This window comes from Paenibacillus sp. J22FR21, assembly GCF_056269135.1.
In genome coordinates, this window is sequence record NZ_JBWDNJ010000009.1 from 115,344 (window position 1) to 173,014 (window position 57,671).

Here is a 57,671-nt window from a genome sequence, read left to right on the forward strand (position 1 = left end):
TGAATTCACAAGTAAAGTTTATCGATGGCAGTTCAATTACAGTTGATGAGGCTAACAGATCGTTACAATATAGATCAGCTTTTTTAAAGTCATTCAAAATTAGGACAACTTCCTGATTGTTATCAAGTACAGCAAATTTCATTCTTTCATCCAATAGCAATCAGCTATTTCCTACAGTGTTCTAAATAGTTACTGCTGAAGCGGCTACGGTCTAATATTTGGAGCGGTTTATCCGGATGCTTCTTCCTTATATAGCAGTTAAACGTTTCTCGTGCTGAAGGTTTGTTCTTTCAAAGCATCCGCCTCTAAGAATTCATGCTAGGCGAGTGCAAACTTTAATCCCTACCGACAGCGAGTATTTCATCCTCATTTGCCCCCGATACAGTGGATCCAAGATTCAATTAGTTGCGATGTGCCCACTTGGCATCGCCACCTTTGTACTCTCGGCTCTTGGCCACCGGCTCCTTTTTCATCCTTCTCTTCCTCCGTGGGTTAAGTAGTTATCCAACTCCCAGACATCCGGGAGTTGGAACGTTCATTTTGAAGCTATTTAATGAGGGTATTTCAGCTGCGGGTAACAATGCAAGTTATTGTCCTAAGTCGGCTAACGATATATGCTCTTGTCACTGGCTTTTGACAAGACTCTGGTATTATCACGATAGAAATAGGAATTTCCAAGGACTGCTTTTCTCCAAAAGACATATGCCGGGTATAGAACGCTCCTGCCAGTAGGACCAGATCCCGAGAGCTATAGTTCTCTCTACATGATTAGGTTAGTAGGGGCACTTCGAATCACATGCGATAATGTAGAGGAACGAACAACCCTCTCGATATTCATTTATAGATTAATTTCCCTTTGTACATAATCAAATCCTCTGATTTGATTTCAATCTTACTGCTACCGAGCGCTTTCCCATCCTTGTAGGCGGTTATCTCAAGCATACTCTGTCCCACCGCTTGTGCTTGATCACCTTCTGTCAATGGAGTCCAGTAGATTGTATCGCCTGACTTAAAGGTTATTTCTTTGCCCTGCGATAATACCTTGAAATCCGTACGATTCCAAATTAGCAGTTGCCCTTCTGAGGCTCGAACTTCTATTTTGTCTGCTTCAGTGGATACAATGTTCACTGGAAATCCTGGTACATTGCTCATAAACATTGAATAATTACCGAGTGGGAAAAATACATCAGGTTTTACCTGCAAAGGAGTACCATCTGCCGCATATGCAATAACCACAAACCCACTAAATATTGCAGAAGATTTAGTTTGATTCTCATTGTGAAGGACAAGCGATCCTGTAACAGCAAGAAGAATTATTATCATACAAGAAACGGCGATCATTGCCATTTTACTTCGTAACACTCGAACTAAGGTATGAGGGGCAACTGTACTTGTGTTAGCTTTATGAATAATTGCTTGTTTGATTTCATCATCTATCTTTATTTCGTTCATTCCGTCTAAATACTTTTTACTAATCGTCATCATTAAACCCTCCTACTATTTTTGCTTTCAGCATCTCTTTTGCTCGCTTTAGTTGTGTTCGAACTGTGCTCTCTTTTGTGTTCAAAAGTCCGGCAATCTCTGCTGTTTTGTAGCCTTCATAATAGTAAAGATGAATGACCATTCTATATTTCCGAGGAAGCGTAAGAACTAATGATACGACCTCCATGCTCTCAGGATGATTATTTGGTAGAGGTATCTCTTCAAAAGGTAAAAACCACTTCTTCCAAGGACTCCTGATTAGATCTTTACATGTGTTAATAGTGACTCGAAGAATCCAAGCCTTTTCATGTTCAGTATCGCTAAAGGGACGTTGATGCTTGAAAAGCTTGATAAATACTTCCTGGCACACATCCTGTGCATCCACTAGGTTTCCGAGGTGGGCTAGCGCTAAGCGCAGCACCATCTCAGCATATTTGTTCACCAAGATTTCTAACCGTTCATTCCTGCTTATCTCGTTGCTTTCCAATTGCTCCCCTCCTTCCATCACTAACACGATTGGATGTCTAGAATTGTTTCATTGCACAAAAAAAATTGCTTGTTATCTAAGTTTTAACCAATGCAAAGCACTGACACAACAGTTGGAATAAACAAAAAAAATTTACATGATTTAGTATAGTCCTAATAAAATAGGTATTTATGCATTGGTACAAATAGTGAAAAATATGTTTTAATCATACCTGCACTGAAAATAACAATTGAGATATCAGGACGAATCTCAATAGAAGGGGTTTTTATGAAAAAGGCAACCAGATGGTTAGTTACAACGACGTTATCTTTGACTGCAATTGTAGGAGGCGCTGTATCGGCACAAGCATTATCACAACCCGCAGCTACATATGATGCTGTCGTTATTACTCCAGGAAATTATGCGTATTTAGCAGATGCCACTCCTACTTATAATTGTCTAGCATTCGCATTAGGCAACACTAGTATATGGGAGTGGCCTTGGGAGGAAAACAACCCAACACTTTCTCAAGTAAGCAACTATATGTTGACCAAAGGAAAAAATACTTATGCTTTATCTGAACCAGCCACAGTAGGAATGATTATTTCGTATGGTACTAGTGAGTCTAATATTACACATTTCAGCAAAGTAGCTGATGTCAATTATAGTAATGCGAAATGGGGACAACTCGAAAGATTACAAAGTCTTGGACATAATCCCTATAAAGGCGCTGGACCGTATGGCTACGCAATGAGAAAATATAAAAACTAGTCGAGGAGAATTAAAAAATGAAAAGAATTGCACTAATAATTGCTGCTTTGTTTTCTATGAGTTTTGTAATTACACTTTTTGTTAACGATCATTTTGCAAGTGCTTCAATTGAAGAAAAAGTAGATACTAACATGGTCGCCATTCAAGAAAAAATCAATAAAGAAGTAGAATTAAAAACTGAATTAGCTATGAGCTCAAATCCATATGATTATATTAAAGACAATAAAGATTTTGAGAGTATTGTAGCATTGGGAAATGATGCTCTTCCTGTATTGCAAGATAAAATTGAACAAAGCCCAATTGATGGGCTCCAAGAATATATTCTAGCTATTGCAGTTGAAAAGATTTCAAAAACGGATCTAAAAAGAGACCCTTCAACAGAGTGGAATTCTGCAAAGTTATTTAACCAAAAGTGGAAACAATATTTAAAAAATGTTTCTTCAAAAGTTGATGAGGTTGCCAAATCTTCAAAAACCACCAATGATAAAATTAAAGAACTGATTGAACTAGGTACTCCTTCTATACCATTCATCGCTGATAAGGTAGAAGAAGGAAATGAAGACCTCTTCCCTGCACTCGAAGAACTTACTAAGAATGATAAGGAATTGGCACTTGAAGGAGATGCCTCCAACAAAAAAGAACTGATTTCCAAAAATAAAGAAAAGTTTTCAAAATTAAGGGATTATGTTAATAAGCAATAATAAATAAAAGACCAATTCAGTGATCATCCCCCAGTCAAGTAGACAACAATGAAAAGCTTTTAAGTAGCGACTGCTTCTCGGTATTCTACCGGGGAGCAGTCGTTTAGTTTCAGTGATTATACTCCATGATGTAAGATGCCACGGCATGCTGAAGATCCTTTGGGGTAATCCCAGGTGATTCCCCATATTGGTGAAGACGAAGTAAATGGAACCTTAAGAGCCATAACAATACAAGTTCTTGTCCTAATTCGGCTAACGATATATGTTCTTGTCACTGGTCTTTGACAAGAACATATAAATTTTAAAATGAAAAAGGCCGCAGTTAGCGGCTTCTTAAGCATATATGTTCTTGACTTCCGACACTAACTGAACGGGAATAACGCTGTCAATGACGTTTATCGGGAATGAGGTCAAGTTCTTGTCAAAATCGGGAATGGGATAAAGTTCTTGTCACCCGACAGCAAAAGACGATTGAGCTAATTCAGCTTGATTTATCTAAATCATTTTAGAATTAAAACTTTTCATTTTAGCTTTCCAACTTAAATTCCCAAAAATTAACCCCATAAATATACCTGCAAAATAGTCATAATAATCGAACTGTCTTGCAAAAAAAACTTTTATTATGAGCATAAATATTAGATAAAAGATTTCACCTTCAATTGCCTTCCTTGTAAGATAAACTATTTTGCGTTTAAAGAGTACATCTTCCCTTTTCACTAGTCTCCTTATGCCCATCTCGTCAACTCTCCCATGGTATTAATTAAAATACTCATTTTTCACATTAATATACACATTTACTCCGGACTTTACACCTATTTCTAGTAGGATTCCTCCTAAAATTCCTCTAACAACTTTTATTGAAGTAATATCACTGAACCTAATATTTTTAAATCCGCCCGCATTATCTCTTGCGCCATACAGCAAAGCAAGTCACTCGATCCAATCTAAACATCTCCTTTGCATATCGTCGCGCTCCTAGGGTCTCATCTGAGGGTGTCTTAGCAGGTAACTACTATGCGATCTGACCGAGGAACCGCACTCTCTCTTTATAGGTGTAAAAATCAACCTATCCAATAAACCAGTGTGATCTATTTAACCAGGTCTGTATTTTATACGTAAGACTTGTTCGTATGCAGTAGCAATGAGGACATTGACCGTTGTTTTGGTCGATTTCTTCGATCGGAATCGTTGCAATGTTCAAACGTTTTCCAATACAGGTTCGATGTTGCCCATTATTGAACGTGAAGTGACCACATGAATTACTATATACCATTATGCCGCTCTTGAAGCCATTATCGATTATACTTTTTGCAAGTAGGCGGCAATACATCACCGAATCTTCCGGGAAATCTTCATACTTACTTGAATTGGTAATTATATCGGGAAGTAACATTGTTGACGCTTCTTTATCATTTAACTCAAGAGAACAATTCCCAGTCTTTCTATAATAACAGTCATGTTTATCCATGCGAAAGCAAAACAATTTGTTACGTGGATCAAATGATGTGTCTTGTTCTTTATTGCAATTTTCAGCCATTTATTTGCATCCTTTCATATTAGGTAGCCATATTATTGAACTTCAAACCAACCTTTTATCTGGGTTTTTATCAGAAAATAATAAGATTCTCCAGTGATTAATATAACATTGTGTGTTTTAATGATTTCGAAGACATCTCTGTAGGCCATTGCCTTTCTAATTTTACGGTGGCTTACCTGATAGTACTAAATCAAATAAAGAGATAAGAAGTAGGAGTGTTATATTTGGTATATTTTATGGTATAATTAACCCAATTAATCGAAATTGCCCTTCGCGGAAGCACCCGAAGTCACAGGATACTCCTGTGACTTTTTTCATTTAACTACATGATGTAGAAATTGGAATCGGATTCGGCTGGAAAATTAATTGCGATCAGGATCTATGCTATTTCGCATTTAAAGTTAGATCACCGATGTGGTATCCGCGGGCATCCGGTTAATTGGGCAAATACTTCATACACAAGGAGACAGTATTAGAATGAGAAATTTAAAGTTGATTACAAGTGGATTCATTGCAGGTTCTTTGTTTTTTGGTGGTATTTCATACGCAGCGACCAAATCAGTAAAGATTGATGCATTTTTTGGAGTGAAGTTAATTCAAAATGGGATTGATAAAACTTCAAAAGAGGACGCTCTTAAACCATTTTCCGCAAATGGCCGGACTTACGTGCCTATAAAAGCGGTTGGAGATTTGTTAGGGGTAGATGTCAAATGGGACGGGGCCAACTCTGCCGTTAACATTGGTAAACTTATAAAAGGTACGCCTCTACCACTCGCTAATGGTGAATCGACAGTAAATGAAACGTTTATCGAATATGCCGTTTCGCAGAACCAACAAATGACTATAAACGGAAAGTCCTATGGTTCAAAGGGATACAAAATCTATTCAAAACATAATAACTTTCAAGATACAAACGCGCTTAATTTAACTTTTAACTATAATTTGAATGCACAGTATTCGTCGTTAACATTCGGCATTGGTACGGATGATGAGAAATCAGATGATACGGTCGGCTGCACGGTAACATTCACCGATCAGGCTGGAAGAGTGTTGAATTCTTTCTTATTAAGTAAGGGTTCAATTCAAGAAGCGGTGACACTTAATGTTAAAGGTATCACACAATTGAACATGAAACTTAGCAGACCACAAAACATATCTATTAACACTCAAGTCATCGACCTGATTAATCCAGTATTAAACTAACGCTATAGTAGAAAACAGGATATCTCATTCGAGATATCCTGTTTTCATAAGCCCGTTTCGATGCCTAAATTATTCTGCCAAGAGAGGAATTGTTGCATCAACACTACTTTTATAAATAATAAACGCGGTATTGATTCGCGGACTTCATCCTTCTTAAAAATTATTCTTATTGCCGGCTACTGCGCTGTTCGTTATCGACTCAACATGACTAACGTACGTAAAAACGGCAGACAGACTTTGTATAATGCATTCCATTGATTTTCACAGCAATGGCATTTATATCTTCAATAGGGCCACCATAGTCAGCGATCTCTCCATCCTCGTACTTTACCTGAACAGGCAATTGAGCTAGTTTTGCCCGTTTTAAATCTGTCTCCAATTGTAGTTCTTGACCAACACTGAACATATAAATCGCCTCCTGATGACTTATACTGATTCCAATGAGATCATTGTAGCAAACATTAGTTCCTATCGCTAGATGTCTTGCTAACTAGTAGATCGCAATAATGGCCGTCGGGTTCCGCTGCGTAAGTCTGCACATAATTGTGAAATACGATCAAGCTTTTTGGTTTGAAGGCCTTTACGAAGATATGGAGACCATTCATGTAAACAGGGACGATACTCCAGATTTCATACGATTTAAAATGGAGGACATGAATGACGTTTTCGAAGTCATAATACAACTTCAACCATTGTTAAGAAAATAATTCTACCTGGGGGTAAGTAGCCTAGATAACACATCCGCACTTGTAACGGTTATCCCCCATTCTCTAATAATAGAGGGTAACAACAGGCTCTACGCTGCAGCACTCCAATTTCCGAACACTGTAAAAAGAAACCATGCTAGATGGGCAAATTTGTCCTCTCGCATGGTTCATTTTTATTTGGGGAGTAGTAATGAAACTCGTCATTCGGGCATGTCGTTTAAGCTTCTATAGAGAGTTTAACGGGACTTCCTCTATTAATGATGAGCTGCTATTCCTCACATTCCCAACGTCCTTCGAAACCGGATATTTAATCATTTCAGAATTGGGATAGGGTTTCATGAAGCTCAACACTTTCTCGGTCTCATCGATTTCTGGACTTATCCAGTTCGCAGCATCGGTGCCGGTCAAAATCACAGGCATTCGGTCATGTACGGTGGAAACGAGCTCATTCGGAGTTGTTGTTATGATCGTAGATGACCTAACCTCTTCCCCAGTGGACGGATCCCGCCAAGAATCGTATAAACCGGCAAACCCAAAAACACCTTTTGATTCTAGCTGGAATCGATACGGTTGCTTACTATCGGCTTCCTGTTTCCATTCTTAAAACCCATTGCTCACAACCAGGGCGATTCCGTTTCAGTAAATGTCGGAAAGCCGGCTTCTTTTCAATACCTTCTGCTCTGGCATTGATTGTTTTATATGCAATTTTTGCGTCCTTACTAAAGAACGGAATCAATCCCCATAGATACCCTTCCAATACCCGCTTCCCTTCCCGATTGATGATGCATGGGACTGTCTGGGTAGGAGCTACATTGTAGCGCTTTTTGAATAATCATAATTCACCTCGTCAACGGAGAATGTATCGATAATTTCACTCAGGTCGGCCGCAATCGTGAATCTTCCGCACAAGCAGCATCCCTCCTCACGGGGATATATTTCCCTTAAGAAGCGGTTTTAGTCAATCCATTCATCCCGTTGGACATTTCGTTTTCTGCCCACTTTATGATGTATGTATGTATATGTTATGTATATGTATGTATGTTTTTGTTGTTGTAAAATTTCCAGAAACATACCTTGCATACCGAACATGCGTTTGTAGTATAATAAAGGAACAAATGTTCGTGTGGAGGCGATAATATGCCATCATTACACTCGCAAATAAGCAAATATAAAGGGATGGCCATAGTGATTATTTATCAGGACAGGAACAATCGGATTACCAAGAGACAAATCCTTATACAATCCGTTACCCCTACGCATGTACGTGCGACTTGCCTGGAATCAGGTGGGCTACGGCTATTTAAGATTCACAATATCTTGGCGCATGAGCCGGTGATCCGAAATGCCGGGTAAAGAACGGGTCGTTTTCCTCGCGGATGCACAGTCTTTCTATGCCTCCGTAGAAAAGGCTACTCACCCCGAACATGCGAATAAACCTGTCGTAGTAGGAGCTGACCCAAGTCGTAAATCAGGGATTGTGTTAGCTGCTTGCCCGATCGCTAAATCCTTCGGTGTTTCTACAGCTATGCGACTAGGTGAGGCTCTTGCAAAGTGTCCTCAGCTCGTCGTAATTCGGCCGCGGATGCAAACGTATATCAGCGTATCGCTGCTCATTAATCAGATCTATAAGTCATTTACACCGCTTGTAGAGACGTTTTCGATCGATGAGTCCTTCCTTGATATCACAGGTTCAATCGCACTTTACGGTTCGCCACTTGAGATCGCCAGTCAAATGCAAAGCAAGGTGCTACTCTCAACCGGTGTATGGACCCGGGTTGGCTGTGGTCCAACCAAGATTCTGGCTAAGACAGCAACGGATAATTTCGCTAAGAAACACCCTGAAGGATTTTTTACACTTAATTTCGACAATATCGAGTCTGAATTATGGCCATTACCGATAAGCAGCATGTTTATGGTCGCCTCCCGCATGACAGCGCACTTTATTCGTATGGGAATTCATACGATCGGCGACCTGGCTAGGATGGAACTGCATGATTTTAAGCGGAGAATGCGGCAACGGATGGGCAAACAGAGTGACATTAAAGCCATTTATTACTGGCAGACAGCGCGTGGTATCGACCCTAGTCCCGTCGTTCCTGGAGCGTTTGGGAAGCCCAAATCGATTACTAGAGGACGCGCCTTACCGTGGAAACTATACCAAACCTTACCCGAAATTGAACCTCTGCTACTCGAACTCGTCATTGAGGTATGTCGAACATCTCGGCATCACAAATATAAAGGCAGGAAAGTCACGGTTAGTGCTGGTACGACAGATGGCGTTAAGACAAGCGGCTTCAGCCGGCAAATTACATTAGATAGTTCTAGCTGCTTGGAGCATCATATACTAGCTGCTGCGCATAAGATTTTCATGTCTCATTGGGACGGAAATCCTTTGACCCACCTTGGGGTGGATATTTCAGAGCTATCAGACAACAGCGTGTATCAGCTGGACCTTTTTGAGGATTTACCTCGTAAGCTCGAACTTGCCGCAGCAAAGGATAAAATCAAGGATCGGTACGGTGAAGCGGCTATTCTAAGCGCAGCATCGCTCCTGAAATCTGGCCAGGCGCGTGACAGGGCTCGAAAAATTGGAGGACACTTTAAATGAGTAAATTTCTAGAGGGGAATGGTCGTTGGGGCACTAAGTTTATATCGCCCGAACATCGTGATCAGCTTAACGAGCAAACCAATCCGGATAGATCAATACAAAAGGTGCCGCAGAATTTGTTGATAATGGTACGTGACTCCGTACTTCTGCCAATAATGATGACAGTGGTTGATAACAATCGTCTTGAGATCGAGAGGTCAAACTTTGCCTTGAAAAGACTTTACGCGGCATCTGCAAATCATCTGATAAATATCATCCATGCAGATTTAGTAAGAATCCGCAAAGAATTGAGAGAAAATCAAATTAAAGTAATTGAGGACGAGCGAATCGACGACGCCGTGCACTATAAATTTTTCTATCGTGGTTATGAGCATAAGTTTGCTTTGATGAGGTTTTTAGTAAGGTCAGAAGTCAGTACACGAATAGGTAAATATATCGCTCAATTCGAAAAACATCTCGATGAGGTTAAAAATACGTAATGAGTCTTTGAATAGATACAGGCATCAAAAGTTAAAATAAAAAGCCGGCGTGATGACTCCTCCGGCTTTTTAACATATAAACTGGATTTGATCCAAAGCTGATTGTCCCCTGCTGCCATTGACTGACGATCATCTAGAACTCATGCTTGTAAAGCATGTACTGGAGCGGGTGTAACGAATTCCTCGAATATTGGCGATCTTAGCTTTCCATCTTTAGTGACGCATTGAAATTTGATGCGGCATGTAAAGACTGATGATTTCAAGAAGATCCAATCTTTGTTTTCCCCTTTGACTATTTGCTTTGAGATGGAATGAAAAGCCCGAATTACGTCTTTATGCGGCGGGAATTCTAAGACGCCAACATACTTTCCCTCCAACTGTAATCCCCATCCAAATGAACCCTTTCGGATCGAGGATATCTGGCAATTCGCATATTGATAAGCTTTTACTTTCACGATCACATCATGTGGTCGGGAATCTAGTCTGTAGGTTGAATTACCGTTGTACTGAACGATCCCTTCTAACCCATGCCTTTTCGCGTTCAAGAAGAGCTGTTGGCCATCATCATACAATGGAGTGACTGTTAATATATCAGACGGCGGAACGATCGCCTGCAGCAATTCGCGGCGCTCCAGAAACGTCTTCTTCATCACAGACTGGCCATCTATCCATAATACATCCCAGACGGGGAAATGAGCCTTTAAGGTCTTGCAGATTTGTTTAACGGCAGCCGGCTTCTTTGTGTTAAAACGAGCCATAGCATCGTCCCAAAAAAGTCTATTTGGCTGGTCGGATGGTTGCGTGAGATCGAATGCAATGCACTCGCCATCCAAAATTGCGTTCTTCGCGTTTATTTTAATTTGTTGGAGTTCCGGAAATCGATCCGTTACCTCTGTACCATGTCTTGTGAATGCTCTTACATTCCCCAAATCTATATGCAGAATGATACGAAAACCATCCCATTTCAAACTCGACTTCCAGTCCTTCTTAATTTCAGTAGGTTGTATAGGTTGTAGTAGCATTGGCTTTATTGGTTCGTTTAACATATCAAAACCCTCCAAGTTGACATTAGCACGGAGGGCTTATCAATGGTATATGGAAACAATGGGCTTTCTGCACAAAATTACATCTGTTTTGTGAAAATTATGTAGTAGTAGTCAGTGAAAATAACATTGTAGACTGCGGGCAGGCGTTGTTTAATAAAGATATCCAAAAAAGGATTAAAGACAAACTCAATTACCCATGTTTGTCTTTAATCCTTTTATTATATTATGCTATTAATCAGCATAACCATTATCTTTAGAAGTTTTGTAACTATAAGAAATAGTTTCTTTTGCTCCATCACTGTAGATTACATCAATTGCAGTTACTTTAATTGTTTCCAGAGCTGACTGGTAAGTGAACAGTTTGAATACGCCCATTTCTTCATTAGGCTTAACTGGTCCAACATATTTAATTTCAAACGAGCTTTCGCCAGTCATGTCATCATACGACGGATCACCGACTGCATTAAAAGTCTTCACTTTAACTGTATAATAGTTAATTGTTTTACCAGTTAGATTCTTAAAAAATAGGCTCATTGTGATTCCATCTGCTGAATTTACATTGTAGTTAAAGGTTGTTGGTGCACTCAATTTCCCTTTTCCAGTACTACTAGTAGCGTTTGTAGATGTTGAGGTGTTTGGTGCAGCTTTTCCAATAGTCAAAGTTTTAGTTGATTGATTCCAACTGACATTAGTTCCTAAATATTTGCTGATAACACTAACCGGAACATAGTTTGAACCATTTATTACTTTGACTTCTTCATTGACACTTTTACCATTAACAATCAATTTTATGCTGTTGGCAGCATATCCAACCCCAGAGAGCAACATGCTTCCTAGTACGGCTCCAACAGAAATATCTCTTACTGTTTTCCAATTCATTCTATTTCCTCCCTTATATCTCTCAGGGTATCATTATTCTACAAAATAGGTATAATTTCCTTCTATTTCAATGTGTTTTTTAAGCACAAACATCATGCAGCGTGGAGTAGGTAGTTTATCCCACTCAAACTGTGGAGACGATTTATGGGGTTCGTGATGGTAGTGCAGGTAAAATAAATTTTCTTCTCTTCTTCTTCCAGTTTCCGCTGCCATTTGTGCAACAGTTTTTTCAGCTAGCTCAACCTTCTGCTCTTTAGCATATGTAACACCTTTGTTGTATAGCTCTTTCTCTTCTTTCGTAAGCTCTGACGAATCAACTACATCTTTACTTAGTTCTTCATTGTACACTTGCTCTTTGATAGGCGTATTGTTGCAAGCTTCCCCCTTAACGGTATGCATAGAAAGAGACGGCCTTTAGAAGCACCGTCTTATTTCCATTAGATGCATGCGGTTTGCTTTATGGTCGTACATCGATGCGTACACTGTTTACAGGGTCAGTAACTACAAGAATGAAAAGATGATCGACTTGATAACCACCAGCTACAACTTTAATTTCATCTTGTGGAAAGCCAGATGGATAATTGCTGAATACGAACGTAAACCAGACACCTACTGATGTCTTCTTATCAGGGAAGGTCTGTAGATTTATATTTCCTATTGATCTCGCCCAATTTTCAACTTGACTTTTTATATAGGAGAAGTTATTAATGTATCTACTATATTCGTTAAAGTCCATTGAGCCGAATAGATATATCGTTCCATTATCCACTACTGAAGTCCATGTACCTAAAGAGAGTGTAGTAATATTAGTAGGTATATTGAATACGTTTTCGTTCAATGCTTCAGTGATGATTTTCCTTACCTCTTCGTCTGAAATACCAACGTTGCCTCCAACAGTATTGGTAGGCAATGTGGTTTGAATAGAATTTGGGAAAGCAGCGACAGCTATTTGATTAAATGATTTGCCTGCTACATCTTGCAGTAAAGCAGTAGCTTCATTAATTGAGATAGCGAAATTCAAATCCGCATTACTATCGTCGATGCCTGCACTTGTTATGCCAACGAGCTGCCCTTTCGTATTAAAAAGTGCACCACCTGAGCTGCCATGATCTATAGGGACACTAATTTGTATGTAGTCAATATTACTCTCTGTAAATATGTTGCTTACATTACCTTCAGAAACAGTGTTTTGAACTCCTCTAGGACTCCCTATGGCTACAACCTTGTCTCCCTTAGCTAGTTCTGTTGGATCGCCTATCTCAACAGCCTTCCAGACATCATAATTTACCCTTAGCTTGATAATTGCTAAATCAACGCTCTTGTCAGAAGAAACAACACCAGCAATCTCATATGTACTGTTCTTGATGTCTCTTACTGTTCCGCTTGTAGCACCTTCGATTACGTGATAGTTTGTCAGAAATAATCCGTGGCCTAAGCTAACTGCGCTTCCCTGTCCATTGTCCATCTCCACCATTACTACATTCCCATCATTCTTTGCTGTGTTCTGCTTTGTTGTAAGCTCAGATGTTGTAGTTGGCGTTGTTTCTACTGGCACAGAAGGCTCAGGTTGCTGATCTTCAAGAACCAACGTAGGGTGTGGTGAATCAACATAGATTGCTTTTGCTGCTTTATCTACCTCAAGGTTACACTGCATTGCCTCACCGACAAACCTTAACGGTATGTAAGTAATATTGTTGATTATTTCAGGAGCTACAGGTATTGCTTGAATCTTGCCATTCAGGAAGGCTCGCTTTGTTCCAACAGTCAAATTAATTGTTGTCGTTAAGCTAACAGCAGCAATGGTCTTGTCTTTCGGGTTGTAGAACACTTCGAAGCCCATAGCTTTTAGCAAGCTTTTAAAGGGAACAATTGTAGAGCCGTTTTTCACTATTGCGTTTGTAGCGACTACTTTTCCATCTAGTATTACTGAATAAAAAGTTGTTGATGCGACAGTAGCAGCACTTACATTGCTGACGCCTAGAAACATAAATGCGAGTAGAATGATGGCGATAAAAGATTTTCTCAAATTAGTCCATTCCTCCCCTATAAGATCACCTTGAATTTGATAAGTTGGAAGCAGATATGGATGAAAAAAATGCAAACAAATGTCCTTCAGCGAAATGCTTCTCTACTCTTCTAGTTTTCAAAAAAATGGTATATTTATAATAATCCGACTTCACAATTATAATTCGAAATACCCATAAAAGGTGAATAAATAAACCGACAAAATGACCTACTTAATTGTCGTATAATATCGGTAAATGTCATATTTAGAATGTATGATGGTGGGCGTAACCCGATTCCCTTGGATTGTCTTGAGACTGGCCGCCGCCATTTGCTCCGACAAATAAGTTGAAAGGCTTGTTAAGCTGTAAATGAGCGTATGGATTGCAAATGTCTCATACAGCTCCAAGTGCAGCAGTAACTTGAAAAAGATTTTTGAAGCCGGCAGCTAAAGAAGGAGCGGGATGTGAGTGACTTTGTTGATGTGGTATTTGAGCCGATTGATTCTGACGAGGTTTAAGATACTGATCCTGCCTTTTGGCTTAATGAAAAACGGAGCAGCTGCCGCCGGCATCTGCTCCTGTTCGTTCAACTTTCGTTAATAGATTTCAAGTAAGACAATAGGTTACTCAAGAAGACCAAGATTGGTGCAGAGCCGCTCAATCTTATTCTTCAAGAACATGTAGTTTCTTTTTTTGTTTTACGACGGTCTAGGATAATTGTTGGCAAGAAAGCTATGGCTAAAACAAACCCAACTAATCCTATCACCCAAAACTTCACATCTTCCCAATACAGTCCATTACTCTCATTCAATGCGGCCTCTAAAGCCTCAGGGCCAGAAATGAAATATTGTACATGTTCCTACAATGAGAGCAACCATAATACCAACCACAAATAATAATAATTTAATTGGATTCTCCATGTTGTTATCCCCTAAATAGTTTATTTTTAGCTTCAGTTCTCGTTATATCTAGTCCATTGATCAGGAAACACATATTTACCATTACATACCTTGACGACCACAGCATCATCCTTCGGATCGATAACACGAATGACGGCGTGTGAATGTTTGTTCAGCTCACAGAAATTAAAAATATCTTGTATTTCAATTAATTTTACAGGAGATCCGTATCGTTCTTGTTCGTCATAGCAATAGATATGGTATGTTCCGGGTTCATCACTATCTGGTTCGTCCTTTATTGAAGAGGAGTCAAAAACGTTTTGGTTTGTACCTTTCGATGGATGCTCTAGAGGGTTACTTTTTGAATAATCCGGACCTTCCCAGTAGTAGGCACATGGACCACACTCCCGTGTGGCGTACCAGTAGCCGATTGAACCATCGTACTCCCACTCTTCGATTTTATTTAGACAATTACAATTGGTTTTCATGTTCGGTCTCCATTAATCTGATATTTTTTCTATGGAAAGGGTCCTCTTTTAATATTTCATCATTCTGAGTGCAGTTACGGTACTCTTGCTGATCTGGATATCGTCATCGTCTAGGTGGAAAAAGTTTTCGCTGTAATCTTTAGGGGATGTCTCTACAAGGTGAAAAAAAGTGCTTTTCTGATTGTCATATGCGTCAAGGCGATACATTACAAATGTCCCTTTGTAGACAATCCGCTTATAGGGAATCGGCGGCAGAATTTGTGCGTATAGTTCGTCCATTTGAAGTTCGAAACTTACTTCGTCCAGCTCCCGATAATTGAACAGCTTTAGTTGCTTCACATCAGACAATGCCGGTCTTTGACTCACTCTACCGTAAAATGTAATGATGTTCATGTGATCCCCTTCTTGCTCGTAAAAGAATACGATATCGTTGTCGATAAGGCCGCAGTCCTTTGATAAGAGCTCAATTCTGCCGAGGCGAAAGCACATAATCGATAGCAGGTCGGCAAGATCACCATCAGAGACGTTCGACGGACCCACGCGAGTATCCCAGCGCTTGCGTGCATGGTATGAGAGCTTCAGCTGCTTAATACCGGTTTTTTCAATTATCCGGAGATTCCGATCGCAATTTGTGTTGAGGGCTTTAATATATGCCTCGACATATGCAATTTCAAGGTCGTTTGGTAGGAATTGAAACGTCATTTGCTCAATGACTTCGACTCGCTTTCCGCCTCCACGTTCCATGGATCGAGACATGTTCTTTTCCTCCTTTAGCGTTAGTCTGTATGCAGACTAAGCAACCTCTTGGTCTGATTCGATCACGCAGCTCGAAAGCCCTTCACTCATAATAATTAGATTTAATTCGAATTTTTTAAGTTGATATCCTGCTTTATGCAGCAACTTCAGAAGTGAGGATCGGAGCATTTTGGGGTGATTCTCCCGGATCAACGTAATGGCCTCTTGATCAACACGCGGCACGTTGTTGTTGATGATACCCTTGATTTTCCTCTTCCGCTCTTCGCTGACTTCCGAATCCGGCTTTATGGAGTATTGTTCTACTTTTACGGCATACATACCCTTTTCAACCTTCACGAGAATGCCGAGTTCTACCATACGTGTAATCGTATTGCGGAAATAACGGCTTTTTTTCTGGATTTGTTCCCGTATGTGATGTAGCTCGTGGCCTGCTTTTATAGCTTCGACAATCTCTGCTTCAAGTGCTCTCAAATGGATCATAAAGATTCCTCCTTATATTATTGGTTTCATTTGGTTAATCCTAGCACGACATAGAGATGCTTTCATTTTTTTAAATACCTAGATTAAGCGGCGTTAAAAAAAAAGCACTTCTGGGCAGGATAAATCCTGCAACCAGAAGTGCTTCTTCGGTCTGTTCCGCTCATATGAATCGCTATTTCTAATTATCTGTTTTATAGAAGTTCGTGTCAACAAAATTCATTTATGTTATCGAAACAATACCGAATATTGTTTGGTTCAAACAATTAAGGCATGTTATGATATTAGTAAATTAAGTTAGCTTGAGGGCTCGGAAGCACCGCAGCCTGGACGACGCAATTCGTCTGGGATTCGGTGCTTTTTTTGTTGCTTAGACAATTAAGCCTTATCATATTTCCATCATTCGGAGAGAGCGTTGGGTGAAAACAATGAATGTGGAGTACGAGTCTGATCAAAAATGGGATTATTCAGAAGTTATAGGCGCTTACAATCCCGGTGTAATCGCGGATATCCAACTCCTGATCAGGGTTATCGAAGAAAAGGATTCATATACTTGGTCGCACTCAATCAACGTAGCCAATTACGCATACAGTTTGGCAGAAATGTTTTCACTAAGCAGCGAGCTCAAGGACATAATCTATGTGGGAGCCTTGCTCCACGATATTGGTAAAATTGAGATCCCCGATCTAATCCTGAAAAAGACGAGTACCCTTTCGCCTGATGAATGGGCGATCATGAAGTCACATCCGAGAGTCGGGTACAATGTCCTCAAAAGTTATGATCATTTGATGAGACTCGGGATCTCAGATATCGTTTTGCACCATCACGAACGATATGATGGTAAGGGGTATCCCGATGGATTAGCTGGAGAAGAAATCTCTTTGGCAGCGAGGATCGTGGCAGTGGCTGATTGCTTTGATGCAATGACTTCAAAGAGAGTCTATCGGAACGCCATGGATAGAGCTACAGCTGCGAATGAGATATTAAATAATGCGTACACGCAGTTTGATCCACAAGCAGCCAGGCTATTTGTAGATTTCATCTCAGGAGATCATATTCAATCTCCACCGTACCATCTTCAACGAGCTCTACTGCTCCGAAGACAAAAAACCTCTTAGCGAATATGCTAAGAGGTTTTTTTTAGTCTATAGGTGGCGGCAACAAATCATTTAAAATAAGTGGAATCCTCGGTAGTTCGGACTCTTCAAAGTTTTTCTGTGTGCGACATATCAGATTTTGTTCTCCGGGAACTTTATACTTTAGGTATTCTAGCGCAATCATGCCCTTGTCATAGTTCGAGGTTTCATGATCGGCCTCCGTTTCCTCTGTTGCTTTCTTGAGTTCCAGAATAAATAGTTCGAGCTTCCCTGAAGCTTCATAGTATTTCGCCTTCAAGTATCTTGTTTTTGCATTATTGTGCCTTAAACTGTACATTGCCTCAAGTAGTTGTTTTGATCGTTCTAAGTTTCCCGTAACTATGCTCTGCTCGATCGTTGAATTCCATATTTTATGGTACAAAGGGTTTTGTTTGCAGGTTTCCCCGCAAGGATGATTTCCTTCTATAATGATATTCTCTAGCGCTTTCAATATCCCATGGTATTCCTGGGGCCTCTTCAGTATAAAGGCATGCTGCGCTAAAAGCGCCTTTGTTAAGAGCTTGGTGTTGTTCTTTAGGCGGAAGTCCCTAATTGCATCGTATAGACAAATTTCCGACCCGCGCCAGTCCGCACGATAGAAAAGGATAATGGATTTGAGGTATTTGATATGTGACTCAAGACCAAGTCCATCGGAATTTGAAAATTCTAGTGCCTTTTCGGCCATAGTGTTGGCTGCCCAATATTGGAGCGATGCAGTATAAAAAATGGCTAGGTTATAATAAATAATTCCCTTGAAACGATCAAAATGAGAAGGTTCATTCTCATATCCAGTCATGAGATCAAGTATCTTCTGGCTCTTTCGGATCGCAGAGCCAATCTCATCCATCTCATACAAAGTGCAAATGGAAGCGATAATCGCTTCTAGCATCGTTTTATTTGCTACTTTTTCGTAAGCGTTCAGAGCTTTTGCCTCAAGCTTCTCATATTGGCGCAATGCATTTTGTTTATCACCAGTGAGGCGGGAGTAGTCCCCCTTTGCCTTTAAGAGAAGCGGATAGTATTTATTATCTGGACTAATATCCGTATCAAGATTACGGATCATCTCGGAAACTTCGTTATAACGGCTAAGCAAAAGATAGCTGCGGATAGTTTCGATCTCCCGTTCAATTCGTTCGTCGTCTGGGGCATCCTTTTCAGTTGACGGGTTTAGGAGATCCCTTTGAGCAACACTGAGGGCTTCCGCGATTACTCGGATATCTTGAAGTTTTACTTTTTTATACTTTCCATTCTCGATATAGCTTAATTTAGATTGAGGTATTTTGGTCACTGAAGAAAGTTCAAATAGATTTATGTCCTTCTGATTCCGTACACGCTTTACGGCTTCCCCAACTTTCATGGGATCATATTTTTCTGGAGAAATTACTTGGTAGCGTTGAGAACTCACTGCCGATTGCCTCCTTTCTGAAAAATTTCCATATAGGACTATTATACTAACTGTATGAAATTAGGAGAATAGCTAATATATGAACTTTAGAAACTTATTTAATATACTTAAGGAGAATGGCGTCTCTAAGCAACGTTCAACAGTAACATTGCATTCACCTCTGTAATAGTGGTTGAACAGGGATATGAATATGCATTAAGAAAGAACCAGCCTTCATAAAGACCAGGCTGGTTCTATCGGGGTCCGGTTATGACCGGTTTTGGTGGGGCATAAGCGTGTCGAGATCCTCAAAACTCATCCCGAGCTCTGCTAATGCTTCAGCTTGCGCCAATATGTGCGATCTACTCCTGACTTGATTGAAATAATAATTAGCGCTGACTTTAGAACGCTGTCGAAGTGGGATCGAATCGGACATAGCTGCCCGACATAACAGCATCATCTCAGCGAGATTGACTGCTGCCTCATCTTTGTTCATAAATACCATGGGGTACTCAGTAACTTCATCCTCCAACTCATTTTCTGTGATGATAGCCATGGCGGCCGAATATTTAGAAAAGTCGATTCCGTTCATAGGGAATCCCTCCTGGTGGGTTGTTTGTTATCCTTATTATTCAATTGGTCAGGGCTGGATGCAAATTTAATAATGGTTAACTTGATTACCGGTTGAGGAATTTCCGTATTTCATGAGAATGTACGATACTACCCGGTTGATCTCTGGGGTACTGACAAACGGGGATACCAACCGTTTTTTGATGTTTCGATACTTGAAATACATGTCGCCTTTGCCGAGCAGCCCTTCGGCACCTGGCTCGTCAAGGACGACCATGCTTTCCCCCGTAGAGGTCACCATAAATGATATGCGAGTTGGAAGATTTGCCTTAATAGTTGGAGAAAATACCTTCGCAACGGGTCTTTGTGTGGCCAGAACCATGTGAATGCCGGCTGCGCGCGCTTCTTGGGATAATCGAATCACCATCGTCTCCAACTCTTTATCTTTAGCTGTCAACATCAAGGATGCAAACTCATCAATGACCAGAACGATGTATGCCATTTTCGGATGATCGGGTTCATCCAGCATAATCTTCGCGTTATATGCGTTGATGTTATTCACACGCATGTCCTTGAACATTTCGTATCTAGCTTCCATCTCTTCAATGACTGTAAAAATTGCGTCCTGAGCTTTATTCATGTCGGTAATGACCGGCATCATCAGATGAGGAAGGCTCTGGTAGGCTATCAACTCTACCCTTTTTGGATCTATGAACACAAATTTCAGTTCTTCGGGGGTATTCCCAAATAACAAGCTAACGATGGTGCTGTTTAAACAAACGGATTTACCCGACCCTGTCGTACCTGCAATAAGGAGGTGAGGCATTTCTGCAAGATTTGCAAAGACAGGCTTTCCATGTAGGTCGGTACCGACCGGGAAAGATAGACTCTCTTTCTTAGCCAAATATTCCTTGTGTTCAAGAAGACTCCTCAGATTTACAACATACGGGGTAGGACTCGGAACTTCAATTCCAATATGTTTCGTCCCTGGAATCGGAATCTGCATAGCGATCTTTTCCGCCTGCAGCGCCATTTGGAAATTTGCCTTGTAGGTACTGAATTTTTTCATGTTGATGTCCATCGTCTCGGGCAATAGCTCATACCGCGTGATAATCGGACCGTTTACGACATTCTTCACCTTAGCTGGTAGCTTCAAGGTATAACAGGTTGACTCGAGATCGCGGATCTGTTTATGTTGCTGCGGTGAAAGTTCCTTATCTTCTTCATCCGGAAGGAGTAACCGTGTAGGCAATTTAATAGCGTTCCAATTTGGAAATTTCCATTCGATCTTGCCGTTCTTCAATGAGATCACTGCATCAAACGTCTCGTGTTCCTTGCCTCGCTTTTTGAAGCCGGAGATAAGTGGTGTCTGCCCAGTCTCGAGCAGTTCAGCCATAATCTCTGCAGCAATCGTAACGCCAGAAATTAACTTATTGAATGTAAAGCGGCACCCTTCTGAATAACCAAGACAGCCGTAGAAGTTTCCACGGTCAACAATTTGACCTGCGGCGCACTCTGGACATTTCCCCAGATAGATTAAGGTAGTAGATCCGGAAGAATTGTTTCCCGCTTCGTGTGGTGTGTCTGCAGGTGCTTTATTTACCGGCTGTTTAGAGGGCTCGGATTGTGCTGCAGGACGCTGTGCGACTGCGGGAGTAGAAATTGGTGAAGTCTGCTGCTTTATTTTCGAATTTATAGGAGATTTTTTTGAATCAGTTTGCGTGCCTTTCGTCAGTTCGGCTTCATCCCATTCATTTAACGGCATGCGGGAAACGTTTTGTACGGATTCTTCAACAAGGGATCGCACTAGCTTCTTGATGTCCGCGACAAACTGGCTTCCCTGAGCTTTACCAGCTCCAATCTCGGAGAGATTCATCTCCCACTTTGCAGTCAATTCAGCACTTGTCAGATCGGAGTCTCCTAGGGCTTGTATCAATAGCCGGCCGAGTTTTGTTGGATAGACCAAATTGGAATTGATTTCAATGTATTTACGGGCTTTGAGTGTTTGTATGATTCCGGAGCGGGTTGCCTCAGTGCCTAGCCCATTGGATTGATTCAGTGCTTTCATCAGGTCCTTATCTTCGATCGTACGTCCGGCGCTTTTCATCAACGTAATCAAATTACCTTCCGTGTATCGTGGCGGCGCCGTTGTTTTCCCTTCACGGGTATCGGTCGAAGTAGCTGTGCCGATTTGATGCAGTGTAACAGGAGGGATTACGATATCTTCTTGCTCCTCTTCACTCGTTGCCTCTCCCCCATTGGAATAGTTGTAAACTGCTCGCCAGCCATCGCGAATGACTCGCTTCCCATTTGTTTTGAAGGAGAACCGATCGTCTATGTATGTGTGCAGTGTCGTCTTTTCGTCAATTGCTACCTCGTAATGAGCGGCTATCACTCTTCGAACGATCAAGTCATATATATTTCGCTCATCCTCGGTTAACGATTTCAGATCCGGTATCTTTTCAGTAGGCAGTAAGGCATAGTGATCCGATACCTTTTCTGCATTTACGAATCGCTTGTTACCGATTAGAGATTTTATGGGTGCTGGTACGAAGTTCCGATACGGTTCAAGTTGTCCCAGTTGTTCCAGGATGTTCTGAAGCGGAATGGCGTCATCTTCCGTGATATAATTCGAATCGGTTCGTGGATAGGTGATGAATTCGGCAAGATAGAGCGATTGCAGCGCTGCATCCGTTTGCTTCGGAGAATACTTGAACAACTTGTTCGCTTCAGTCTGGATTGACGACATGCTGAAGAGTTGTGGAGGCAATACCTCTACCTGATTGATTTCAATGCGTTCAACTTTTGCCTGCTTGCCCATACAGTGTTGTGCAAGCGCGTGCGCTTTATCCTGGTCCTCGAGCCGATCTCGATCACCAGAGTACCACTTGCCCCGATAATTTGTGCCTTGAATATTAAAGTCTGCATACACTTCCCAAAATGGCTTTGAAACGAAGTTTTCCCGCTCCAGTTCAAGCTTGACAATCAAACTGAGCAAAGAAGTTTGTACCCGGCCGACGCTGAATACGTGACCGTTGTATTTTTTCTCCTTCATTTTAATGGTGTAGGCCCGGGAGAGATTCATCCCGACAAGCCAATCCGCTTTTTGCCGCGCATCAGCTTCATAATATAGTCCGATTTTGGCTTCCTCGGGCAGCAGCTCGCTGAACGCTTTTTTAACGCCTGTCTTTGTGAGTGACTTCGCCCAAAGGCGCTTCACAGGCTTTCGATTTCCGGCTAACTTTGTAATGGTGTGAAAAATAAGAGATCCCTCCCTAGCGGGATCGCAGGCGTTAATCAGATCGGTTACTTGCGTGTCATGGACCAATGACTTGATTTTGCTAAACAGCTTCGCCTTCTCTTTTGTAACCGTATATTGGAATTGTTCCGGAATGATAGGAAGGTCTTCAAACTGCCACTTCTCGAATTTCGGATCGTACTTCTCCGGATTGTTCAGCTCTACCAAATGGCCGGCCGCCCATGCTACGAATCCTCCTTTCGGGAATTCTGGGCATGGTTCGATTTCGAAGCAGCCGTCTTTCTCTCTATGTGGGAAAGGCGCTGCCAACTTGCTTGCTTGATCTCTCTTTTCTGCGATGACGAGTTTCATATTTTGCCTCCTTTAAACAGAAAAAACACTTCACCCGTGGTTACGGTGAAGTGCTTCTCCATCCCTGACTATGTATTATCTTTCCAGTAATTATAGCACATTATGAGTCTTGTATGGTATAATTGACCTAATTTAAAGTTTAGCACCTTCGCGGAAGCACCGCCGAAGTCACAGGGAAATCCTGTGACTTTTTTTATTAATCTCATTAACTATAGGAGGAAATCAATGGGCGCACCAGCTATCGTTTTACCAGTAACCCTGTACGTTTCAAGGTGTTATGACTTTACGCAGCGAGAATCGGAAATCTACAATATTCTGATCATGAACGGTTATTCCAATAAAGAGATAGCGGATACGTTGGATATAAGCGAAAGAACCGTAAGAAACCACATCCAAAGGATGATGGAAAAGACGGGGAGCGATTCATCTAAAAAAATGATGGCGATCGGAATTCAAGCTGCTTCAATTTACGCCGTTGAAGGAGGAAGAGAATATGAATCATTTCGTGCAGAAAAGGAAGATCACCGAGCAATTTGCTGAGGGCCTTGAAGTTATCGATATTGATTCTGAAATAATACCTTGGTGCGGGCATGTTCCCCAGATATCCTCTCTCTCTCTGATCTTGAGAAAATTATATTCAGCAAATTAGGTAAGTAAAGAAGAGTGAGCTCGCGAAGAACGTGCTCACTCTTTTAATTATGGCTATGTTAATTCTTAATGTTGATTTTCAGCCAAAAATAAAACCGCCTCGTAAAGGGCGGTTTTATTAAGCTATCGTTCCTCGTTAGTGGAATAATCCGAACTCTTACCTATGGGACGTTTCACTGTAAAGTATCTTTGTACATCCCCTCATATTCATGATTTTTTTTCAATCGGTATTAATACCTCTGCTGGTTCTTCCCCATTACTGAAGAAGTTATAGTAGATTTCTATCTGGCATGCTCCATATAGTCTATGACTATAATTGTTCTCTTCCATCCATCTGAACAACTCCTCATAGCCCTCCCCTATTGAATTATTCGTACATAATATTTTGACGTACTTTGTCTCAGGTAAAGTGAAAGAGACCATACCTGGAGGATTTAGCTCCACTAATTTATCCACTTCTAAACATGCAAAATATGTTGCAATTATCCCATTACACATGCCAGGGCAAAATACAGTATCGTAACTATTAGCATTTTGTATCCGCTTTAGAGTACCTCCAAACACGCATTCTGTTCGTAATTGACGGTGCAGCAGGAACTGTCACTAATCCGCCAACCACCCCCGCGACACCTTCTAAACCGGTCTATTACGCGAATTGTGCTGCCGTAAAAGCCGCGGGCAAGGCACCGCTATACAAAGGTCAGCCCGGATATAGTACCCAGTTGGACCGTGACGGCGATGGTGTAGCCTGTGAAAATTAATTAAACAAAAAGCTATTCAACAAAAAAACGTAAAAACAGGCTGCTGGATCAAACTTGCCCGGCAGCCTTCTTTATGTCTTTTGAGCTATCGTTCTCCGTTAGCTCAACAGGCTGCCGTTAATGCTGGCAGCTGTTAATAACGCTCTTGTTCTCCGTTAGTCCATACTTTCGTCAGTTTTTCTAATTTATCGATCCAACATTAACTGAATAAAAACCCATATTTACTTTCTAAAGACTTTAATAATTCGAAGGTAATCTGACGAATACTTGCCAGTTCTACTCCATATACATCTTTACCTTCGTGATAAACATTTAATGAGTTTCCTCTGGTGAACTCAGAATAAGGGGTACTTAATTTAGAATCAACGTGAGCTCCACCGTCTTGGTTAGCTACAGTTGTAATCAGTTTCTTTCGTGTGAATTGGTTTTTCCCATCAGTTAACACATTGATACCTTCCCACCAAGTATTGAATGTAACCCACGGTCTTTCCTTTCTTTTATCACTTAAATTATCAAGAGGAGCATAGTATTCTGTACGTCCTCCACCGTCTGTTGTCGTTCTCCTCCCAGTTAAGCCAAAAGGACTGTTTGGTATTACAGTATTAAAATAGTAAATTTTGTCCTTTGTGCCTAAGTGGGTCAGTAAAGATGTAGAACTTGTAGTATCATGTAACAACACTCTAATTGTCACAGCCATTTGCTTAGCTTCAATCGCAAACCCCTTATCAAAACCTTCGCTTGAACGCCGAAGAAAATAAAGTTGCTCAGATAAGTGCTTTATATAATCAGACTCGGATAGTTTCAACGATAATCCCCCGCATACCTTTTAAGAATATTTTATAATACCCAATTAATTTATGGAATAGCAAAGTGATTCCACTATGCTGCCCGTTAGCTCAACAGTAAGCCATCAGTCGAAGTCGGGCGTTCGTATCCTTCACAGAAAACAAGCATGAAGACACCAACATGTTTTTCTTATTCGACGCTGTGTTCTCATACTGCTTGGCGTCGATATATCGGAACCACGCCAAATAATGTTCCAAATATTTGGTTGCCACCCCGTTGAAACGGTCCATCCATTTCTTCAGACGGCTACGGTAGCTGTTGACGTTCTGGATATGATAAACAACCTTTTACGCGCTGTTTCCCATCGGAATAATGGCGTATTGCCGTCGTTGTATTAATAGGCGATGAGATTGAGAAAATGAAGATACTGCTCCTCATTAAGCATTCCGTATAGCTGCCAGAAATCCAACTCATCTCTAGTGATTTTATCTGGGTTTGCGTGCCAATAATCTTGTTTGTTCATGATCTGGTAATCGTAGATGATCATATACTTTTCACCGGTTACTTGGAACATTCGGAGTTCTTCCGCTAGCTCGTCTTGGCTAATTTCAAACCAAGGCATGCTCTCATAGATACGATAGATTTTATCTCTTGTCCGGTAATATAGTTGATGCGTCACTGACGTTACAAATTGAGCCATAATTATCAGCGTTCTCCCTTCTTCTAAACAAGTTAATGTTTTAAATCTAAACAGCGCGTTTACCGAACAAATGCAGAATATTGCCCGTATATCTCATTACATCCTTCATTAACGAGCCCGTATTCTCCCCTTCGATCGGCTTAATCCGTTTACCTTCTGTGGTGAGACGATAATAAAAGGCGTTACGGCGGCGAGGATCATCCCAAGCCCCTATAACCCATCCTTCAGGCCCTTCGATAGCCCGCAGGAGCTGGTACAAGTACGCGTCATTCAGCTTCCATCGGTGTACCTGTTCCATCGTATCTAGGAACTGTTTGCCAGTCATGTTTTCCTGGTGTTCCAGCATGTCCATGAATAAATATCTCACTGTATGCTTAACGCTGATCATACGGTTCAGTAGCTTAATTTCCTCGTCATCCAACACCGGAGCGGGATGTGTAGGGTCTCCCTGAAGATAAAGTACGAAATGCTTAGTCATCTCGTACATTTTGTTCACCGTCTCAAGGTATGTGGTTTCGAACCATTTCAATTTCTGCCGGCCGGAATCCGTTAGCCCGAATGTTTTGTTGCGCTCGCGGGATTCTAGGTTAGCGATCCAGCCGAAAGACTCCATGGACTTCAGAACATCGTACATATGAGATAAAGCCCGTTTCTGGTCGAACGAGGCCAATTCAGCGTTCATCGCATCGATAAGGTCTTTGCTGCCGATTTCACCCTTTTCAAGTTGGTGAAAGACGATGAGATATAACAAGTCCACCTTGCTGATTCCAAGGCGATCCGGGGCATTTATCGCATTTTTCTTGATCGGCATTTTCCTAATTCCTCTCTTGCTGTGGCATTCTCTTCTGTACCAACTTTTTAATACACTCGAATGTCGTTCCCCGTCCGGCTAGGGTATGGCGTAGATTGTTCAATGACCCGGTAGTAATCTTTGAAGTGATTTAGGAACCGCTCCACTTCCTCGGGTGTTCCCTCAGCTCTGATTTTCAGCATGGCCATCCTCCCGTGTAACGACATTCTGGATGAGTCGGACCACATTGATACAGTCCGCAGATGCACGATGTGCGCCTACTCGATCTACATCGTAAGCATGCATTGCATCGCGCAGGCTGATCCAAGTAAAGTCTTTATGATAATGATTGTAGCTCATCATCACACGAGCAAACGTCTCCATGACGCATTCGGACATCAGGTGCGGCATCGATAATCCATGACGAATGCAATCGGCGATAATCCGGTTACGATCAAATACTTCATTATAGATCAGTAGTGTTTTCCCTTCGAGAAGGGGTTGTATGGCCCGCCATACTTCGGCCCATCCTGGGGCATTAATTAACATCTCATCAGAAATTCCGTGGACATTATTTGCTTCAGCTAATACCGGATCGAGGGGCTTTACGAGTGACTCGAAGAGAATGGTTTCGTCCAGGTCAATGATGGCGATCTCGATGATTTCCGCACCATCGCCGAAGATATTCGTTTCAACGTCGATAACGATATATTCATTTTTATGATGGAGCCAATCGGACATCCTCTGTATAGCCTGGATCTTTGTGTTATTGAGGAAGATTTCATGGCAGCAATAAGAGCATAATCCGTCTGAAAGATCCCACTTACTGCCCATTACTGATTTACAGCTTGTGCAGGTCCGATTGGCGATTTGAGCGGCTCTTGCTTTCTCAATGGCAGCCATTTGCTTATCAGTAGCCTTCTTGCGCGGAGTAGCCTCATGAACATTGTAAAGCTCTATGATTGAATTACTCGATCTTTGATAAACGGTGGCGCGGAGCGTTCCTGGAGAGAGCCCTTGGCTTCGCAGTGTCGTTTTACTCGCGTTTTCCTCCGGCACTTCCCTCCAGCCTGAAAAACGGAGAATGCCGTCATTTTTTTGTTCAGCACTCATCGCTCCCGCTCCCCTCTCCCTATAAACCCTACGTCTATATTACCAGCAGATAGGATAAGGTGTACATGGATTGGCATACTTCTACCTAGTCAACCGGCGGTATAGAACATAAAGAATGTGATGTTTTACGAAGAAGACGGATCTGCAGCAGCATCGATAAGGTTTTCGACTGCAGCAAGGTAATCAAACGGTCCTCGTCTACTCTTCTCGATGCGAATGGCATGTGCCTCGAGTTCGGATAATGGAATACTTTTCGATCCACGCAAGCCCGTTTCTCTCCGATTCCAATAAACTAGAAACGTATTGATCGGCATCAAATAGAATTGGTCCAATTCGGTAAACCAGAACAGGAAGAAACAGATTGCACCGTTACTCTCATGCCGTATCAGCCGCTCTACCTGGTGCTCTTCCACAATGTTCAACGGAAGAGACGTACTTATCTTGGTTGATTTTGCGTCGAACCAGATCGGGGACCCTCGGTAGGTCCCGGTGTAATCCACTGAGCTTTTTTTTGCGTAATAACCGTCTTTAATTCGTGATCCCTCCATACGGAGGACCGTAACCGGCGTCGGAATCTTCTCGATGGTGGCAATTCCTTTCGCTTCATAGGTTTGATTCACCCACTCGATCAACTCTTCAAAAGCCATCCCGCGGCCGCCGTAATTTACTACCGCTCTACGCGGTTGCTGGTTTCTCATCATATCTCACCTCTCCCCTATATTGTCGAGGAACTGGCGTACGGCCGGCAAGTTTGAAACACCCCTGTTTTTAATATGAACTTCTGAAAAATAGCCCATAGCATGGTACTGGAATGATAATAATCAAATAAGGAGGAAAAACCTGCCTTACAGCGAAAACGGATGCATAGCACAAGAATTCACTTTCATTGGAGGAGTCTTATATGTCTTATCTTAGTCTTAATATTATTGGTTTATCTCATCTATTTGTTAATGGACAGTTTGATATTATTAGAAGGTTCACCGCTGATATGGAAAATTCCATAAGAGATAAAGAAATAAAAATGATGGAATATGAAGAAATGAAGGTACAATTAACTCAACAAGAAATAGATGAGTTCTGGGCCTTCCATATTGGTGATCACAATGACATTAATCAAGAGTACCCGATTTTGTTAAGAAGCAATACTTTAACCAGCGCTTACAGTTACTTCGAGAAAGCGTTAATCGAAAATCATGAAATGCTAGCAGGTGCTGTTACTGCAGCTGCCCTTTTTCCAAATGTAACGAATTTAAAGAGTAGTTCAATTAAGAGTATGAATGTTAGCATTATTGAAAAAATGAAGAAGTGTTTTACGGACATCTCCTTTCCATTCCCAAGTGGGGTAGAGTGGGATAGAATATTACTTTATAAAGACATTAGGAACAACATAGTTCATAATGGTGGGATCATTAATAATCCTTCAGATCCAGCAGATAAAGCTATAATTGCAATTAATAATTTGGATTATGTGGATGTCTTCCCTGCTTCTGGACGAATATTTTTCGTTGAAGAATTCTCTGATGAAGTAATTGATACTATGCTTGGTTTTTACGAAAATTTCTTTCAAGAAATTCGCAACTATAAGCAAACGTATAATCTTTAGCAGCCTACAAGGCTGCTTTTTATTTTCATTAAACATACTGACCATCCATCTATTTGTAGCCTCTTTGTATCAGATGGGGTAGAGGCTGTACAACTGCTGAAGGACTATAAGCGGTGTAGAGCACTAGTCGCTACGCTCAAAAAAACACGAGGTTCGCATGCTTATCAACAGCCTCCACTCAACTCGAATTCCTCCCATCACACAACGTGTTAAGTGGAACAATGTGTCCCGCTCCTCCCTCACTTCGTCGGCCGACCGCCCTTTCCTTCCCCTTTTACCCGGTTTTGGTCCTGATTGCGCTAAGTCCGTGTCTAGTTACTCCCTTCAGATCTCCTCCTAGATCCGAGTCTAGTTCTGCATTTCGTTGGTGGGGGTGGGCGCGCGCGGCGCGACGAGAGGATGCCGGCGGTCCGACTAAAAATAGAAGAATTCTGCAACGGAATCTAAACCCGGGTTGGAAAGGGTAACCGAAAAACACACAGGCAAATTACGTAAAAGTGCGATCGAAAGAAGCATCCGGATGGCAGGAAAGGAGAAGGCAGCATGGATAGGAACGATGCGTTGTTCCACTTAACACGTTGTTTGTTGTGTGGAATATAGGAGCGGGTTCGGACTGCGATTTGGAGGTTTGTTGCGTAACGCTGAATGATGCCGCGTTACGCAACGTTATTCCACGTAACGCAACATTATTGTGGTTTATTCAGTCGTGGCGCGGGTTCTCTTGTTTCTATCCCGCATGAAATGAGGCTGCTACCGACGACACCTAAACCGGTTTATTTTCTGCGAATTGCGCTGCCGTAAAAAGCCGCGGGCAAGGCACCGTTATACAAAGGTCAGCCTGGCTATAGTACCCAGTTAGACCGTGACGGCGATGGTGTAGCCTGTGTAATTATCGCATCCCATGTCACGAATTTCTTCAGCAGCTCGCCCGCCTATTTTCTTAAGCATTTGCTGCAGTGCACTCCCTCGATTGACTCTTTCCCCATATCCTTTCCAAATTTTATTTATTACTCATTGTTTCTTAACCGTCTGCATTTTATTTTTCAGCTCAGATACAGCCCGCCTTATATCCTTTATTGTCCTCGTCAAACCGTCTGCCTTTTGGTTAAACTCTTCCGTTGCCTTGGTGAATTTCGGTAATTTGTCCTCCGTCATAATGTACCTCCTCCATGAGTTTTATCTACTTCAGCCTCCACAACGCCGCGTCATATGTATCAATTGGTTAACCAAGCTATAAAATGTTCAATTCTAGCGATGCTACAAATCAAGTATATGTCTTGCTTGATTCACGTCACCTTTTACATAGCGGGATAGTCTATTTGCTATACTTTCAGTTACCTTGCCGTGTTCGATTCGGACACCTTTTGACTTTGCGTATCGATCTAGTTTCGCCAGTGATCGTATATCATCCCATACATTTACTGAGACTCCATTGTTAAAGTGAACCATGTACTCCATAACGACTTTTGCATGGCTTACTTTTCCATAAGTCACTTTATAATGGCCGCCCGTCGTTATCCTTTCCGCCCTCTCCCAACTGATACTTTGATGCATCCAGGGCTTTACACGGATGACACCCGACTCATTCGTTGCTGTAAAGAAGAAGAACGAACTAACGAATATGACGGCTGTTGCCAGTATAAAAGTTCGTAGTACTTTCTTTCCGAAATTGTTTAAACTCAGTAGTCGGGATCTAATTAAGAAGATAGAAAGGACTACAAGCAGCAACGTTGTTTTACTTATAGGAGCAAATGGTGCATTAAATGTGAGGTAACCAAAATAACGCTAAACCAGTAAATATAATCCGTCTACTAAGAGATATAGCAGAATTGCAAATAACGTATAAAGTATCACTTTCCTTGGCAACATGTTCCCCTCTCTCTTTTAGCATTCAAGATTTATTTAAATACAACTCTAGTGGTTCTATGTTTATTCGATTTCATTCCTCCGCCAAGCTTGGATCTGCTGGTACAACTCAATTGCCCTTTGAAACGATTGTATCCATGTCATTGCGAACCGGCTTCTAGCAATCTTCTTACGACGTCGGATTATGAGGTTTGATATAATGGCCGGAAGCCAAAATAGAGTGGCCAAGATCGTGAAGCTTACTATTCCTTGCAAAGAATTTAGAAATTCTGACCAGGCTTGATCCCTTGCGTCCACGCATTTGATGCGAGCTTCAATCAACCACTTCCAAGATAGCATGAATCCCCATACCAAATAGCAGGCTCCGCTCCAGAGGATAATCTTTAATGCTGTATCCCACATGTCTTCCCCTTTCTGGACAAATCTCTGAGCAGTTGGTCCGTTTATTCATGGTCAAATAATCGATAAGCATCTTCCGAAATTTTCTTAGATATATCTCCAGCTTTCTGAGCCGCGTTTCCCACGACCTTATTCGCTTCTGTTAAACCCTTCCGTACATCGACATCAGGTTTTAGTGCTGCCACTTTCTGTTTGAGTTCTTCCGTTGAGGGAACAAGCGACTTTATCCCTTGCACAATCTTGATGGATTCCCCGACTGTTATAGGACGATCCAAGTTTGGGATAAGACCAATTTCATCCACTTTCCGCGCAATATATGAATCTTCCTCTACACCGAGGGCAAGTAGGGTCAAGCTGTGAATCTGTTCGTTGTTTATTAATTCACCATTCGGCTCTCTATTCATTAGAGCCTGTATGATCTGCTGCGTATTCTCATCCTTGCTGACTTCATAGATTTTATATCCCGTCATCAGCAATCGCGCTTCTGGATATAGCGTGAAAAGAAGTAGTTTAGCAAATTCTCCTTCTGTGGTAGGCACTGCTAACTGGGAAGATGTCTTCGTAATTCCCGCTTCTGCTAAGTTCTTTATCATGCTGTCAGCAACTGCAGGTTCCAATCCGGCATATGTTTCGGGGTTCCATACATGTCGTTTCGCCTTTTGTGCTTCTCGCTGCAGTTCTTCAAAGTACGGTGCCCAGGTGGTGTTCGGAGCAATTGTCATGACGCGCGCGTACCCCTCTGAAGCCAGAGTTGCGTTGAAAAACTCCCCGTTTACAAGGTGAACATACGCCAACATCCTCCCATATGGATCATCTGTTTTATCGTGAGTCACGTAGACTGTCTGGCCAAGTAAACGGCTCTTAGTGAATGCGGAAGCCGCCTTCCCGCCCGGCTCGATTCCAGCCTCTTTCGTGGACTCCGGAGTATTCACTCCAATAAGCCTTACCCTCTTCGTTGCTCCAGATTCGAATTGGACATCGCAAGTATCCCCATCGGCGCAATACTTTACCTTCCCCTTCTGGTAGGGCTTAGTGCTAATCGAAATTGTCTGGGTATTCTTGTCGTAGCCAATAAGGGTACCAAAGCTTTCGCTTACAAATCGGAGCGGGATGTAGGTGCTCTCTTCAATTATCTGGCCGGCTGATTCCATCATTATGTGTTTTCCATTCAATACTGCCCTATTCTCGCCCGGCTTCATTATCAGGCGTGTTCCTTTCTTTTCTGCGAGAACTGTTTCATGTTCCGCATCCCATTTCACCGTAATCCCCATAGCCTCTAAGACGGATCGGAGCGGGACCAACGTGGATCCGTTCTTAATAACCGATCGCTTCGACAACTTTACCCGCTTACCATTCAAATAAATGGGAGTATCGACCTTTTGAAAAGTATCGTCCACTGCTCCTGAATTCACCACGGCGGACTGTGCAGGGTTCTTACTGGAACTGTCCACTATCGCTTTTTTGACCGAATTTAGCTTAGCGCTGCTCGCTAGTTGCTCGTCTGCTTTACCCGCACCACCAGACGGAAAATAGAGTGTATAACTTGCTGCAACAAGGGCGATCCCTACTGCAATCACAGCAATCCGTTTCAATATCTTCCCTCCTTGAACGCAAAAATGCACGTACCTGTCCCATTGGAACGTGTACGTGCTTCGACACGATAAATTGTTTGTATTTTCTTTTATTATACCAATGAACGAAACTTTCAGGAAGTATTAATAGTAATCTCCCAAACTGAGCAATCCTCCTAGAATCCCCAATTTAATACGGATGTAGCAATAATCCAAGCCTTGACCCTCTGTTTCTCCATTCTGGGTCTTGGGACATCAGCACGACATTAGTTAAACGGTAATGCTGGGTTAAAACGTACGGGGCTAAATCCCGCTCCACCTTCGATTTTCCGTCGATACCAAACGAGTTCAGCTGTATCTCGTCTACTGGTATGATTTCCAGGCGCTTCGGATAGTTTATTTGCGCGTCATGAATGCTTTGGATTAAGGTGTTGGCTGCGATGCCGGTATGTGGTTTCTTCCGGAGATCATCTAGCTCCTTCATTACCGGCTCGCTGACCAGCATTTTCCCACCGTCATTTTGAAAAATCAGGTGCAGGTAGTTGAATATCTGCTCATGGTACTTTAATAAGAATTGGGCATCGACAGCGAGTGAATGCCCTGTTTCCAGATATGTAGCCAACACATCGTATACCATATTAGTAGAAAGCGACTTCTTGGTTTCAATCATGTCCGGGGGCAAAAGGTTATTCCTCTGTCGCGGCATACGGGGGACAAATAAAGACAACTCCCACAAAAGTAGGATTATTTTTAATAGAGCAAATAATACGATCAACCGCCATGCAGCGGAAATTAGTGAAATATCTGACATACGATGAGCCCCCTTCTATGTCTATTTTACTGGATTCCCCCTGCTTCCTCTACTCTTGGTGGACTAACTTTTCAAATCCATGCCCCACTCTAGCGTAGAGATTCACTTGATCCATCCGCCTACTTTCCGTTTCAACATTCTCGCTCTCAGACGCAAAAACGCACATACTAGTCCCATTCGAACGTGTATGTGCGAGACGACGGAGCGGGTGAAGGGGCAATTCATCTCGCTCGTGTTAGGCAAGCTGCCGAAGATTTAAGTCATTTCTGCCAAAAGAGAACCGGCTGCCGATTATTGGCAGCCGGTTTTTTTTGCGTGTTAAGTTCGAGTAATCAAACTAACAGTTGGAGAGGTGCTCGACACGCGCTTACCGACGAATGAGATCTCTTCGGCATGTTCGTCTACGAGTTGGTCGACCTGCTTGATCAGCGTTAGCGAATGGATCATACCGCTAGCCGATACGTTGACCGTCGGCTTGGCAACCGCTTCGCCTTCTGCGGCGGCGACCGTCTGAGCGTTTTCGGCTCCGACCTCGACACCGACAGAGTTGCCGAGCACCGTCGTGACCGGCGCCGTGTCGATCTTCTTCGTCGACAGCGTAAAGCTGGCGTCTTCCGTCGGCAGCACGACCTGGACCTTACTAAGAGACGCTAACTTCCCTGCGGGCACGGTCACGGATGGAACGTCCGACTTGCCAAGCATCCAATGGCTGACGTTGTAGTCGACCTTGGACGTCGAGAACGTCGTGGGCATTCCGACGACGGTACCCTCGAGCTCGATTTTCACGTCGCCCTTGTCCGCGAAGCTGGCGGGAATCGTCAGTTTGAGCTCGTCGCCGAACTGCAAGCCGGTTTCCCCGGTCAACTTGTTGCCCATGATATTCTGCGTGAACTGTTCGACCCCATTTGAGAGGGTCGCCTTCCAGTTCCCGAGCAACTGGTCGCCGTTGTCGAGCGCGAAGGAGATCGGCAGCTCCTTCGTCTTAGGAGACGTCGTCGGAGATATCTTGGCCGGCGTTTTCGGCGCGGCCGGCGTCGATTTGGACGGCTGCGCGGCATTGCTCGGCGTTTTGGAGCTGCTGCCACCACCCGATGGCTTGTCCTGCGCTCCTGGTGCTGCGTCCGACGGAGAAGCGCCGTTCTTGCTGGAGTTTTGACCGCCGTTCATGTTCTTCACTTGACCCGAATACAGCTGGTTCAGCAGATCCTTCTTCTGATCGTCGCTGAGTTCCTTGGAACTGCGGATCTGGTTGGCCATGCTCGCGGTTTGCGTGCTCGGATTGCCCCCCAGCGCTTGCGACGCTAGCTTCGTCGCGTTGTTCGACAGCGTCTCCAGGTAGCTGCCGAGCTGCTCCATGCCTGACATATCGCGGAACGGTCCGAGCGCGCTCAGAATCGTCGCCGCCGAACCGAAGCCAGTCGGATCAGGCGCGGCTGTCGGCGTCTGCATGTTGATGATGGCGGCCGGGAACGCCGAAGGCGTCAATCCCTTGTTCTCCTCATGGCGAGAATCGGTGCTGACGGCAGCTATCGGCGGCGCGTTGTCCGGAATCGGCGACGTCTTCCAATCCCAGAATCGGTTCGGATCGATCAACTCCGAAGCGTTGCAATGACCCAGCTTCGCTTCGCCGAAAACGCCGCGCGTGGGGAATGTCAGCAACTGCTCGACGTAATCTCCAGAAGGGAATTGGCTAATGTCGATGTCCTTTCTAAGACCGAGAGCATCCTTCAATCGCCCTTCCAATCCTCCTGCGAGAGGCAGTACCAACCAGTTGTCTTGAACCATGACGGTTCGGTTATCCGCGATCGTGAACAGATTTTGCCCGTTTACCGTCCATCCGTCAAGCCGCCTCGCCCGGTCGGCCGGTTGCTCCTCGGCTAAGATGGCGTTCCAATAGTAGTTCTGGTGTTGGTTCAAATGGTTGACCAATCGGCCAAGTGCGAACAACTCTTCGTCCGACAGCAGATCATCGACGGAATCGACCGGCGGATCGAAGCCGTTTACGGGTAAGCTTGTTGAACCGTTGAACTTGATCGTATTCGGATTCGGCGCTCCGGAGAACATGACCCACTTGTCCAAGCCGCTCATCGTCGTCGCTCTCACCTCTTGGAGGATCCACGGCGAGCCGGTAGGATTCGCCTCGAATAAGTTGGTGTCTTGCTGGCCCTTCTGCTTGATCTCAATCGCCGATATATTTTTCCAACGAATCGGTTTGACCGGTATCAATTCCACAATAAATTCTTCGTTCGGCTTGATGCGGATTTCTTCCGTCAAGATCGGTTTATTTTTAATGAGCTCCGGATACGTTTCGTGGTTGAAAGGATCGACGTACGCGAACGCCAAGTCGGCCAATCGGCAAGCAACCGGGGTTCCTCCGGCTTTCGAAATCAAGCTGACCGCGACGTTCTCCGACGGACCTACCGCTCCGGTGTGGAATGTCAACGTCATCGTCCCGGCCAACCGATCGTCCAGCGGATCGCCCAATTGTTTTAGCTTCTTCTTGGCTCGTTCCAAGTTGGCGGATAGATAAGCCCGCTTCGATACGACGTCGAAGCCGCTTCTTACCTTCTCATCCAGCAGCGCGCGCTCTAGCGATTCCCGATTCATCTCGATGTTGATAAAGTCGAACAACTGAGCATCGTGTTGAATGAGGATGAGCGGTTTGCACGATACAGGCCGCGTGATCAGGCGTTGATGCTGAAGCACTTCGTAATAGAGCATCGTGAGCGCGTGGCTGTGGTTATAGTTGGCGATCGTACGGGTGCGAGCCTCGGCCTTTTCGTTCTGCTGGGTTTGAACGACAATCGTCGATTGCAGGTCCCGCAATGAAGTCGCGGATTGGCTGAACGCGTCGGCGAGCGTCTGTGTCGTATGGCCGGCAAGATCGCGAATGCCCGACGAGCTCGTTTCCGCTTCGCCGTAACCGCCCGCGATACCGGCGGCGAGACTGTACATTCCGGACGATCCGCCACCTCCCAGGCTGACCCCGATGCCGCCCATCGACGAACTGCCCGATTGGCTCTCCTTCACGATCATGTCCACCGTTTCGCCGACAGTACGGTCGCGCAGAGTGTCGTTGTTCAACTGGTCGCGTACGCTCGTGTTCTCGTCGCGCTTCCCGCTGTCTTGCCGAGCCCAATCGATGACGGCGATCTGCACCTTCTCGCCCGGCGCGAGCGGCAGGCTGTAGACGATCCGACCGAGCGAGTGACCAAGCGGCGTCCACTCCGTCTGGTATTCGATCTGGAAGCCGAGTAAGGCGGAGAAGGTCGGCTTCGCTTCACCGTGCCGAAGCAGCTGGTTCCTGGGATCCAAGATGTTATTATATCCTCTCGGCGGAGTGATATCGAACCCGACCGTCGTACGTACCGCCTGATGGAAGCGAATTAGCTGCGAAGACAGATTGGCGGGAAGCAGCGTCTCGCAGCCGTCCTCACCGATGAGTAGCGCTCCGGTCATCGAGAAGGAGCCCGGCGACTGCCGCCAATCCATCACGTCCGGCGTCTGCATCGACGGCATCGGAGGCCACGTGCCGCGCCCGTTCAGCATCGCCTCGTCCATTTCGATCTGGAGCACGATTAAATCCGGACCGACATCGCCTTCCTTCATCGCATCGAACGCGAACTTCGCGTCCTTGAACGGATGGACGAAGAGGTGCTTCACGACGAATTTCGGTCGGTTGACCTTATCCAGTTCAAAGCCCTGCTTTGTCAACGCTTGAACGAGCGTTTGCGCAATCCGCATATGCCGCAGCACCCACAAGTCGTAGGAGGCATATCCGATGTGGTCGGTTCCGACAACGCCAAGCGGGTATTCGAGAACAATCCTGGGATCGTTCCCCCCGAAAAACTGACGCACGCTTTCCTCGGAGACTCCGATCACAGCGACCGCGGACAACGGCATGCGGGTCACGGGAAGGCTGTCGACCATCGACCGGGCGAATATCGACAGCTTCTCGAACGGAATCTCGATATCGACCCCCAAATCGACCGGATCGGCGATATTCAGTTCCTGCAACGGCTTCGTGAGCTGTCTTGGCATGAACGTCTGTACGGCGGTGAACGAGGCATTACTTCTGAATGAAGACCGTAAATCTGGCAAAATCAATTCCCCCAATTCGGCATGATTCCAATTCGTTCCTCTTTTTCGCTCGATTCGAATCCTTCGTTGAAAGATACCCGCTACACGGCGTCCGCCCGGATGACGGCAGCCTGCTCGTCATCAACATGCTGTAGGTCGTCTGGGCGATTCGGCGGGTTCGGTTCGTCGCTCAGCCGCTTGCTGATGAGCCGATTGAAGAAGAGCAGCATCACGGAACCGCACGTATTGCTCGAGATTTCACCGGAAGGCAAGGTGAAACCGCGGCGGGCGCCTGGGTGCTGCTCTTCTTCGGCTCCAGTCTTGCGATCATGAAATTTCACGCCGACATCGACATGCCGGAGGTGCGGCGGCGCATTACCGAGCTGATCACCCGGAAGTCGGAAATTTGTTGTTCGTATGCTTCTTTTCCTTGAACATCTAATAACCTCCCAAAATAAATAGAATATACCTAATATTAACAAATAGTAGAGAATGAATTTGTCGTAAATCGTAAGTGAAAAGTGGGAATAAATGTCGAACATAAATACCGAAGAATCGCACATGATTCATTCACTGCAAGCTTTAGTTTGAGATTTGGTAAGATTCGCAAATCCAAATCAATTGCGGATGCGGGTTGGACGAGGATGTTGTAATCATAAAAAACCTAAATATCAAAAAAAGCCTTCAGAATGCTTTTCCTGAGGGCTCTTTTTTATGGATGCTTTCCGATTTGTACTTACAATATCACGCCAGTTTGTTCGTTTTTGATAGTGTTCTTTTCTTTGTTGTTTAGATCAGTGTTTAAGTTGTTAATGGGAACAAGGGCATGAAGTCGCGAGACCGTCTTGATGCGCTCGTATGGGCACTCACAGAACTTTTGTATACTATCATCCGAGTTGCGACTAAGTCTACGATGTCTCTATACTTTGCATCTTATTATTTAGCAGAGTTTCTTCTGTTTATCAGAAACAAGCTTATCTCTCTAGCCGGCTAGTACTCACCTATGAGCTTCCGCATGACCTCTCTTAGATCAGCTTGTCTTAATCGCTTGAAACGAATCGGGTTCACCCTCTGCTTAGAACACTCATCGCCATCTATAAATATTCTGTTGTATCGTTCAAATAGGACGTGGCGATTCTGCTTTGCAATCCCGTAGAGCTCCGCCTTCTTTAATGCCGCCCATCTCAGGAAATGATATCCGAAAAGCACATACCAGGATGCCACCATGAAGGAAAACACTACCGCGAATGATAACCGCTCCGTACTGCTTAATTCACCTTTACGGATGTTCTGGATTAGGAACATGACATTTGCCGCAAGAATTATCGTTGCGACGGCGTAGAGCGTCCACCCCAATGCTCGGGACGGAGGCTTAAACAGCGGCCGGCTCAAGAAATCTCATCTCCTCTTTGTTAAATCCAAGGTTAAGAGCCGCTAGCTTAAATGCATGCGGATCAACGTGATTCGCAAGAACCATCGATAACCTTTCACACTCTTCCCGGGCAGCCTTTCTTTCCTCCGGTTTCCCAAAATTCAGCTTAGCCAGAACCAAGCTCATTTTCGCTAGCAGAATTCCAGTTTCCATTTGATCGATATCTCTAAGCATGATAATTTCTCCTGTCTAGTTTGTATACTGTGCGAGTGAATATTCAAAAGAATGGAGACTGCTTCGCCAAATACGACTAAAGCCGGCAGGCATGGTCTAAGATCACCTTACGCAACGTCTTTCTTCATATTACATCCAACCGGTTTACTAGGCAAAAAATAGAAGTCCCTATTATCCACAAAGCAGAGCTTGTCTGATTTCTCTCAAGCGCTGGCATTGCTTCTAACCAAACTCGTAACATGCTGTTCAATCTTATATATTAGGGAGCGAATCAATGGAATTTTCTAACTGAGTAAAAATAAAAAGCCGATCCACAAATATCGGGCCCGACAACAAAGAAAGCATCTGTATCAATAAGGTATTTTCCAGCACCTCATATCCGCCGAATTCGAAGTACCTGCGGATGGTGGAGTATTATAAGCGACCAGCCGATCCGCGAAGCGTCGTACATGAAGAGATTCTTCATCCCAGTCTTTTGAATAGATATCGATCGTTCCTTTACTAATCGTCCCTTCTCCATACCAAGATAAAGAAAAAGAAGCCAGGAATGACTCCCAGCTTCTCATGCAATTGCTACTCCGTTCAACAATGAGTTAAACGAAACATTATCCGGAAGCGGCATCGCAGCTGGGCGATTAATTCGCTCGCTGACGATCTCCTCTATCATGCTTTCAATTTCTGCGGCTAGACCAATGCTTATCGTTGTGTTTCCACACATTGCGCAATTATGAGCCGGAAATTCCGTCACCTTAATTTCTTTCTCTTCATCCCCAATTCTGAAGAAACTGATCTGGTTGATCGAAAAAGACCGGTCGAATTGTCGCCAGTCACCGTGTCTGCTCTTTACCAAAGCATTCACGTTTTGCATCAAGATTTCTTGGAATTTATCCAGACGGTCTTGAGCATTACTCAAAAATTTCTCTTGGTTCTCGCGGTGGATCAACGCCTTATGAGCACATAATTCTGGACATGAACATGATATCCTCATCCCTTGAACACCTCCTTTTGGACGCAAAAAAGCCTACCTAAAGGAGCTTCATCTTCCTAAAAAAGGACAGACTTTGGCACCTATAGGTAGGCGATTGGCCAGTAATAGTCTAGCAACGGTACTCCCTAGGCCGCTTGGCGGGAGCAGAAAAGTGAGTAAAAGTATGCCTATATTTTATAGGTATCTTACAACTAATTAATAGAGTCAAAAAGCCAATATAATAGAAAAAACGGATCGCTCAGCGACCCGTTTCCCGCTTCTGTTGTTTGAAGTAAGTTCTATTTTCTTTCCAATTGTGCTCGAACACCTTCTTATACGCTCGAGCCTTCCTGTTATTCTTGATGAGGGAAATTAAAGTTTGTTAGTGGAACCACTGTATTTATGCGGCTTATTAGGGTTACTTATATGTAATAAAACATGGGGTAAGTTTGTTAGTGGAGAGAACTGAAACTGAAATCAGAATACAAATGAGGAAATTAAAGTTTGTTAGTAGTCAATGAACATGAGACCATAAACTGTAGCAAGACAACACAAGTAAAACTGCTGTCTTTCGGCCACTTAATATATTCGGGTCAACTGGGTCTATCCCCAATAAAAATAACATCATAAAGTTGTTATACTCAAAAATGGCGCGTCAAAAAAAAGAAAACCACACGGAGTTGTACACTCACATGTGGCCAATACCATTGTTCCATTTTTATTAATCACATAATCCTAATATGTCGGTAAATATTGCATCCTTTATAGTTAATCGTCGATTTACTTTTTCAAAATCTTCAAGCTGATTCCATTCGAAAACAGTATCATATAAGTCATATAATTGACTTAAACTAGTATAACCTGATTGAGATAATCTTTCCTTTACGACCTCGACCGCTTCCATTAACTCAAAAGTTTGTGGAGGCCCCCACAGACTTATCTCACCAACAAGGGATTCATGCTCTATTTCATATAGTAAATCAATATTGTAGAATGGAATGATCTTTGATAGTGTTATTTGAATTTCCTGCCTTAAAACGAATGATCCATTTATACATTCCTTTAATCGAAAATAGATATCAACAGAGGGCCAATTTCTATCCCTGACGTCCACTTCTATAACAGATTCTACACTCTCAAGACCTTCAGGTAAATTATACACCGATACACATTGTTTCTTATACCAATCATCGAGTTCTCTAGTTAGGTATAGTTTTTTAAGTACTAACCCATACTCAGGAAACTCATCAATAAATTTTTGTCCATGTAGCATTTAGTTTCCTCCTACTCATCAAATTTCCTACTTGAAATACCATCATTCAGTCTGACACCTGTAACAGGATCATATTCTCCTAAGTGATTTTTCCTCTTACTATCCCATTTTTCGAGTGTCCCACGCTTACTATCCCATTGCCAGTAATATCCATTTTCATCCACCCATGTGGCTCGACTGTTGTTCTTAACTTTCTTCATACCTTGGTCTGTCATCCAGTTGGTCAATTTCGTGAGTGTATTTTTGATAGCCCCTCTATCGGCCTTAACTATTTTATTTCTATCGTTATAGCGATCTTCATTTTTATAATAATTATATAACCCGCTGTCTTTATCCGCCATTAAAGCTGCATATGTTCCCTCACTCCCAGCAGCAACCATCACACCTCCGCTGACGAGAGCTAAAGCACATCCACCGCCGGCAGTAAACAGACACGATGCCATACCCCCACCTTCGCCAGCAATTGTTGCTGCCAATACATAAGCAGATACTGTAACCATGAAACTGTCGTAATAAAGTCTTCCAAGATAATAATCAGAATTATGGATGGTACCACCGACTTCTTCCATAACATAACTGTAACCACCGAAAGAAATGTTGTCGGCAAACCCACTAGCAAATCCTAAGACTTTGTGATACCATTTGTGCCCTGAGGGATCAGTGTAAACCAATGGATTATTCCCCACATACGTATACAAATTCATACTCAGCGGATTATCAATCTGCCCCTCATACGTATCCTCAGTAATAAATTGACCTAACTGGGGATTGTACCAACGGGCTCTTAAATATTGAAGATCGGATGTACTATCCCAGTACTCCCCACTATATCGGAATGGGTTTGTTATCTGTTCTACTGCTGTAAGTGGTTTTCCCCACGTATCATAGGTGTATTTGTTCAGCAAATTACCTACACTGTCCCTGAGCTCAATAATATCTCCGTGTCCGTTTGAGAGATAATAGCCTTTGGCAGCACTTCCCTTCTGAGTAGCGACTAACCCTAGACCACGTACGTACCGAGTACTACTCGTTACGATGCCATTCTGTACAGTAGCCTCTGCAATAACATTTGGACCATCATTGTAGTATCTTGTCGTAACTCCATTCTCCGTACGTTCATAGAGTTGCCCATCTCCATTATACGCATAATCGACGACGCCTTTTGTTGATGTGGACTTTTTCAATCGATTATATGAATCGTACTGATAACTTTTGTTAGTTAAATCCATGGCTAAAGTCGAGTCGCTAAAAACAGATTTTCTATTTCCACGTTTATCATACTCGTAGGTTGTACCTGAAGTAGTATCCGTCTTAATTCGATTAAGCGGATCATAGGTCAATACCTGAGTAGAGTTCGTAGGCGTGCTTCCGTCTTTTCCAAGTGCACTTATAATACGTTCAATATTGCCTTTTGCATCAAAGTCGTAGTCAAATGTATTAATTATCGTACCATCCGACTTTGATTGCGTTAGCGTATCTAACTGTAAACCTTTATACGTATAAACTGACTTAATATTATTTTTTAATGAGATTTGTTGAAGCAAGTCATTTTTATAATAGTTATACGTAGCCTCCTGATCTGTTGTGGTAGCACCTACACCTGTTAATCGATTCCGTTTATCATAGGTGTAAACGATTTTGTACCCAAACGGGTCCGTCATAGTATCTCGGAGTCCAAGATTATTATAGGTGTATTGTATATATTTCAAATCTGGATAGATCACCTGTAACAACTCACCTGTGGAAGGCTTATAATTATTCGTGGTCGTTCCTATTGAATCTAGCATCGTTTTTCTTCTGCCAGCCAAATCATAAGTGTACGACACAATTCCATCTGGTGAACTTACTGATTCTATGCGATTACGGTTATTATACACTTTTGTAAATACTTTTTTATTTCTATCTATATAACGCTCTTGATATTTACCAGCCAACTTCTCGTAATAGAACTTTTCATCATTTCCCGCCTCATCAAACTTCTGAATAGGACGGCCCAACTCATCGAATGAGGTGCTTTTACTTTTTAAATCTGGAAAAATAGTTTTTGTTAGTTGACCAGCCAAGGAGTACTCATATTGAGTCTTATTTAGGAATGGATCCTTTACAGCCAGCAATTGTCCTAACGCATTGTACTCGTAAATGCTGCTATTACTGCCATCTGACACATTTACCATATTCCCGGCATAATCATATTGATACGCACTTAATAATTGGTATTGACCGGCCCTCCACTCTTCGTTCGATACTACCCTACCTAAAATATCTAAAGAAGTCCTGGTTGTATAGGTTTCCGGGTCAATATTCGTAATTTGGCGGTTAATATCATCATATTGCGTTATATATGCAAAACCATCAGGCATTGTTCTGGTAGTCAGACGGCCCCAACTGTCATATAGGTAACTCGTCTCCTGCGTAGATAAACCTGCATCTCTAGACCACTTCAATCGACTGTATTTATCGTAGCTGTAGCTTTTTAAAACTCGATAGCTGCCATCCAAAACCGCTTCTTCAACCTTATGACCGATTGGATCCCAGTCAATTCGGTTCTTTACCCCTGTTTCATCTCGAATTTCCACTTGATTTAAAGTGTCATTGTAGGTCAACGACGAATAAGAAGCATCGCTATTGTTCGTAATAATAGTTAACCTTCCTAGCTTATCATAGGTATACGTGGTCTTTACCCCATTATCATCCGTTAGTGATTTTACTAGACCGGAGTCCGGATAGTATTCTAAGGTATTTACTACATCAGTTTTTATTAGATCCACATTGGCTACAGAAACGGTTTGTTTTGTTGCATATGCCCCATTATAAGTGGAGGCGTACTCGTTAACGTATGTGATGTCTCGATTCGTATCCTTAACCACAATATTCTGGGGGTTACCATGCGAATCAAAATTTTCGTATCTGGTCTGGCCAAGAATGACACCATTTGTGTTATCTTTCTTAACCGTTACACTTGTCAGACTTCCTTGTGAGTTATAGGTCAATGCTGTAAATTTACTAGTTGAATCGTTTACCTTTTCTGTCATATTACTTAGCAAATGAGAGGCAGCATCGTAATTATACGTTGTTAAGGTACCTTTGGGATTGATGGAAGTTAACACATGCCCATAATCGTCATAGGTAACGGTGGTTTCCTCCAGGGAAGAAGATGTACTTCCTTTCATTGAGGCTGAAGATGTTTTAAGGGGATTCGTAATTTTATTTACTTCATCATACTGAAAAATTGTATTTTTTTTCTCATCACCTGCCACAGCTGTAATCATGTTCAGATAGTAAACGGCTGGTTCAGTATCACTGATGAAATCTTTTTTATAATCATAGGTTGTCGTCTTGAGCCCATCGTTCGTGTTCACATAATAATGGGGAATATCTTGATTATAACTGCTAGCATAATCCGTATTTTGGCCGGATGTGTTCGTATACGTAAAGGCAACTGAATTATAGATGAGTCCAGCAGCATTATCTTTTCGTTCAGAAACCCGATAATTCTGATTGACTGCATTTGACCCAATCATCCGATTTACAGCAGATGTTTCATACGTAAAAGAAGTAGTTGCTCCTGTCGGATGGTAGATGTTGGTCAGTAATGCCACCTTTTGAACTTGGGAAGGTGTTGATGAGAATAAATCGAATTTACTATCCAAGTATGAATAGGAATAAGAAGTATTTCTGCCCATCACATCGGTTACAGAATCCAATATTTCTGTTTTAAGTGCTTGAAAAGGCGGCAAAGGGTTATATTGAATGTTGTCATGTTTGTAGTATGTAACCGTCTTGGTGCCTTGAGTTAACACAACAGATGTAGGGCTATAGACAATGCCAATAGAATTGCCTATTACATCGGTTATCGTTGTGAGAACTTTCCCATAGGTAGGATCGTCACTATACTTAAATTGAATGGTGTTATCATAAGCATCTGAAATTTGAATGAGGTATCCTTTACTCGTAAAGAAATAGTTCTTCTTCTCAAGAGTGCTTACAACCGTACTTGATTGTTCTCCATTGACAGTAATAGGAGGTGTATTGTAGCTCACTGTCAAATCTTTGAATGGATAACCTTTTAACGTTGTTCCAGATATTTCATAGCTCCCTCGGTCGCTAAGGTTTAAGTAAGATTTCCCTTCCTCAATTTTAATATTTGGTATATTCCAGGACCAACCTTTACCAATCGGAAACAGCCTTTCTTCGTAGGTTTTGTCTCTCGACTTGCTCCTCCAAGAAAGTGGTTTAATTGGGTTTGTATCTATATCGATCAAATTAGCATTCGAAACAGTTGCAACTTCAGTGACAGACCGAGTAGAAACGCCAAATTGATCCGGTGCTGACCAATTGGTAATGAAGGCTCGTTGCCCTCTATTTTGCTCAACATAACCAAGCCAACCACCGGCATCAATCCAGTTTAACATTGTAAAAGAATTTGTTACATGAGCGGCATCAATATAGAAACTGCCATTAACAATGGTTGTTGGATTCTGATAGATCTGTCCGCTTGAATCTTTTCTTTCCTCATATTGAGTCCCACTGAACGTAAGCTTACAGAAGCAATAGGGCAAGTATTCGTAGTCTTTCTTATAAAAATCTGAATTTGAGCTGTCATATACTCTCGATAACGAAAAAGATAACCCATTTCTTCCCGGTAAAGTAAGGTCTGTCGCCTGTACGTTTAAATTCCCAGTCATCGTAGAGACCGAATCTTGTTGGGTTTGTAATAAATAGGGTGCTTCTGCACTCTTCGCGCTTAGATGTGATAGGGCATTTAATATACTTGGATCAGGGGTGGGATTATCTGCTGCGATTACGGGATAGTTAGTTTCATCTTCAATCAAAGTAGAAGGACTTAGCGTAGGCTGTACATCTGAGATGTAGGCTTCTTCAACCAATGTAGGATTTAGGTTTGTTGAATGATCTACTTCATCACTTAGGTGAATTACTTTCCATGCATCGATTAAACCGCTTCCGTATTCTTTGGCAATACCTAACGGTAAAGTACCGCTAACAAGTCGGTTAATTATTTGATTACTTGTAAGCGAACTACTGTGTTCTATTAATAATGCAGCTACGCCGGCAACATGAGGAGCTGCCATAGACGTACCACTCTTAACAACATAAGAACCATCTAAGGACAGGCTGCTGATCGCTACGCCTGGTGCTACAATATCTATCTTACCGCGATTTGAAAAGTCTGCAATTTCATTATTGGAGTCTACGGCACCTACCGATACAACGGATGAAAACTGGGCGGGATAACCAACGGAATCTGATCCATTATTTCCTGCTGCAGCAATTAGGATAATATTCGCATTTGCTGCTAGATCGACAGCGTCCTGTAAGGCTCTAGAATAGTAGTTTCCGGTAAAGCTCATCGATACGATATCCATTTTTTGTTCTACTGCATATTCCAGAGCTTGTATCACATTGCTATACGTACCTAAACCTTGCTTGTCTAGTACTTTGAACGAAAATAAATCAACACCTGGAGCAACACCGACAATTCCATGATCATCACGCAAAGCAGCAACAATACCAGCAACATGTGTTCCGTGACCATTGAGATCATCATAAGTGGTTTCTGAACTAACAAAGCTCTTACCACCTTGAATTCGGAGTTCTGTGGATTCCGTATCAATACCAGTATCCAAAATCGCGACTTTTACTCCATGACCGGTTAGTCCATCATCTTGTGCAAAAGAAGCCTTGATTTGTGTAATGTTCACTGGTGTTTCTTCTTCGCTGCTTATTGCGATAGAATAATTCTCCTCCACATATTCGACATTGGTGTCAATAATTAAACTGTCAAATTCAGCCTTCGTTAATTCTGCATCCACAAGTTTATTTAGTTTCAGTTCTTTTTTAATTTTAAGTGTTTTATGTTTTTTCTTCCCTGCACCTGCATCTTTAAATTTTATAAGATATCCTTTATTTGAGGGGTTAAAACTTTTCTTCACACTGACCGAAGATTTATTATTGGCTGTTTTAACATCATTAGCATAGATTGTGATCGTATTGCTCCAAATCATAACTAGCATCATAAAGATACTAAGTAACCTCTTCATTCAATATTTCCTCCTATACAGCGATATAGTTTAAATTGACTCCCCTACAGGTTGTATTAATATAAATTGATCCACATAGTTATTAGGACCGTTTGGGGAAAGTTTACTGTTATACCTCTTAAGTTGTACTCATAAGATTTCCATTTGCATCATAATGAAATGTAATTATTGTACCATTCGATAAAATAACTCTATCTAATCGATTAAGTATATAAATATAGACCGATTTATTTAAAGGACTACTAGCTTGAGAAGTATTTCCTGCCGTGTCTACTGCTTTTACTGTGAAATTATATGCAGTGTCAGATGTAATCCCAGAGATATTCCTCGATGTACTAGTTGAATTCCCTAAAAAGCTGCCATTTTTATAGATACTATAAAAAGACACACCAACATTATCAGTTGATTCATTCCAAGATATGGTAATATCAGAAGCCGTTGATGCAGTTACTCGAAGCCCTGTTGGTATCGTTGGTGGGGTTATATCTTGAATTACGCTGATATATACAGGACTTGAAAATGGTGTTGCAAAACCTAATGAATTCCACACTTTTACTTGCCATTTATAACTCATATTATAGTTGAGTATATTTGAAGGAACAGTGTATGAATTTGAGGATGATGTTACTTGTCCCGTGTCCTGAACTAAGTTGTTCGAAAGATCATAGATCTGTATTTGAAATTTACCTTGAGTGTAGCTTGGATCATTGTAAAGCCAACGTAGTGATGGAGTTTTTGTACCGATTAAAGTTGGTGCAGTCGAAACAAGTGAACCAGGAGTCAATTGAGTAGGTGTAAACGGGGTACTACTTGTGTAGTTGATAATTAAACTAGCTGTCTGAGCCTCTAATGTTACTTCAAATCCTCCGTACGGCAAATCAATCATCATACCGTAGTTGGGCATGGAACCGTTTATCCAATTCGCAACTACAGTTGTATCCAAATTAAAGGTTCTTAATGAATTCGAACCACTTGGAAGGGCTCCGAGTACGGTGCCACTGGAAGATACGAGTGGAGATGCTGCATATGTAGGAGAATTATTCCAGGTTGGGCTACTCCAAGGAGACGTTACCCGATAAAAATTAAGGTTCCAACTACCTCCACCACCAGCTGCTGGACCATATTGATAAATGGATAAACTCGCGCTACTAATAGTAAAGGAAGATGGAAAAACTGGTAAGTTAAAACTGATGTATCCTTTTTTATTATTACCTGTACCTTGATTAATTTTAATAAAATAATTACCATCGGAGGTATTCGGTGAGTTTTGTGAGGTAGTTGCAGCATTGCTGGTAATTCCTGTTACTGTTGGATCAATTATTACAGGATAAACTAAGTTTTCTAGTTGGGGAGTTATGTCAAGGTAAGTTTGATCACCTTCTCTTCTGAGATGTTGTTCAACCTCACGAGTTGTTCCGCTACTATCCACTAGCCAAGCAGGTAAAATACCAATATCCCCTGCTTGAAGATTATCATCAATATCCCCTTCTACTTTAAATGTAAATGAGTCAGGTGATTCGTCGGATTTTAAAATAATAGACTCTTTTAGCTCATTGCTACGAGCTTCAAGTTTAACATCAGTGTTTGGCCATGCATCCGTATAAGTTATTGAGTTTTCAAATATAAATCCTTCCGAAGTTTGGGATTCTACTGGAGTAAAAAACAAGTGGCTCTCCCCTTTTCCAAACAGATAACCTTCACTAAATTCTTTCGGTAACTTAACATCGTATGGCACTTGTAGTGCGCGAAGCGCAGTATTTTTCCGGTCTTTTACAGGAAGACTATCTCCTCTGTTAGCTGAATCATTGATGAGTAATTCTTGTGATAATGGAACATTATTGATATCAATGTCCATTTCGTCTACTAAGTTTGTCTTAATCTCTTCCCAGTTACCATTCACATCAAGATAGTGGGTATCAACATTATTAATCACAGTTTGGTAGGTTCCATCACTAAGCTTAAATGTCTTACTATTATGAGTTCGCTTCTCTACTTGCTCAAACTTTACGTTCTTTGTATAATCACTGACATCTGTATCTTCTAGAGTCTCAAACTCTAAAGGTGGTTGCTCCACATCCACAGTATTTTCCGAGTTGACTCCGTTTAAAGATAGATCAGAATCGGGCGAAACTGCTAAGCTACCACTCACCACAACTGCAAAAATCAACAAAATGATACCAACAAAGAACGAGCTTTTTTTAAACATTGCCCTCACATCCTTTTTAAGTTAGTTTCAACTTATGTTAGTACGGTTGACCTCATGAATTGAAGCACGTAAGCTAAGGACCAATGTAGTACTTGACACCTCCATTTTTTCTAAGATTTTACAAACACAGTAAGTATATTAGATGTATACATTAATTGTTGTCGATTTAAGATGTCGAATCGTGTTTTTTCTGATTACTTCGTCTTTCGCTATAACTTCTACATCTCGGGATATCGTTGATTCACTTAAAATTGAGGTTCTTGATTGTTTTATTACACAAACATTGACTTATGGAATACCAACAAACAAAGAGTTAACAACCTTTCAAACAGTGATATCATAAAAACCAAGGTTATTTGGGGTAAAAAAAACAGCATCCCTTAATTAATAAGAGTACCACCTCATATAGACCAAAAGGTGACTTCATAAGAAGTCACCTTTTGGTTTATATTTATACCACGTTCCATTGTTCAATTTGACCTACATGCATAATATCATCCCTGAATATGAATCGATGCACGTAAAAATTGTATAATCCTTTTGTGTGAAATTATCAGTCGTCATATCCTTTGAATGCCCACTCCTATCAATAATATTGAGCTTTAACTACAGCAACTACTCTTCCCTTTCCTTCTGACTAACAAACCTTATTTTCCTATGATATGTTGATTTTGACTTGATTTCCGGTTCGACTAACACACTTTATTTTCCACTAACGCACTCTATTTTCCACTAACAAACTTTATTTTCCCTCATCAAATAATTCTTGGCGAAAACTAGGATTTCATCGTTACGTTATTCGTGGCAGCCTGTTGGCTGGGTATAGAAGGATCCGGTTACTCATAGGTTGTTTGGTGTTCCACAAAATTCAATCTGCTTCGGGTTCAATTCCCCAATGCAGCTCTCACCGGAATAAGAATCCTGGATGTAGGCAGCATGAGTGTTCCCTCTCCCCCACTCCTCGTAAAGAAGCGGGCCGAAGAACGATTTATGCTCTGGGGAAAACATATCGATGTCGGATTGGTGGGTTTGAAGAAGAACACGCGTCCTGATCCCAAGCTCCGGGATTGGAAACATTGATTCCAGAGATAATACGAGGCTCATCGTGATTTCTTCGGACAAGCTCCGCATGACATCAAGTGTTCGGAAAATATAATTCTTCAACTCAGATTCGTGATCACCGAGCATTACGTCCTTATCAGGCTCAATGATCAACATGAATTGCTGAGGACTATCAAGACGGCAAATTTGGGACCAAAAGTTCCACATCGCGAGTACCATCGCAGCTGCTTTCTCATATGCGGATACGCCGGTAGGAATAATGAATTTCCGTCCCTCTTGTGTTAGATGCCACTTCACATTACTCGTCTGCTCCAACGCCTCAAGCAACATTTCCCTAGCGTTAAAATTGTCTATCGCCTCGAATATGCGGTGATACCCATGCGTTGGACCTTCTATATGTGATCTATACGTTACAGAGGGCACATAATCTCGGAAGTTGAAGCCCCCTTTTCCTCGAGCAACGAGATTAAAAAACATAGCTGGGAAAATGCCGCGGCGATCGCGAAAGATATGATCTGGATCGTACTCGGTTGACAGATCTGGTTTCTCTTCGAGCCACGTAATAGAGTCGTTTGTTTCGGAAGGATAGCTCTCCCCGTATTGATCCGAAGTGATCCAAAATACCGCCTTTTCATCATATTGATGTACATTCCCGGCAACTTTACTGACAATGCTCTTGCGGGCCGATTTAAGATCGTCCCCTACAAAAGCAATCGTTGCGTAGTCCGGGTTCATCCAATCCCAGCGAATTGACGGTCCGACCTGATTTCCGTCTACCACATTGCCCATTATCATTTCTCGTTCCAGATGTATGTTCTTATATTCCATGAGATCCTCCTCGCAAAAAAAGCACCGGCAGGCATGGTTTTCCCATACGCTGACGGTGCTTCCGCAGCTTCACTTTGATTTATTATCCTTATTATAGTATGCGTTAAATCAAGAGATCAATGGTTAGGCGTCGTTAGAGGACGCAGCTCTATATGTCGATTGCTTCTCTGTAGGCTCACCGGACTACAACACCTTTTCAATAGCAAGAAGGAGGAGCTGTAGCTCCCCCTTCTCGGCTCCTAATATTTCCGATGGAATCGGAAGTAATCATTCCAATTGCCTAAGATGTAAATCGTGACTGATGTCGATCTTTGAACTCCATTTGAATACGTCACTGTGAACGTGAAATTGTACGCTCCATCTGCGAGATCTTCCAGGATCGTTGTCGTTGTATCCTGCCCAATATATCCTTTCCATGTTGATGCGCTTTGTTTGGTCAAGGATGCCGTTCCGATACTGGCGGCAACTACAGATATACTAGAAGTCGTTGTCGCACTTCCTCCAGCGCTTGATGTTACAGTCGGTAAACCGACTAAATCAAATTGCTCTCCTCCCCAGAACGTATTTGCAGGCCTTTGTGCAGTTGGATTTGCAATATTCCACTTTAGACGGTTTTGTTCCCATTGAGGGGTATGATTTACTTGTCCCGCAATCCCCAATGGTTGAACAATTACATCTTCTGAAGCGTCCGTCAGATTAACTAGTCCTTTTACATCTGTCGCCCTTAGCGTAACCTTAAAAGTACCAACTCGATTTTCAGTGACAGATCGAGGCAAACTGATGTCTGTTGTCGTAAATGATGTACTATAAGCAGCTCCAGGTTTACTTGGATTCGGTACGTATACGACTTTCCATTCAAAAGTCATCGCATCGGAGTCTGGATCAACGCTCGTATTTGTACATCTTATTACGTCTCCTTCGTACCCCGGATTAGGAGTACATGAAAATGATGAGACTGGCGGCCGGTTCGTTTCTATGTAAAAGAACTTCGGGTCGCTATAGTTGCTCCATTCATACCCATCAAAGACTCGGACGATGACATACATATTTACCTTTTCCGGCAAATCTATGCCCGGGGTCCAGATGTATGCCCCGCTGCTCTTAATCCCCGAATCATGTACCAGTACACCACCATATCTATAAACCTTCATTTGGTACTGAGTTTGGAGATCTGCATCTGCATCGAAGTATGTCCATGTAAAATCCGGCCGGAGAGTCGTTAATTTGGTCGGATTATTCTGATCCGTGCTAGACGGCATCGTTATGTTTGCACTTGGCAGCTGGTTAAAAATGTTGACCTTCAAACTAAATTGCGCTTCTGCACCTTCTGAATCTTCTACAATCTGACGAATGTTAAACGTACCCAAGCTACTGAAGGCTTTCGTCCAGGTTGTCCGCGAATTGCTTGCAAAGGTTTCGGAACTACCAGTTGTATCATTCTTCACGTAGTACTCATGCGCTAGCTTCGTCCGATCCCCGTCCTCAAGATCACTTGCAAACGAATCGAAGGTAACAGTAACACCACGGAATGTATTGATATGGCTGCTAGTAAAGCCAGGATCAGGAGGCGAGTTCGGTGGAGCTAATGTTGTAATTGGCAGCATGACCACAGTCCAGTCACTCCATGCGTCATACTCATCTTTGACGGCAAGCCCAACTTCGTACGTACCGATCTCTTGCGGCGATACGAGCTTCTTATCCGAATACACTCCGCTTGGTGAGATATAGTAAAATTTTTTCTCAAGTACGCCCTTAGTAGTTTTGTAGTCGATCCCTGTTGCCTCGGTGGAGTAATCGGTACTGCTGAAATACCTATCTGGATCGTTGCTCTTGTCCGTCCAGGTGATTGTGCCATTTGTCGCAGCTGAAAGTGTAAAACTAGCAACTGGCCTGCGGTGAACCGTGATCGTTTTCGTAAATTCATTGGACGATTTACGGTACGAGTCGAAAGTCATATCTGGATAAAGGTAACTCGGATTTGGATCATCCTTCGCCTTAAGCTTTACTAGATAGTTCCCGACCTTATCAAATTTTAATTGAGCATTATTAAACGTCTTATTGTTCAGAGCCGATAAACCTTGGTTATGAATGAATCGTACCGTATGCTGCACTGTCCAATCGTACAAACCACCTGCAGCTGGGTCATTCTCGGGATCGGTATACAGAATATTATTGTACTGCACTTCTGCAGACGCAGATCCCGATTCCCAAATCGCATATTGATCCGACCATACATTATTTGTCACAAGCGGCTTATAAGCAAGTGTTCCAAATGTCATGTAGGACTTGTTCGAAAAATATCCGTATCGACCACTGGAATAAGTAGCGTCATCGGCTTCAAACAGTGGTGTGTTGTCTAAATATACCGCTATATGCTCGCCACTCGCCTGCAGTTTAACGGAGTACGTCTTCTGGCTTAGCAAGGAATAATTCTGTGTTTTAATCACTGTACGAACGCCATTCTTGTACATAACAAGATCAATTTTATTCGCGTCCGTTTCTAGCGCATAACCATTTTGCCTGTCCTGCATACGGAATGAGAATCCGAACCATTCTTTGTCATAATCAACATCATCTATCTTGAAACTGAACTTATATTCAGTGTCAGATTGAGAGGTTGGTGAGTAAAACTGACCGTTTGTGAATGAACGGATTACAGCTGGATTTGTCGTTGGTGTACCAACGGAGATCGTCATTCGCATTGTAGATGCATACGAATAACCTCCATTGTTGGGATATGCTTGTGAAAGCGATAAATATACTCCATCTCCTACGTACTGCCCATATTCTGCATCAGAGTAGTTACATCCCTTTTGCACGTTCCCAACCGGATTTCCAGCTGCATCATACACCGTATTCGTGCCAAACCTGGTGTACATCAATGGATAGTCGTCACATGTCGATCCGTCACCGAGTGAATTGCTTGTTCGGTAGCCGTCAATCGTGAACGACTGCCTGCTTTTCGGGATGATATTTCCTCCAAAATCAGTTGAAAACTGCGTCATCGATCCAGAGTAACCAGAATCGCCATAATGATAAAGCATTACTTCATCGCCTGCCTGTGCATCAACCATTTTCTTAAGACTTCCAGTCCCTGAGTTCAGCACATAAACGGCTTCATACGTATCCGGCCAGACATTACCTTCTGCTACGTGATCGTAGTAGACTTTAGCGTATAATTCCTTTTTCGTCGGGTTGAAAAAGAAACCACCTTTAATTTCAGGATAATAGTACGCTGATGAGAACGACTTCGCGTTCGTAATTCCTAGATTGCTTCCAGACAAAGTATCTCCGATATACTTCCTCCAAGCGAGCGAATAGTCTGCATTATATTTCGCAACGTTTAGTTCGTAGATACTCCCGCTATAAGTTAGAGCTTCATACCGATAGATAGCACCCGTTGCATCTCTCATTTCCTCAAGATAACCATAACCCCATTGCTTCTTCTCTGCTTCTGTCGCACTCGCAAACTTATCTTTGTTATACTGCGAATTTGGAGCCGGCATGATAAAAGTTGATGGTATCTTCGTCAGCTTAAAGTCCGGTGATAAGTAGTACATATTTTGGTAGGATTGACCGACTTTAAGTGCTGCAGCATAACCAACATACGAATCAGTACTACCCGCTACAAGTAAATTGCGGCCCTCTGAGCTGATAAATTGCATAGAAGTTACGTTTGTCCCGTTATCTGTCAAGGCTTGTATAAAGTCAGGAAAATCAAAAGAACTATAGAGCTCCTGCCCCGTAGCAGCATCATAGACCCCAATATCGTAAAAATCACGTGTTTTACTGGCGACATATCCGCTCCAATACCGACGGACATATAAATATCCATCAGACATTTCGTATTCTCTTAATTGCTGCAGACTAAGCGTAACATTATTATAGGTTGACCCATTATACTCAACATTCGCTTGTCTTGATTTATCAGCTTTTAAGATAAATTTATATGGATGCTGCCCACTCTCATACTTTTGGGAAACGGACCCGTACTGATCGATTACATCTTTGATATTTGATAATTTAGATGGGTCTAGCGCGTAAATACGATCGTTGTAGGTGTAAGTTCCTTTTTGCTTATCGTAATCATAATAATAAGTCGTATCGTGCTTATCAAAGTAAATGAGCTTCTTAGATGATCTTATTATCGGATACGGAAGCCCAGCGTTAAGATTAGGCCAATCCAACCTCTTACCGTACTCATCGTGAATATTTGCTACCACGGAAGACTGTAATGCGGCTCTCCATGGTGAAAGCTCATTCGATCCGTATCCGTTATTTTGTAACGGATAGGAATCCCATCGCTGCATTGTGGTGTTAAAACGAGTGACATTGTAATCATATGTATCTACAATTTGCTTTCCGAAATTGCGTCCCTCTCCACTTACGAGATCGGCTCCTTCGGCGCTCCACAAGTTTTTCTTATTATTCACGAGTGTGTTTGTGCCTGGTACATATACGGGCCAATTCAGCATATCAACAGGTTTTATTCGTGTGTACGGATCAAGATCTGGCTGCGGGTTATTCCCTTCCATCTCAAATGACACTTCCGGCGCGTTATTAACGACATCAAGCGTCAATGTGGCTTGAGCATCTGATAAGGTGTCATCCCATGCGCCATATTCCTCCGTGACCTTAAGGTAGAATAAGTATTTACCCACTTTGGTTGGCGTGATCTGCATCTTTGCCATTGTCCCAGTAGCGGCAATCCAAGCTTCGTCAGCAAATCCGTTATTGTTCGCATCATACTTGTACTTATATTCTGCGACTGTAATAGTATCGCCATCTTGGCTAGTGGATTTGTTTACAATATCCAGGTGCGTTCCGCGAATCGATAGTGCCGGCACGATTAGCTTTGCGATCGGCGGCAGATCCGGCTTTACAATGATTGTACAGGTAGCAGGAGCTAGAGATTTCAGTCCCGCGCTATCGTAGACATGCAATGATACCGTAACCGTGATATCAGAAGTCGTAGGATTCGTGTAGACATTCTGTTTATTGGACCACTCGTCTTTCGTATGGTCAATTGTACGGCCCATTGGGCTGTAGCTGCCCGTGCTATTTATCGCACCAGCTGCCAGCGGATGATTGGCAATGACCGACGGTGGGCATTCAATAACTGGTACTGGATTCTTCGAAACAACTTCAATATAGGTACACGCAGTTACCGTTGCTCCGTGTTCATCACTCATTTTGGCACACACATTGTGGTAGCCAATCGTATCCATCGTTAGACCATGCTGTCCGTCAACATAATCAGTACTCTTTGATGGAATCGATTTTACAAAGGTGTTTCCTGCATCAAAGTCAAACCCCTCAAAATACAAAGTATCTCCA

Annotated in this window: 42 protein-coding genes and 3 pseudogenes (1 of these 45 only partly in view); 10 read left to right on the forward strand and 35 right to left on the reverse strand. The window is 42.5% G+C overall.

The genetic code is table 11. From position 1 onward, the window contains the following. Positions 1-834: 834 nt before the first annotated feature. Together AC0YNS_RS26575 and AC0YNS_RS26580 are read right to left on the reverse strand one after the other, a co-directional pair. Complete coding sequence (locus tag AC0YNS_RS26575; RefSeq protein WP_475783954.1) at positions 835-1,485, reverse strand: hypothetical protein; 651 nt, start codon at positions 1,483-1,485, stop codon at positions 835-837. Further along, positions 1,472-1,969, reverse strand: a complete 498-nt coding sequence (locus AC0YNS_RS26580; RefSeq protein WP_475783955.1) for an RNA polymerase sigma factor — start codon at positions 1,967-1,969, stop codon at positions 1,472-1,474. The genes AC0YNS_RS26575 and AC0YNS_RS26580 overlap by 14 nt, the downstream gene beginning before the upstream one ends. Positions 1,970-2,236: 267 nt before the next feature. Here AC0YNS_RS26580 and AC0YNS_RS26585 point away from each other — a divergent pair, with 267 nt between their 5' ends. The 3 genes from AC0YNS_RS26585 to AC0YNS_RS26595 all read left to right on the forward strand — a co-directional run bounded on the left by AC0YNS_RS26585 (position 2,237) and on the right by AC0YNS_RS26595 (position 6,160). After that, entirely contained in the window at positions 2,237-2,719 is a 483-nt protein-coding gene (locus AC0YNS_RS26585; protein ID WP_475783956.1) for a DUF7689 domain-containing protein, read from the forward strand. Positions 2,720-2,736: 17 nt separating this feature from the next. After that, a complete protein-coding gene (locus tag AC0YNS_RS26590; protein ID WP_475783957.1) occupies positions 2,737-3,420 on the forward strand; it encodes a hypothetical protein in 684 nt (227 codons plus the stop codon). A gap of 2,014 nt (positions 3,421-5,434) precedes the next feature. Further along, positions 5,435-6,160 (forward strand): stalk domain-containing protein, encoded by a 726-nt coding sequence (locus AC0YNS_RS26595; protein WP_475783958.1) that lies wholly within the window; start codon positions 5,435-5,437, stop codon positions 6,158-6,160. A gap of 208 nt (positions 6,161-6,368) precedes the next feature. Here AC0YNS_RS26595 and AC0YNS_RS26600 read toward each other — a convergent pair whose 3' ends face one another. The 3 genes and pseudogenes from AC0YNS_RS26600 to AC0YNS_RS26610 form a co-directional block, all read right to left on the reverse strand. Next, positions 6,369-6,566 carry a hypothetical protein gene (locus tag AC0YNS_RS26600; RefSeq protein WP_475783959.1) on the reverse strand — a complete coding sequence of 66 codons (198 nt, stop codon included), beginning with the start codon at positions 6,564-6,566 and terminating at the stop codon, positions 6,369-6,371. 526 nt (positions 6,567-7,092) lie between these two features. Further along, positions 7,093-7,455 (reverse strand): annotated as a pseudogene (locus AC0YNS_RS26605) (SOS response-associated peptidase); the annotation flags it as partial. Continuing rightward, on the reverse strand, positions 7,445-7,651 hold the full coding sequence (locus AC0YNS_RS26610; RefSeq protein ID WP_475784038.1) for an SOS response-associated peptidase family protein: 207 nt from the start codon (positions 7,649-7,651) through the stop codon (positions 7,445-7,447). The gene AC0YNS_RS26610 and the pseudogene AC0YNS_RS26605, both read right to left, overlap by 11 nt. 558 nt (positions 7,652-8,209) lie before the next feature. Between AC0YNS_RS26610 and AC0YNS_RS26615 the strand changes: the two genes are divergently transcribed. Next, a complete protein-coding gene (locus AC0YNS_RS26615; RefSeq protein WP_475783960.1) occupies positions 8,210-9,475 on the forward strand; it encodes a DNA polymerase IV in 1,266 nt (421 codons plus the stop codon). Beyond that, positions 9,472-9,954 carry a YhjD family protein gene (locus AC0YNS_RS26620; protein ID WP_475783961.1) on the forward strand — a complete coding sequence of 161 codons (483 nt, stop codon included), beginning with the start codon at positions 9,472-9,474 and terminating at the stop codon, positions 9,952-9,954. The genes AC0YNS_RS26615 and AC0YNS_RS26620 overlap by 4 nt, the downstream gene beginning before the upstream one ends. A gap of 140 nt (positions 9,955-10,094) precedes the next feature. Here AC0YNS_RS26620 and AC0YNS_RS26625 read toward each other — a convergent pair whose 3' ends face one another. The 7 genes from AC0YNS_RS26625 to AC0YNS_RS26655 all read right to left on the reverse strand — a co-directional run bounded on the left by AC0YNS_RS26625 (position 10,095) and on the right by AC0YNS_RS26655 (position 16,508). Then, the gene (locus AC0YNS_RS26625) at positions 10,095-11,000 is read right to left on the reverse strand and encodes an ATP-dependent DNA ligase (protein WP_475783962.1); all 906 of its coding nucleotides are present in this window, start codon (positions 10,998-11,000) and stop codon (positions 10,095-10,097) included. Between the two features lie 231 nt (positions 11,001-11,231). Further along, on the reverse strand, positions 11,232-11,879 hold the full coding sequence (locus AC0YNS_RS26630; protein ID WP_475783963.1) for a stalk domain-containing protein: 648 nt from the start codon (positions 11,877-11,879) through the stop codon (positions 11,232-11,234). A 33-nt stretch (positions 11,880-11,912) separates the two neighbouring features. Further along, on the reverse strand, positions 11,913-12,278 hold the full coding sequence (locus AC0YNS_RS26635) for a hypothetical protein (protein WP_475783964.1): 366 nt from the start codon (positions 12,276-12,278) through the stop codon (positions 11,913-11,915). Between the two features lie 58 nt (positions 12,279-12,336). Beyond that, a complete protein-coding gene (locus AC0YNS_RS26640) occupies positions 12,337-13,905 on the reverse strand; it encodes a trypsin-like peptidase domain-containing protein (protein WP_475783965.1) in 1,569 nt (522 codons plus the stop codon). A gap of 932 nt (positions 13,906-14,837) precedes the next feature. Further along, positions 14,838-15,272: a hypothetical protein gene (locus AC0YNS_RS26645; protein ID WP_475783966.1), complete on the reverse strand. Its 435-nt coding sequence runs from the start codon at positions 15,270-15,272 to the stop codon at positions 14,838-14,840. A 48-nt stretch (positions 15,273-15,320) separates the two neighbouring features. Continuing rightward, positions 15,321-16,028: a hypothetical protein gene (locus tag AC0YNS_RS26650; RefSeq protein ID WP_475783967.1), complete on the reverse strand. Its 708-nt coding sequence runs from the start codon at positions 16,026-16,028 to the stop codon at positions 15,321-15,323. Between the two features lie 36 nt (positions 16,029-16,064). Beyond that, complete coding sequence (locus AC0YNS_RS26655; protein WP_475783968.1) at positions 16,065-16,508, reverse strand: hypothetical protein; 444 nt, start codon at positions 16,506-16,508, stop codon at positions 16,065-16,067. A gap of 425 nt (positions 16,509-16,933) precedes the next feature. On the opposite strand from AC0YNS_RS26655, the gene AC0YNS_RS26660 reads away from it, so the two are divergent. After that, entirely contained in the window at positions 16,934-17,623 is a 690-nt protein-coding gene (locus AC0YNS_RS26660; protein ID WP_475784039.1) for an HD-GYP domain-containing protein, read from the forward strand. 22 nt (positions 17,624-17,645) lie between these two features. On the opposite strand, the gene AC0YNS_RS26665 is transcribed toward AC0YNS_RS26660, so the two are convergent. The 3 genes from AC0YNS_RS26665 to AC0YNS_RS26675 all read right to left on the reverse strand — a co-directional run bounded on the left by AC0YNS_RS26665 (position 17,646) and on the right by AC0YNS_RS26675 (position 23,205). Continuing rightward, positions 17,646-19,046: a helix-turn-helix domain-containing protein gene (locus AC0YNS_RS26665; protein WP_475783969.1), complete on the reverse strand. Its 1,401-nt coding sequence runs from the start codon at positions 19,044-19,046 to the stop codon at positions 17,646-17,648. Positions 19,047-19,293: 247 nt separating this feature from the next. Next, positions 19,294-19,617: a hypothetical protein gene (locus tag AC0YNS_RS26670; protein ID WP_475783970.1), complete on the reverse strand. Its 324-nt coding sequence runs from the start codon at positions 19,615-19,617 to the stop codon at positions 19,294-19,296. A 66-nt stretch (positions 19,618-19,683) separates the two neighbouring features. Further along, positions 19,684-23,205, reverse strand: a complete 3,522-nt coding sequence (locus tag AC0YNS_RS26675; RefSeq protein WP_475783971.1) for a DNA topoisomerase 3 — start codon at positions 23,203-23,205, stop codon at positions 19,684-19,686. 225 nt (positions 23,206-23,430) lie between these two features. Here AC0YNS_RS26675 and AC0YNS_RS26680 point away from each other — a divergent pair, with 225 nt between their 5' ends. Then, positions 23,431-23,745 (forward strand): helix-turn-helix domain-containing protein, encoded by a 315-nt coding sequence (locus AC0YNS_RS26680; protein WP_475783972.1) that lies wholly within the window; start codon positions 23,431-23,433, stop codon positions 23,743-23,745. Between the two features lie 315 nt (positions 23,746-24,060). Here the strand turns inward: AC0YNS_RS26680 and AC0YNS_RS26685 are convergent, their stop codons facing one another. Then, positions 24,061-24,351, reverse strand: coding sequence for a GyrI-like domain-containing protein (locus tag AC0YNS_RS26685; protein WP_475784040.1), 291 nt, complete (start codon positions 24,349-24,351; stop codon positions 24,061-24,063). 146 nt (positions 24,352-24,497) lie between these two features. Between AC0YNS_RS26685 and AC0YNS_RS26690 the strand changes: the two are divergent. Then, positions 24,498-24,614: pseudogene (locus AC0YNS_RS26690) on the forward strand (excalibur calcium-binding domain-containing protein); the annotation flags it as partial. A 199-nt stretch (positions 24,615-24,813) separates the two neighbouring features. On the opposite strand, the gene AC0YNS_RS26695 reads toward AC0YNS_RS26690, so the two are convergent. The 6 genes from AC0YNS_RS26695 to AC0YNS_RS26720 form a co-directional block, all read right to left on the reverse strand. Beyond that, complete coding sequence (locus AC0YNS_RS26695) at positions 24,814-25,419, reverse strand: hypothetical protein (RefSeq protein WP_475783973.1); 606 nt, start codon at positions 25,417-25,419, stop codon at positions 24,814-24,816. Between the two features lie 375 nt (positions 25,420-25,794). After that, positions 25,795-26,100 carry a hypothetical protein gene (locus AC0YNS_RS26700; RefSeq protein WP_475783974.1) on the reverse strand — a complete coding sequence of 102 codons (306 nt, stop codon included), beginning with the start codon at positions 26,098-26,100 and terminating at the stop codon, positions 25,795-25,797. Positions 26,101-26,146: 46 nt separating this feature from the next. Beyond that, on the reverse strand, positions 26,147-26,911 hold the full coding sequence (locus AC0YNS_RS26705; protein ID WP_475783975.1) for a hypothetical protein: 765 nt from the start codon (positions 26,909-26,911) through the stop codon (positions 26,147-26,149). A 47-nt stretch (positions 26,912-26,958) separates the two neighbouring features. Further along, on the reverse strand, positions 26,959-27,093 hold the full coding sequence (locus AC0YNS_RS26710; protein ID WP_475783976.1) for a DUF3970 family protein: 135 nt from the start codon (positions 27,091-27,093) through the stop codon (positions 26,959-26,961). Further along, entirely contained in the window at positions 27,074-28,003 is a 930-nt protein-coding gene (locus tag AC0YNS_RS26715) for an exonuclease domain-containing protein (RefSeq protein WP_475783977.1), read from the reverse strand. Before AC0YNS_RS26715 ends, AC0YNS_RS26710 begins: the two co-directional genes overlap by 20 nt. Before the next feature lie 125 nt (positions 28,004-28,128). Further along, on the reverse strand, positions 28,129-28,704 hold the full coding sequence (locus AC0YNS_RS26720) for a Holliday junction resolvase RecU (RefSeq protein ID WP_475783978.1): 576 nt from the start codon (positions 28,702-28,704) through the stop codon (positions 28,129-28,131). Between the two features lie 200 nt (positions 28,705-28,904). Here AC0YNS_RS26720 and AC0YNS_RS26725 point away from each other — a divergent pair, with 200 nt between their 5' ends. Together AC0YNS_RS26725 and AC0YNS_RS26730 are read left to right on the forward strand one after the other, a co-directional pair. After that, a complete protein-coding gene (locus tag AC0YNS_RS26725; RefSeq protein ID WP_475783979.1) occupies positions 28,905-29,606 on the forward strand; it encodes a hypothetical protein in 702 nt (233 codons plus the stop codon). 785 nt (positions 29,607-30,391) lie between these two features. Further along, a pseudogene (locus tag AC0YNS_RS26730) lies at positions 30,392-30,491 on the forward strand (excalibur calcium-binding domain-containing protein); the annotation flags it as partial. 126 nt (positions 30,492-30,617) lie between these two features. Here the strand turns inward: AC0YNS_RS26730 and AC0YNS_RS26735 are convergent. The 13 genes from AC0YNS_RS26735 to AC0YNS_RS26795 all read right to left on the reverse strand — a co-directional run. Then, positions 30,618-30,761: a hypothetical protein gene (locus AC0YNS_RS26735; protein ID WP_475783980.1), complete on the reverse strand. Its 144-nt coding sequence runs from the start codon at positions 30,759-30,761 to the stop codon at positions 30,618-30,620. 1,154 nt (positions 30,762-31,915) lie between these two features. Next, positions 31,916-33,463, reverse strand: a complete 1,548-nt coding sequence (locus AC0YNS_RS26740; RefSeq protein ID WP_475783981.1) for a stalk domain-containing protein — start codon at positions 33,461-33,463, stop codon at positions 31,916-31,918. Positions 33,464-33,632: 169 nt separating this feature from the next. Continuing rightward, complete coding sequence (locus AC0YNS_RS26745) at positions 33,633-34,253, reverse strand: hypothetical protein (RefSeq protein WP_475783982.1); 621 nt, start codon at positions 34,251-34,253, stop codon at positions 33,633-33,635. 318 nt (positions 34,254-34,571) lie between these two features. Further along, positions 34,572-38,354, reverse strand: a complete 3,783-nt coding sequence (locus tag AC0YNS_RS26750; protein WP_475783983.1) for a hypothetical protein — start codon at positions 38,352-38,354, stop codon at positions 34,572-34,574. An 80-nt stretch (positions 38,355-38,434) separates the two neighbouring features. Further along, complete coding sequence (locus AC0YNS_RS26755; RefSeq protein WP_475783984.1) at positions 38,435-38,896, reverse strand: hypothetical protein; 462 nt, start codon at positions 38,894-38,896, stop codon at positions 38,435-38,437. Positions 38,897-39,323: 427 nt separating this feature from the next. Then, positions 39,324-39,725 (reverse strand): hypothetical protein, encoded by a 402-nt coding sequence (locus AC0YNS_RS26760; RefSeq protein WP_475783985.1) that lies wholly within the window; start codon positions 39,723-39,725, stop codon positions 39,324-39,326. Further along, positions 39,706-39,939, reverse strand: a complete 234-nt coding sequence (locus AC0YNS_RS26765) for a hypothetical protein (RefSeq protein ID WP_475783986.1) — start codon at positions 39,937-39,939, stop codon at positions 39,706-39,708. Before AC0YNS_RS26765 ends, AC0YNS_RS26760 begins: the two co-directional genes overlap by 20 nt. Before the next feature lie 562 nt (positions 39,940-40,501). Further along, complete coding sequence (locus AC0YNS_RS26770; protein ID WP_475783987.1) at positions 40,502-40,927, reverse strand: hypothetical protein; 426 nt, start codon at positions 40,925-40,927, stop codon at positions 40,502-40,504. Positions 40,928-41,627: 700 nt separating this feature from the next. After that, the gene (locus AC0YNS_RS26775) at positions 41,628-42,179 is read right to left on the reverse strand and encodes a hypothetical protein (RefSeq protein WP_475783988.1); all 552 of its coding nucleotides are present in this window, start codon (positions 42,177-42,179) and stop codon (positions 41,628-41,630) included. Positions 42,180-42,190: 11 nt separating this feature from the next. After that, positions 42,191-48,238, reverse strand: a complete 6,048-nt coding sequence (locus AC0YNS_RS26780) for a S8 family serine peptidase (RefSeq protein ID WP_475783989.1) — start codon at positions 48,236-48,238, stop codon at positions 42,191-42,193. 118 nt (positions 48,239-48,356) lie between these two features. Beyond that, positions 48,357-50,444: a DNRLRE domain-containing protein gene (locus tag AC0YNS_RS26785; protein ID WP_475783990.1), complete on the reverse strand. Its 2,088-nt coding sequence runs from the start codon at positions 50,442-50,444 to the stop codon at positions 48,357-48,359. Positions 50,445-51,284: 840 nt separating this feature from the next. Beyond that, a complete protein-coding gene (locus tag AC0YNS_RS26790; protein ID WP_475783991.1) occupies positions 51,285-52,334 on the reverse strand; it encodes a hypothetical protein in 1,050 nt (349 codons plus the stop codon). A 239-nt stretch (positions 52,335-52,573) separates the two neighbouring features. Further along, positions 52,574-57,671, reverse strand: partial view of a glycoside hydrolase family 78 protein gene (locus AC0YNS_RS26795; RefSeq protein ID WP_475783992.1) — the 3' portion only. It continues 1,571 nt past the right edge of the window; only the last 5,098 of its 6,669 coding nucleotides appear in the window; its start codon lies off the right edge, out of view; the stop codon is at positions 52,574-52,576.

Coding starts and splice junctions, on each gene's coding strand:
- AC0YNS_RS26575 (WP_475783954.1), bottom strand. CDS start 1,485: ATGATGACGATTAGTAAAAAGTATTTAGACGGAATGAACGAAATAAAG.
- AC0YNS_RS26585 (WP_475783956.1), top strand. CDS start 2,237: ATGAAAAAGGCAACCAGATGGTTAGTTACAACGACGTTATCTTTGACT.
- AC0YNS_RS26590 (WP_475783957.1), top strand. CDS start 2,737: ATGAAAAGAATTGCACTAATAATTGCTGCTTTGTTTTCTATGAGTTTT.
- AC0YNS_RS26595 (WP_475783958.1), top strand. CDS start 5,435: ATGAGAAATTTAAAGTTGATTACAAGTGGATTCATTGCAGGTTCTTTG.
- AC0YNS_RS26600 (WP_475783959.1), bottom strand. CDS start 6,566: ATGTTCAGTGTTGGTCAAGAACTACAATTGGAGACAGATTTAAAACGG.
- AC0YNS_RS26615 (WP_475783960.1), top strand. CDS start 8,210: ATGCCGGGTAAAGAACGGGTCGTTTTCCTCGCGGATGCACAGTCTTTC.
- AC0YNS_RS26620 (WP_475783961.1), top strand. CDS start 9,472: ATGAGTAAATTTCTAGAGGGGAATGGTCGTTGGGGCACTAAGTTTATA.
- AC0YNS_RS26625 (WP_475783962.1), bottom strand. CDS start 11,000: ATGTTAAACGAACCAATAAAGCCAATGCTACTACAACCTATACAACCT.
- AC0YNS_RS26630 (WP_475783963.1), bottom strand. CDS start 11,879: ATGAATTGGAAAACAGTAAGAGATATTTCTGTTGGAGCCGTACTAGGA.
- AC0YNS_RS26635 (WP_475783964.1), bottom strand. CDS start 12,278: ATGCATACCGTTAAGGGGGAAGCTTGCAACAATACGCCTATCAAAGAG.
- AC0YNS_RS26645 (WP_475783966.1), bottom strand. CDS start 15,272: ATGAAAACCAATTGTAATTGTCTAAATAAAATCGAAGAGTGGGAGTAC.
- AC0YNS_RS26650 (WP_475783967.1), bottom strand. CDS start 16,028: ATGTCTCGATCCATGGAACGTGGAGGCGGAAAGCGAGTCGAAGTCATT.
- AC0YNS_RS26655 (WP_475783968.1), bottom strand. CDS start 16,508: ATGATCCATTTGAGAGCACTTGAAGCAGAGATTGTCGAAGCTATAAAA.
- AC0YNS_RS26660 (WP_475784039.1), top strand. CDS start 16,934: ATGAATGTGGAGTACGAGTCTGATCAAAAATGGGATTATTCAGAAGTT.
- AC0YNS_RS26670 (WP_475783970.1), bottom strand. CDS start 19,617: ATGAACGGAATCGACTTTTCTAAATATTCGGCCGCCATGGCTATCATC.
- AC0YNS_RS26675 (WP_475783971.1), bottom strand. CDS start 23,205: ATGAAACTCGTCATCGCAGAAAAGAGAGATCAAGCAAGCAAGTTGGCA.
- AC0YNS_RS26680 (WP_475783972.1), top strand. CDS start 23,431: ATGGGCGCACCAGCTATCGTTTTACCAGTAACCCTGTACGTTTCAAGG.
- AC0YNS_RS26685 (WP_475784040.1), bottom strand. CDS start 24,351: ATGTGTAATGGGATAATTGCAACATATTTTGCATGTTTAGAAGTGGAT.
- AC0YNS_RS26700 (WP_475783974.1), bottom strand. CDS start 26,100: ATGGCTCAATTTGTAACGTCAGTGACGCATCAACTATATTACCGGACA.
- AC0YNS_RS26705 (WP_475783975.1), bottom strand. CDS start 26,911: ATGCCGATCAAGAAAAATGCGATAAATGCCCCGGATCGCCTTGGAATC.
- AC0YNS_RS26710 (WP_475783976.1), bottom strand. CDS start 27,093: ATGCTGAAAATCAGAGCTGAGGGAACACCCGAGGAAGTGGAGCGGTTC.
- AC0YNS_RS26715 (WP_475783977.1), bottom strand. CDS start 28,003: ATGAGTGCTGAACAAAAAAATGACGGCATTCTCCGTTTTTCAGGCTGG.
- AC0YNS_RS26720 (WP_475783978.1), bottom strand. CDS start 28,704: ATGATGAGAAACCAGCAACCGCGTAGAGCGGTAGTAAATTACGGCGGC.
- AC0YNS_RS26725 (WP_475783979.1), top strand. CDS start 28,905: ATGTCTTATCTTAGTCTTAATATTATTGGTTTATCTCATCTATTTGTT.
- AC0YNS_RS26735 (WP_475783980.1), bottom strand. CDS start 30,761: ATGACGGAGGACAAATTACCGAAATTCACCAAGGCAACGGAAGAGTTT.
- AC0YNS_RS26745 (WP_475783982.1), bottom strand. CDS start 34,253: ATGTCAGATATTTCACTAATTTCCGCTGCATGGCGGTTGATCGTATTA.
- AC0YNS_RS26755 (WP_475783984.1), bottom strand. CDS start 38,896: ATGTGCGATTCTTCGGTATTTATGTTCGACATTTATTCCCACTTTTCA.
- AC0YNS_RS26765 (WP_475783986.1), bottom strand. CDS start 39,939: ATGCTTAGAGATATCGATCAAATGGAAACTGGAATTCTGCTAGCGAAA.
- AC0YNS_RS26770 (WP_475783987.1), bottom strand. CDS start 40,927: ATGAGGATATCATGTTCATGTCCAGAATTATGTGCTCATAAGGCGTTG.
- AC0YNS_RS26775 (WP_475783988.1), bottom strand. CDS start 42,179: ATGCTACATGGACAAAAATTTATTGATGAGTTTCCTGAGTATGGGTTA.
- AC0YNS_RS26780 (WP_475783989.1), bottom strand. CDS start 48,238: ATGAAGAGGTTACTTAGTATCTTTATGATGCTAGTTATGATTTGGAGC.
- AC0YNS_RS26785 (WP_475783990.1), bottom strand. CDS start 50,444: ATGTTTAAAAAAAGCTCGTTCTTTGTTGGTATCATTTTGTTGATTTTT.
- AC0YNS_RS26790 (WP_475783991.1), bottom strand. CDS start 52,334: ATGGAATATAAGAACATACATCTGGAACGAGAAATGATAATGGGCAAT.